This is a genomic window from Humibacter sp. (genome assembly GCF_035547335.1).
In the GTDB taxonomy this organism is placed as follows: Bacteria; Actinomycetota; Actinomycetes; order Actinomycetales; family Microbacteriaceae; genus Humibacter.
Genome location: NZ_DASZVF010000055.1, coordinates 113,218 through 169,923, shown reverse-complemented (window position 1 = coordinate 169,923; position 56,706 = coordinate 113,218). Strand labels below are relative to the sequence as shown.

The following is a 56,706-nucleotide window of genomic DNA, read 5'->3' as shown; positions in this document are numbered from 1 at the left end:
CTGAACGAACGCTGGCTGCCCGATCTCGAGCCACTGCTGACCGGCCACCCCGATCTTCCGGTGTACGTGGGCTCGGAGGAGACGCTGCAGCGCCTGACGGGATTCCATCTGCACCGTGGGGCTCTTGCGGCAATGCACCGTCCGGCACTGCCGCCGCTGGAGGAGGTGCTCGCCGGCGCCCGCCGGGTCGTCGTGCTCGAGGACATCGTCGACCACACCAACGTGGGAGCGGCCTTCCGGGCCGTCGCCGGTCTGGGCGCCGACGCCGTGCTCGTGTCGCCGCGATGCGCCGATCCGCTCTACCGGCGCAGTGTGCGGGTGAGCATGGGCACGGTGCTCCAGGTGCCGTGGACGCGCATCGGGGAGTGGCAGGATGCCGCACCGCGGCTGCGCGACGCCGGCTTCCACCTCGCGGCCCTGGCCCTCGCCGACGGCGCCGTGGCCCTCGAGGAGTTCGCTGCAGACCCACCGCCGAGAGTCGCCATCGTGATGGGAGCGGAGGGCGACGGCCTGAGCCGGCGAGCGCTCGCGTCGGCCGACACGATCGTGACCATCCCGATGTCGCACAGCGTCGACTCGCTCAACGTCGCATCCGCCGCGGCCGTCGCCCTGTACGCGTTGCGCGCGCCGGCGGTCGCGGCCGGCCAGACCTCTCAGCGGCGGCCGCCATCGGGCGACGCATAGCGGGCGGCTCTAGCATGGCAGCCGTGTCCCACCGCCCACCATCCGTCGGAGAACGTCGCGAGCCGAGCAGCGGCGACGGTGATCCGTTCGGCTTGGCCGCCTTGCAGGCCGCGGAGCCGGCACCCCCGGCATCCGGCGGAAGCAGGGCGGAATCGGCCTACCGACGTCGCTTCCGCCGGCCCCGGATCGCCCTGTTCACGGCACTCGGGGTCGCCGCGGCGATGATCGCGTACGTCGTGCTGGCCGCCGTCGCGCCGTTGCCCGCCGCGGCGGATGCTGCGCCGGCATCCACCGTCATCCGACCGGCAGCCGTGCAGCCGGCGTTCCCGTCGTGGGGGAGCTCGGCCGTCGGGCTCGTCGGCCGGAACGGCCTGCTCGTCGAGAACGGCAGCATGCAGAGCGCGCCGATCGCGAGCATGACCAAGACGATCACGGCGCTCGTGCTGCTGGACAAGCATCCGATCCCGAAGGGCAGCGAGGGGCCGACCATCACGTTCACGGATGCCGACGTGGACATCCTGCACCAGGTGTGGGCGGAGGACGGCTCCTGGGCACCGGTGCAGGCGGGGGAGCAGCTGACCGAGAAGCAGGCCATCACGGCCATGCTCCTGCCCAGCGCGAACAACTACGCCATCTCGCTCGCCATCTGGGGGTTCGGCTCGGTGGACGCCTTCCTCGGCTACGCCAACTCATGGCTGAGCTCGCACGGCTTAACAGGCACGCACGTCACCGACCCGTCCGGGCTCGACCCGGGCAGCGTGAGCAGCCCCAGCGATCTCGTCGGCATCGGCAAGCTCGTGATCGCCGATCCCGTTCTCGCCGGGATCGTCGACACGCCGACCGCGGACCTGCCAGGGGCGGGAACCGTGAAGAACAGCAACCAGCTGCTCGGACACGACGGCATCGACGGCATCAAGACCGGGTGGACCGATCAGGCGGGTCACTGCCTACTGTTCGCCGCGTCCGTCACCGTGCACGGGCATCCGCTCGAGCTCGTCGGCGTCGTGACGGGAGCCCCCGACTACACGAACCTGTGGTCGGATGTGCCCGTGCTACTGAAGAGCGTCGAAGACGGATTCCACGAGGTCACCGTGGGAGCGTCGAAGACGAGTTACGGCACGTACCGGAGCGTGTGGGGCGACACGGCCACGCTCAGGAGCGAGAGGGCCGGCGGCATCTTCGTGTTCTCCGACGCACCGATCAGGATCACCGTGCGCTCGTCCTCGGTGCGCGTCGCGCGGCCCGGGGATGACGTCGGCACGGTCAGCTTCTCCGGTGCCGGGCAGAGCTTCAGCAGCACACTCACCGTCTCGAGGGCGGTCGAGGATCCAGGTCTGGGCTGGCGCCTGACGCACCCGCAGTTGTTGTTCCTGTAGCTCGGCGCACGGCCCTGGCTACATCGCCGCCTCTTCGTCGCCCGGCACCGTGACCGGCGCCGGCTCGGGACGTTTCGGCAGCACGTTGTCGCCGCTGGAGACGCGTTTGATGCGGCGGACGATCCACGGCACGAAGTACTCCTTCGCCCACGACAGGTCATCGGCCCGTGCCTCTCGCCAGGAACGCTCGGGCAACGGCTCGGGCTCCATCGGCTGGAGGTCGTGCGGCACGTGCAGGGTGTCCAGCACCATGCGGGCAACCGTGTGGTGGCCCAGCGGATTCATGTGGAGACGGTCGGCCGACCACAAGCGCTGGTCCTGAACGTCTTTCAGCGCCCACTGGTCGGCCACGACGCATCCGTGCCGCTCCGCGATCGCCCGCACGTTCTCGTTGTAGATGGCGACCTTGCCGCGGATGGGCCGGAACACGGGGGAGAAGCCCACGTCGACACCTGTGAATACGACGATGGTCGCCCCGGTCGCACCGAGCCTGACGATGATGGCATCCAGCAGCTCGCCGATCCGGTCGGGATCGCTGCCCGGACGGATGACGTCGTTGCCGCCCGCGGAGATCGTGATGAGGTCGGGCTTCAGCGCAACGGCGTCCTCGACCTGTTCCCGCGCGATCTGGCGGATGAGCTTTCCCCGCACGGCCAGGTTGGCGTACGCGAAGTCGTCGGTGCCGCGCGCCAGCACCTCAGCGACGCGGTCGGCCCACCCTCTGTGCCCGCCCGGCGCATGCTGGTCGGGATCGCCGATCCCTTCCGTGAACGAGTCGCCGAGTGCGACGTACCGATGGAAGGGATGCAGCGGTTCCGTCATGCTCTCCATTCTGCTCCGCCCTCTGTCCCGCCCGGCCGTCCCGCCCCGGCTGCTCCGCCCGTTTGGCCCGCCATTCTGCTCCGCCCCTCTGTCCCGCCCGCTCGGGAAGGCACCGGCGTTCAGCGCTGTCGCAGGCGTTGGGTAGCGTTAAGCGAAGTGAGCCTTCCGAACCCCGCCCCCGTCCCGGCCGACGACCGACAGCCGAACGAGGCCGCGCATCCCGTCGGAACCTGGGCGATCGAACATCTCTCGCCGTCGTTCCCCGCCAGAGCGCCGTGGGGCACGGCCAGCAAGCTCAGGGCCTGGCAGGCGGAAGCGCTCGAGGCGTACTTCCGGTACGAGCCGCGCGACTTCCTCGCCGCTGCCACGCCTGGTGCAGGGAAGACCACGTTCGCGCTCCGGCTCGCCGTCGAGCTGCTGAAGCGCCGCACCGTCGAGCGCGTGACCATCGTGGCGCCGACGGAGCACCTGAAGAGGCAGTGGGCGGAGGCGGCGGCGCGCGTCGGCATCCCGATCGATCCTGCGTTCAAGAACGCGCACGGCAGGTACGCGTCGCACTATCGCGGCATCGCCGTCACGTACGCGCAGGTGGCGGTCAATGCAGCGCTGCACCGCGACATCACCCTGGACCGGCGCACCCTGGTCATCCTCGACGAGGTGCACCACGGAGGGGATGCCCTGAGCTGGGGCGACGCCATCCGGGAGTCCTTCGAGCGAGCCGAGCGCCGGCTGTCGCTGACCGGAACGCCCTTTCGCAGCGACACGTCGCCGATCCCGTTCGTGACGTACCTGCAGAACAGGGAGGGCATCCGCACCTCCCGCACGGACTACAACTACGGCTACGGCCGGGCGCTCTCCGACGGCGTCGTGCGTCCGGTCCTGTTCATGGTCTACGCGGGCCACATGCGCTGGCGCACCAAGACCGGCGACCAGATGGAGGCCAGGCTCGGCGAGGGCAACACGAAGGACATCACCGCCCAGGCGTGGCGAACGGCGCTCGACCCGAAGGGGGAGTGGATCCCGCAGGTGCTGCATGCCGCGGATCGCCGGCTGAGCGAAGTGCGGCAGCAGGTTCCGGATGCCGGCGGTCTCGTGATCGCCACCGACCAGGTCGCCGCGCGCGCGTACGCGGCCATCCTGGAGGGCATCAGCGGCGAGAAAGTCACCGTGGTGCTCTCGGACGAGAAGGAGTCCAGCGAGCGCATCGAGGAGTTCTCGCAGGGTTCCTCCCGCTGGATGGTCGCGGTGCGCATGGTCTCCGAAGGCGTCGACGTCCCCCGGCTCGCCGTTGGCGTGTATGCCACAAGCGCGGCCACGCCGTTGTTCTTCGCGCAGGCGATCGGCCGTTTCGTACGCGCCAGACGCCGGGGCGAGACGGCGACGGTCTTCCTGCCCGACGTGCCCGTGCTCGTGGCTCTCGCTCACCAGCTGGAACTCGAGCGCGACCACGCTCTCGACCGGGTGTCCTCCGAAGGAGAGGGAGACCTCTGGAACCCGGAGGATGCCCTCGTCGTCGCGTCCGAGCGCGCGGACAAGGCATCCGATTCGCTGCAGCAGGAGTTCGCGTTCGAGGCGCTCGACTCGCATGCCGCGTTCGATCGTGTGCTGTACGACGGCACGGAGTTCGGCGGATACGCGGAGCCCGGCAGCGAGGAGGAGTGGGACTTCATCGGCATCCCCGGCCTCCTCGAGCCGGAACAGGTGCACGACCTGCTGCGCACGCGCCAGGCACGTCAGGCGAAGCGTGCTGCCAACCACAAGCCGGCGTCGTCCGATCCGCCAACGGCGCCCGCCCCGGTCTATCGCACGCTCAAGGAGCAGCGCAGTCTTCTCAACAGCCTGGTCGGCCTGTATGCCAAGAACAGCGGCGAGCCGCACGGGCTCATCCACGCCGAACTGCGCAGGCTGTGCGGCGGCCCCGCCGTGGCGCAGGCGAGCGTGACCCAGCTTCAGGCGCGCATCGACCTCTTACGCAAACGACTCGGACACCGCTGAGCTCGAGCGCGGCGCAGCCGGGCCCGCGTGCTCGTGCACCACATCGAGGGCACGCATGAGGTCGTCGGTGAGGTCGTCGACGTGTTCCAGTCCGATCGAGAGCCGCACCACGCCCGCGTTCGGCTTGGCGTGCTGTTCGACGGGGCGGTGGGTGAGCGATGCTGGATGCTGCACGAGCGAGTCGACTCCGCCGAGCGACACCGCGTGCGTGACGAGCCGGCACGCCTCGGTGAAGCGCACAGCCTTGTCGTAGTCGCCCAGATCGAGCGAGATGAGCGACCCCGGGCCCGCCAGCTGGCTGCCCAGCAGCCGCGACGGATCCTGTCCGGGCAGCCCCGGATACAGCACGCGGTGCACGGCGGGATGGGTCGTGAGCCGCCGCGCGAGCTCGGATGCCGTCTCCTGCTGGGCCCGCACGCGGATCGGCAGGGTGCGAAGTCCACGGTGCAGCAGGTAGGCGGCGAACGGGTGCAGGAGAGCTCCGGTGAGCGCGCGCAACTGGCGCAGCCTGCGCGCCCACTCCTCGTCCGTCGCGACGACGCCGCCCATCACATCGCCGTGTCCGCCCAGGTACTTGGTGGCGCTGTGCAGCACGAGCCGGGCACCGTGGTCGGCGGGACGCTGCAGAACGGGGGAGGCGAACGTGTTGTCGACGAGCACCGGCACCGCGCCGGCCTGAGACACGACGTCGGCGATGTCGACGAGTTCGAGCGTGGGATTGGCCGGCGTCTCCAGCACGACGAGCCCGGTGTCCGGCCGGATGGCGGATGCGATGTCGTGCGGAGTCGCCCACGTGACCTTGGTGCCCAGCAGACCGCTGGCGAGCACGTGATCGGTGCCGCCATAGAGCGGCCGCACGCCCACGATGTGCGGCGTTCCAGCGTTGACGGCGGCCATGAGGCAGGCCGAGAGCGCGGCCATCCCCGTGGCGAACGCCACGGACTCCTTCGTGCCCTCCAGCTCGGCGAGGGCGATCTCGAAGCGGGCGACACCCGGCTGCCACAGTCGCTGGTAGACGGCGGAATCGCCCCCGCCCAGTCGGCCGCCGGTGGCCAGGTTCTCGTACGAGTCGCCACCGGATTCGACGCCGCTCAACGGGTTGGTCGTGGAGAGGTCGATGGGCGGCACGTGCGATCCCGTGTCGCTGAGCCCCGCCATCCCCGCGTGCACGGCGATGGTCTCGAGGTGTGCTTCCGGCGCTCGCCGGCGCGCCGGTGACGAGGAAGAGGAGGACGACGTTGTCATGCATTCAGATCAGCAGATACCGCGATGAGAGGGAAGTTATGATGCACATGCTTCGATGAGGAGCGACTCTCATCGCACGACCTTCCGCAGAAACGGATGCCACCATGCCGTCCTCGAAGATTCCCGAGCTCGACGACCTCGACCGCCGGCTCGTGCTCGCCCTGTCGAGCAACTCGCGGATCACCGGCGCCGCGCTGGCAACGCAGCTGGGCGTCGCAGAATCGACCGTCTCGCTCCGCCTGAAGAGCCTTCAGCGCAGGGGAGTGATCGCGGGATACCGGCTGGATGTCGACCTCGTGGCGGCGGGCATTCCGCTGCAGGCTCTGATCGCCGTGCGCCTCGTGAAGCACTCGCGTGCACAGATCGACGCGTTCCGGGCAGCGGCGCCGCACTGGCCGGGAGTGCTGAGACTGTTCCACACGGCGGGAGCCGACGACTACCTGCTGCACGTCGCCGCTCGCGACGCGGGGGAGCTGCGGGACTTCGTCCTCGAATACCTGACGGGCGACCCGGCGGTCTCGCACACGCAGACGAGCCTCATCTTCGAGAACGCCACGGCCGACGGCTGGCAAGAACTGCTGAGGTGATCACCTCCGGCCGAGTGGCTCGAAGGCCGCGTGGGTCAGGCTGCTGGGCTCGAAGGCTGCAGGGCTGAAGGCTGGGCCGGCTCGGCCGAGAATGCGAGACGGAACGGCACGAGGCCGCCCCGGTCATCCGGAGCGGCCTCGTCGTCTCGAGCGTCTCAGTCGTTGTGAGAGAAGGCGTCCTTCACCTTTTCTCCGGCCTGCTTGAGGTTCGCCTTGGTCTGATCGAACTGTCCCTGTGACTTGAGCTCGTCGTCGCCGGTGGCATCGCCCACGGCTTCCTTGCCCTTGCCCCAGAGCTCGTCCTTCTTGTTCTCGATCTTGTCGTCGTCGCCCATGGGCTCCTCCTTCGTGTGGTCGGATGAGGCAGGACACGACGCTACGGAGGCGCACGAGAGCCGGACAAGGGCTTGACAGCGAAAGCGCCGCTGCGCGCGGCGTGGATGAGGATGCCTTCGTCCGCCGTCGCGCACGTACGACTTGCCCGGGGTGGGTGGCTCAGTGCGACGATATGCTGCTCAAGGAGACGTGATGCTCGGGAGGTTGTCGTGGGTGCTCTCTTGTACGGCGGATCCGACATCGAGGTGAAGTTCGAGGACCGCGTTCTCGCACACCTTCAGGTGGTGATCGGCGCGAAGCTGCGTCGACGCGAGGGATTCTTCTTCACGTGGCGTGACGACATCTCCGTCGGTGACGGCCGCAGCGCGGTCTGGATCGACCCGTCCATCCCGCTGTACTTCAGGTACTCGGGCAGCAAGTCGCCCGTGATCAACCGGGAGTGGATCGAGCTGCTCACCATGTCGGCGAACAGCACCCAGGGCCTGCATCTGATGGACGAGCCTCCCGGCCCGAACAGCGCGGGCGCCCCCGGCAAGTCGAGGGACAACAGCGTCAAGCCCGGCTGAGCCACGCGCCGGGGTTCCGATCGTTACGCTGCGATCGAATGCGGCTGCGCTCGAATCCGGCTCCGCTCGGATCCGGCCGTGCGCCTACTGGAAGTTCCTCGAGGTGGTGCGGGCCTTCAGCGGCAGGTTCTCGAACCGGTCGGCGACGATGTTCACGATCCCCTCCTCTGAGCGCTCCAGGATGCCCCGCACCACCATGGCGGGCGCCTCGCGCGCGACCCTTCGATAACGTCCCCACACGCCGACGCTGCAGATCACATTGAGCAGCCCGGTCTCGTCCTCGAGGTTGAGGAACGTGATGCCGCTGGCCGTTGCCGGGCGCTGTCTGTGGGTCACGACTCCTGCCACCTCGATCCGCCTTCCGGTCTCCGCCGTCAGCAGCTCGTCGATCGAGTGGATGCCGCGGGCCGTCAGGGCCTGCCGCACATGACGCATCGGATGGTCTCCTGGCGAGATTCCCGTCGACCACAGGTCGTACACGGTCTGCTCCGCCTCCGAGAGCATCGGAAGCAGCGGAGGCTGCACGAAGACCGCTGTGGACGGCAGATATCCTCTGCGCTCCCTGGATGCCGGTCCGGCCGTCCACAACGCCTGCCTGCGGGTGAGCCCGAGAGACTCGAACGCTCCCGCCGCCGAGAGCGCCTCGAGCTGGGGCGCGGTCAGACCGACCCGCCTGGCGAGGTCGTGCATGCTGGTGAACGCTCCTCCGCTCTCACGCTCCTCAACGATGCGCTGGGCGTGCTTCTCGCCGATCGTGTTCACGCCCGCCAGGCCGAACCGCACGGCGAGCGCGCCATCCCTGCGGTGGGCGGCGGAGACATCGGGGGCATCCCTGTCGAACCGCCCCGGAATCGGCGGCTGCTTCGCCTCGAGGCATTCCGCCATGCCGCTCGGAGAGACGGAGCCGCCAAAGGCGGCCGGCTCGAGGTCGACGGGCTCGAGGTCGGGGTGCACGCCGGAGCGCAGGATGTCGACGTGCCGCACGACGACGCCGTGACGCACGGCATCCTGGGTCAGCGTCTGCGGCGAGTAGAACCCCATCGGCTGCGCCTTGATGAGGGAGGCGAGGAAGGCCGCCGGATAGTGCAGCTTGAGCCACGAGCTGGCGTACACGATGAGCGCGAAGCTCAGCGCGTGGCTCTCGGCGAAGCCGAAGTCGGCGAACGCCTCGATCTTGGCCCAGATGCCCTGCGCCTCGTCGTCGGACAACCCTCGCCTGGCCATGCCTTGGAACACCTTGTCGCGCAGCGACTCGATCTTCTCGATGCCGCGCTTGGATCCCATGGCGCGGCGCAGCAGGTCGGCATCCTCTCCCGTGCAGTCTCCGATCGCCATCGCCATCTGCATCACCTGCTCCTGGAACAGCGGGATGCCCAGCGTGCGCTCCAACACCGGCTTCAGGTCGGGATGCGCATACGTCACGTCCTCCCTCCCGGCTCGCCTGCGGATGTACGGGTGAACGGCGCCGCCCTGGATCGGCCCTGGCCGGATGAGCGCCACCTCGATCACGAGGTCGTAGAACTCTCGGGGGAGAAGGCGAGGGAGCGTGCCGAGCTGGGCGCGGCTCTCCACCTGGAACACGCCGATGGCATCCGCCCTGCACAGCATGTCGTACACGGCGGGCTCCTCCTTCGGGAGGGTCGCGAGCGTCCACGACTCGCCGAGGTGCTGCTCGACCATGTCGAACATGTACTGCACGGCGGCGAGCATGCCGAGCCCGAGCAGATCGAACTTGACCAGGCCCATCCACTCGCAGTCGTTCTTGTCCCACTGCAGCACGGTGCGGTTCTCCATGCGGGCGTGCTCGATGGCGCACACCTCGCCGATCGGCCGGTCGGTGAGCACCATGCCGCCGGAGTGGATGCCCAGGTGCCGTGGGGCGCGCAGCAGCTGCTCGGAGAGCGCGACGACGGCATCCGGGATGTCGTGGTCGCCCGTGAACACCTCGGGGCCGTATCTCTCAACCTGCTTGGACCAGGCATCCTGCTGGCCTGTCGAATGCCCGAGCGCCTTGGCCATGTCGCGCACCGCGTTCTTCGGCCGGTAGCTGACCACGTTCGCCACCTGCGCGGCGTTGCGCCTGCCGTACTTCTCGAACACGTACTGGATGACCTCTTCGCGTCGTCTGGCGTCGAAGTCCACGTCGATGTCCGGCTCCTCCGGCCGCATGCTGGAGAGGAAGCGCTCGAACGGCAGCCGGTACTGGATCGAGTCGACGGCCGTGATGCTCAGCGCGTAGCAGACCGCGGAGTTCGCCGCCGAACCGCGTCCCTGGCACAGGATGCCCCGGCTGCGGGCGAACTGCACGATGTCGTGCACGATGAGGAAATAACCGGGGAAGTCCTTCTCCTCGATCACCTTGAGCTCCTGCTCCATGCGCGCCGCGACGACCTCGGCACTCGCGTGCGGATAGCTCGGCGGATACTTCTCCGCGACGCCGGCGGCGACGAGCTCGCGCAGATGGCTCATCGGCGTGCTGCCTTCCGGGACCTCCTGCTTCGGCAAGCGGGGCTTGGCCGACCTCAGCGCGAAGGCGTGGCTCTCCGCGATCTCGACGGTGTGCTCGATCGCGCCAGGGTAGCGGGAGAACAGTCTGGCCATCTCGGCTCCCGAGCGCAGGCGGGAGGTCGCTGCCGCAGGCAGCCAGCCGTCCAGTTCGTCCAGGCTGCGCCTGGCGCGCACAGCGGCCATGGCGGTCGCGAGAGGCCTTTCCGCTCGTGTGGCGTAGTGCACGAGGCCCGTGGCGACACAGGCCAGCCCTTTGCTCTGTGCCAGCGTGTAGAGCGCATCGTTGTGCACGGTGTCGAGCGGCGATCCCGTGTCGAACAGCTCGACGACCACGTGCTCTGCCCCGAACAGCTCGATGAGCTCGTCCAGGGCGCTGGATGCCGCATCGTGGTTCGGCTCTGCTGCCGCGCCACCGGCACCTGCGCGCCCGGCGCCGGCGCCCCCGCTGCCGGTCAGCGCCTGCCGCACGGCGCCCTTGCGGCATCCGGTGAGCACCGTCCAATACCCTCCCGCCTGTTCGGCGAGCCTGCGGAGGTCGTAGACGGGGCGTCCCTTCTCCGCATCAGGATGCAGCTGGGCATCCGTGATCGCCCCTGCAAGCCGGTGGTACCCCTCCTCGCCTCTGGCCAGGACGAGCAGATGCGACCCTTCCGGATCCGCCTCCCCGTTCTGCGGTCTGCCGAGGCCGAGCGAGAGCTCGGCTCCGAACACCGTCTTCACCGCCGAGTGCGTCTCCGCAGCCTCCGCCAGCCGCACGACGCCGTACAACCCGTCGTGGTCGGTCAGTGCGAGCCCGCTCAGGCGCAGCCGCGCCGCCTGCTCGATGAGTCGCTCCGGCTCGCTCGCGCCGTCGAGAAAGCTGAAGTTGGAGTGCGCATGCAGCTCCGCGTACGGCACGTAGGGACCGTCGACGGGCACGATGGGCTCACCGCGATAGCTGCGCCGCTTGGTGCTGCGGGCGGGGGAGTCGAGTGCGGCCAGGCTGCCCTCCGGCGGTCTCCGCCCCGACAGCGTGCGTTCCAGCTCCGACCACGGGATCGGCGGGTTCTTCCAGCCCATGTCTCAGCGCACCCCCTCTCTCCGCTTCGCCTGAGCCGCCGCGGGTGCGCCGGGCGTCGGGACCGTCGTCGAGCGCTCAGTCATAGCGGGCCTCGAGCATCCATTCGCCGTTCTCGAGCAGCACGAGCCACGCACCGCCCGATTCGTCGACCAGTTGCAGACGATGAACGCTGCGTGCGGCGTCCGGATCCCACCAGCGCTCCTCGACCGGCCACGGACCTGCCCATGCCGTCACCCGCGCGAGAGCGCGGCCAGGGGCGGGGGAGAAGCGTTCGGGGTGCATCGTGAGGCCGCCTGACTCCTCCACGTCGACGGTCGCTCCGGATGCGGCGACCACGGCGCACCGCACGGGCGGCGAGTAGACGGTGGCGGGCAGAGGAGGCGGGAGGGAGCCCGGCCAGGGCTTCGCTGCCGCTGCGCTCACGACATCCGGGATCCGGTCGCCCCAGGGAACCAGCGTCGTGCGATCGGCGAGCATGCGACCGCCGCCGATCGCCGCCGTCCCGACGCCGTCGTGCCCCAGCATGCTCTGCACTCGCGAGAGCGCATGGTGCACGCGCTCGTCCGGTCCGCCGCCGAACAGCCCCTCCTCGTGGTGGCCGACGGCGTCGACGGCCTCCGGCGACACCGTCACCTGCACGACGGGGGAGTCGAGCCCGGCATCGGCGCCGGCGCCCTGCAGCTGCCATCTCACCCGGTCGACGACATCGGATGCCGTGAACCATCTCGGATGCAACCAGGTGCGCTCGCTGACCGCCCCCGACTCGGCCCGCACCAGCACGGTGATCGCGGTGGCGACGAGCTTGGCCGCCGTCAGGGACTCCACGAAGTCGTCTGCCGTGCGCCTGAATGCGAACGTGAGCTCGTCCACCCGCTCCAGTCCGGGCTCGAACTCGATCGAGCGCTCCAGAACGGCCTGCGGGGCGCGCGGCACCACGGCGGCGCGCTCGGCTCCGCTCGCCAGCGCGTGGGTGCGCACGCCGAGCTCCCCGAACCGGTCTTCGAGTTCGAGCGGGCTCAGCCGCGCCACATCGCCCAGTGTGTCCAGGCTCAACCGGTGCAGCAGCGTTGCGTACTCGCCGTCGCCGAGCACGTCGACCGGCAGCGGCGCGAGGAAGGCGGCAGAGCATCCGGGTTCCACGATCAGCGTGCGACCGTCGGCACTCGCTGATCGAGCGGCCTGCTCGGCTGCGAACGGGCCGTCCGCGATCCCGATCCTGGCATCGGGGGAGCCGTGCTGCGCCGCGACCTCCAGCAGCTGCTCGGCTGCGGCGGCCTCGCCACCGTAGAACCGCGCGGGACCCCTCGCCCGCAGCGCGCACAGGCCCGGCCGCACGGGCTGCACCCCGGGAACCGCCTGCTCGATCGCCGTCAGCAGCGGATCGAACTCCCTCTGGTCGACCGCCGCGTCGTAACGCAGAACCGTGAGAGTCGAGCAACGGGCCTGCGCCTCACGCACGCGCAGGCCGCGGCGGACCCCTTCACGACGGGCAGCGGCGGAGACGGCGAAGACGAGTCCCTTGTCGATGAGCGCGATCGGATGCCCGGGCTCGGCCAGTCCAGCGGCCACGGCGGCGCGCACCGGCCAGTCAGGGCACCACAGCACGATGCTGCGCCGGGCGGTCTGTCCCGTCTCGCGCGCCTCCGCCACTCAGACCACCGCCTTCAGCGCGGGGAACCCGGCAGGCGCCGATGCCGCCTCCAGCCGTCCGTCGGGTGTGACGAGCAGCCTGCCTCTGCGCTCCCGTCCCCACGACCTGCTCTCCACAGCAACGGTGAGCTCGCGGGTCGCCAGGTAGCCGTGACCTTCTCCCACACCGGTCCACCTGCTGGATGCCACGCCGAGCCGCGCATCCACTCGAGGCCATGCACCGCAGACGAGCAGCACGGCGCGACGTTGCCGCAGCCTCGCCGCCAGCCTGGCCGCCTCCGCCTCACCCACTCGGGAACCGGGAACGGCGACGACCACGCTCACAGCGTCGGCGAGCGCGGCGGTCACGCTGAACCAGTGGTCGCCGGGATGCGGCACCAGCACGAGGCGGTCGAGATCGATTCCGAGAAGCGCGGCAGCCTCCGCGCCGAACCCCGGCATGCCCACCACGGCACACCAGGCCCCTTCCGCGCTCGGACCGGCCAGCAGAGCCATGACGAGCGAGGTCGTCCCCACCGAGTAGACGCCTCCCGGTTGCAGGCCACCACCTGGCAGCAGAGGCGCCAGGGCGGGGTCGGTGCGCAGAACGCCGTCGTCCACCCTTGTGCTTTCCAGCTCGCCCATACGCGAGCGCAGGCTCAGCAGCCGCTCGAGGTCGGCCTTCGCCCGCTCGACGGCCGTGTCTTCCCCGTACACGGCAGGCCCAACGGCGGCGTCAGGAGGAAGAACCGGCCACACCGTCTTTTCCCGCGCAGCCTTGTCCCGCGCCGTCTTTTCCCGCACCGCCTTCACCTGCTGTGGCGGATGCACAGCCGGAGAGTCGGGAACGAGGAGCGTCACCCTTCCAGTTTCGAACGCATATTCGAAACTGTCAAACACCTGCGGCGTGTCGTTGACGGCTTCTTCTTCGACTTTACGCTATGTCGGCGGCATCGGGTAGCCTGCCCGGAACGGGTCCAGAATGGGCGCCGAACGGCCGAGCAGCGAGGCGTTCAGAGTACGCATCGCCACTGACATGCCGAGGAGGTTTCGCATGTGCGGACGGTTCGCCATGGACGACACGGTCAACGAACTCATCACCGAGTTCGTGCTCGCAACGGGCAAGGACCCTCAGGAGTGGACGCCGTCGTGGAACATCGCGCCCACCGATCCCATCCCCGTCCTGTTCGCCTCCCAGCGCGAGGAGGGGGTGGAGAACCGGTTCGAGATCGGTCACTGGTCCCTGGTCCCTCCGTTCTCCAAGACGCTCAAGTTGAACTACCCCACGTTCAACGCACGGGCAGAAGACATCACCACCAAGGCGCTGTGGCGCAAGCCGATCGCGTCGCACCGGGCGATCATCCCTGCGCTCGGCTACTTCGAGTGGCAGGGCGAGAAGGGTCACAAGACCCCCTACTTCATCCGCGATCCGCACGACGACGTGATCGGCATGGCTGGCATGTACAGCTGGTGGCGCGACCCGGAGAAGTCCGACGACGATCCGCAGAAGTGGCGGCTCACGGCCACGATCCTCACGTCGGATGCCGTGCAGACGCTCGCCGACATCCATGACCGCAACCCCGTCATCTTGCCGAGGGAGCTCTGGCAGCACTGGATCGACCCCACGATCGTCGGCGACCAGGCGCTCGTCGACGAAGCCGTGCGCGCGGGGGTCGCCGTGGCATCCGGTCTGGAGTACTACGAGGTTCCGCCCGTTCGCGACAACGGCCCGCAGCTCATCGAGCCCGTCGGCCGGCGCAACGTCCTGCCCGGACTCTGAATCGACGGCACAGGCTCCTGGCGTTGGCCGCCTGCGAGCGGTTCATGGAGCGAGTCAATGCCCCGTCACCGCTCGGACGCGAGGGTCTGCGTGCCGAGCACGATCGCCAGTGCGAGTCGCTCGGCGTCCTCGGTTCCCGGCTCGGCCGAGTAGATCATGATGCGCAGATCGTCGCCCGCGACGATGAACGTGTCGCAGTCCAGCCCGATGCGGCCGGCTTCCGGATGCTCCAGGAACTTGTGGCGCGAGCGCTCTTCGTGGGACGGGAGTTCCGCCGATGTCCAGAGCTCGCCGAACAGCGGGCTCCGCCTGCGCAGCTCGGCCACGAGCTTCTGCACCCTCGGATCGCCCGGATACTTCGCGGCCGTGAGGCGCAGGTCGGCCACGATCCCCGCCTGCTGGTCGGCGAGCTCCTCGGGGGAGAGCGTCGCGATCGGCCCCGGCCCCACGATGTTGCGCCACACCGCATTGCGTTCGATGCCTCGCCAGGCGGATGCGCCGCTCAGCGCGTCGTACGCCGCATTGGTGTCGATCAGGTTCCACAGCGCGTCGTAGACGGCGATCGGGTTTCCGGAGAGCCGGTCGAGCAGGCGCTGAACGCTCGGCGGGATGCGCGAGGGAACCAGTTCGCGTCCGGGAGCGGCCTGGCCCGCGAGGCGGAACAGCAGCTCGCGCTCCTGATCGGCGAGACGAAGCGCTCTCGCGAGCGCCTCGACGACCTGGGTCGACGGCGAGGTCGCCCTGCCCTGTTCCAGCCTGGTCAGGTAGTCCACCGAGATGCCCGCGAGCCCCGCGAGCTCCTCGCGACGAAGGCCGCGTGCCCGTCGTCGGCCGCCCACCGGCACTCCCACCGTCTCGGGCGCCACACGGTCCCGCCACCGTCGCACCGCGCGTCCGAACTCCACATCCGCCACCCCATCAGTCTGCGGCTCGCGCCCCAGCCTGTCCTGGCCCTGCCATTCCTACGACAAGCGGACGACTGCCTGTCCCGGTGCCCCGGCGCGAACCTCGGAACATGACAACAACACTCATCACCGGGGCCAACAAGGGCCTCGGCAAGGAAACCGCCCGACTCCTCATCCAGCGCGGGCACACGGTCTACGTCGGGGCGCGCGACGCGGAGCGGGGCAGAGCAGCGGCCGACGAGATCGGCGCCCGATTCGTGCAGCTGGATGTCACCGACGACGCATCCGTCGCCGCCGCCTTCCAGCAGATCGGGTCGGAAGGTGGGCTCGACGTGCTGGTGAACAACGCCGGAATCGCCAAGCGCACGGGCGACGGAGGCGGAGAGGCACTGGACGGCCCCAGCGTTCTCGAGGTGTTCGACACGAACGCGGTCGGCATCATCCGGGTCACGGAGGCCGCCTTGCCGCTGCTGCGGGAGTCGGACAACCCCGTCGTCGTCAACGTTTCCAGCGCACTCGGCTCGTTCTGGGCGACGCACGAACCGTCCAGGCCGGCGTCGAGCTACCCCTCGATCGCCTACGGATCGAGCAAGGCCGCCGTATCCATGATCACGGTGCAGTACGCGAAGACGGTGCCCGAAGTGAAGTTCATCGCGGTGGAGCCAGGCATCACCGCCACCGAACTGGGCGGTGGAGGTCCGGAGAGCCATCCCGGCCGACCTGCCGCGGAGAGCGCGGAAGTCGTGGCGGCATGGGCGAGCGTCGGCAAGGACGGCCCGACGGGCACGTTCCAGGAGGATGCCGGAGAGCTCGGCTGGTGAGGTAGCCGACCGCCGTTTCACGGCGCTCGGAGCCTCCGGCGGTGGGGGCCCACCCCCGAAGATTTCAAGCGACACCCACGGCACAACGCAGAGAAGGCAGGCCCTTTCGGACCTGCCTTCTCTGCGTTGTGCGCGAGGGGGGACTTGAACCCCCACGCCCGATAAAGGGCACTAGCACCTCAAGCTAGCGCGTCTGCCTATTCCGCCACCCGCGCGCAGTTCGGAAGCTGACGATCAGCTGCCGACGTAAGACATTAGCACGATTCCGGAGGCCTCTCGGCCCGCAGCCGGACGCCGGCGCGCACGCTCCTGCGCGATGCATCACGGGTGCTCGTACGACGCCATCGATGCCGCCGCGGCACGGGCCGCGAGGTGGTGGCGAGCTCCCGTTCGACTGACAGAAATCGCGCACGGCTGAGATCAGGTCGGCGATTTCTGTCAGTGAAACGTAGGGCCGACCACCAGACGCACTGCGGCCGGTCAGAAGCACTGCGGGCGTGACGGGGCCGCCGGCGCCCCGATTGGTCGCCGTTCGCATCCGCCCGGTAGCGTTGCACCATGAGCAACCCGGGCGAGGCCACGACCAGCGCCGACGGAACGGGAGCCGAGCAGGGCATCGACGAGACGGCGCGCATCGCTCGGGACCTCATCCGCATCGACACCACGAACTGGGGCGAAGGGCGGGCGAAGGGCGAGACGGATGCCGCGGCGTACGTGAGCGAGCACCTCACCTCCCTGGGGCTCTCGCCTCGCACCTACGAGTCGCGTCCCGGTCGCACCACGGTCGTCGCGCGCGTCGAGGGCCGCGACAGGAGCAAGCCGGCTCTCGTCGTGCACGGCCATCTGGACGTCGTGCCCGCCGACCCCTCCGACTGGACGTTCGACCCGTTCGCGGGCGAGATCCACGACGGGCTCCTGTGGGGTCGCGGCGCCGTGGACATGAAGAACATGGACGCCATGATCCTCACCGCGCTGGGCGACATCCTGCGCGCGGGTGAGGCCCCGGAGCGCGATCTGGTCGTCGCGTTCTTCGCCGACGAGGAGGATGGCGGTCTGTTCGGGTCGCACTTCATGGTCGACGAGCATCCCGACGTCTTCGCGGGCGCCACCGAGGCGATCAGCGAAGTGGGCGGCTACTCCGTCGACGTCGCGGGCACGCGGGCCTACCTGTTGCAGACGGGGGAGAAGTCCCTCGTCTGGATCCGGCTCATCGCGCGAGGCAGAGCCGCACACGGCTCGAGGATGGTCAGCGACAACGCCGTCACGAAGCTCGCGAAGGCCGTCGTCGCCATCGGCGGCCACGAGTGGCCGGTGCGCCTCACCCAGACCACGAACGAGCTGGTAACGGAGCTCGCGCGGCTGCTCGACGTCGACCCTGTGGCGCTCGGACCGGATGAGGTCGTGCTGCGCAGCGGAACGGCATCCGGGTTCATCCGAGCCACACTGCGCACGACGAGCAACCCCACCCTGCTGAAGGCCGGATACAAGCACAACGTCGTGCCGGAGCGCGCGGAAGCGCTCGTCGACATCCGCACGCTCGCCGGCGAGGAGGACGACGTGCTGCTCGCCGTGCGGGAGCTGGTCGACGACGACGTGGACATCGAGATCGTCCACCGCGACATCGGCCTGGAGGCACCGTTCAGCGGACCGCTCGTCGACGCCATGACGGGCGCGCTGAAGGCCAACGATCCGGATGCCGTCGTGCTGCCCTATCTGCTCTCCGGCGGAACGGACAACAAGGCGCTCAGCCGCCTCGGCATCACCGGCTACGGTTTCGCGCCGCTCAGGCTGCCTGCCGACATCGACTTCCCGGCCATGTTCCACGGCGTCGACGAGCGCGTTCCCCTGGACGCGCTCGTGTTCGGCCGCACCGTCCTGCGCCACCTTCTGGCCACCTACTGACCGAAAGGGTGCGATGGACTTCGTCAATGCGCTGATCCTCGGCCTCGTGCAGGGGCTCACCGAGTTCCTTCCCGTCTCCTCGAGCGCTCACATCCGCATCGTCGGGGGGCTGCTGGGAACGGGAGAGGATCCGGGTGCCGCGTTCACCGCGATCATCCAGCTCGGCACGGAGCTCGCCGTGCTCGTCTACTTCTGGCGCGACGTCACGCACATCATCGGCAACTGGTTCCGCGCCCTGTTCGGCCGGATACCCCGCAACGACCCCGAAGCCAGGCTCGGTTGGATGATCATCGTCGGCAGCATCCCCATCGTCGTGCTCGGCCTGCTCTTCCAGGACTCGATCGAGACAACGTTCCGCTCGCTGTGGATCGTCGCCGTCATGCTCGTGCTGTTCGGCGTCATCCTGTGGATCGCCGACCATGTCGGCGCGCGCACCCGCCGCATCTCCGAGCTCACCTGGGGCCACGCGGTCGTCTACGGACTCGCTCAGTCGCTCGCGCTCGTACCGGGCGTCTCACGCTCCGGCGGCACGATCTCCGCCGGTCTGTTCATGGGATATCAGCGCAGCGCCGCCGCCAGGTACTCGTTCCTGCTGGCCATGCCCGCCGTGTTCGGCAGCGGCCTGTACGAGCTGTACAAGTCCCTCACGCATCCGTGCGTCGCCGGCTCCCACCAGGCCGTCACGCACGCGTGCACGCCCGAGGTGTTCAACGCCGTCGACACGTTCGGTGCAACGGTCGTGGCGTTCGCCGTCGGGCTGCTCGTGATCGCCCTCTTCATGCGCTACATCTCGCGTCGCAGCTTCCTGCCGTTCGTCGTCTACCGCATCGCGCTCGGCGTGCTGCTCATGATCCTTCTCGCCACGGGGGTGATGCATGCCTGAGTCCTGGGAACGCCCTGCCGTTCCGAGCCTTCCCGGCACGGGAACGGCACCCCGGCTTCACGACACCGCGACGGGCGCGCGGCTGTGCTCGGCTCCCGACGACATCATCGCCAGGCTGTACGTGTGCGGCATCACCCCGTATGACGCGACCCACATCGGTCACGCAAACACGTATCTGGCGTTCGACACCCTTCAGCGTGTGTGGGTGGATGCCGGGCTCGAGGTGCACTACGCGCAGAACATCACCGACGTTGACGACCCCCTCCTGGAGCGCGCAGCAGCGACGGGCGTGTCATGGCGAGACCTCGCCGATCAGCAGATCGAGCTGTTCCGCCACGACATGACGGCGCTGCGCATCCTCCCGCCCCAGGATTACGTCGCCGTCACCGAGGTGATCGACGAGATCGCACAGGCCGTCGCCGTCCTTCTGGACCGCGGCCTCGCCTACCGGGTGCCGACGAGCGACGCGGATGCCGACGACGTCTACTTCGACATCTCCGCCGCCGCCGAGACCAGCCCGTGGCGCATCGGCGAGGAGAGCAACCTCGACCGCGAGCAGATGCTGCTTCTGTCGGCGGAGCGCGGCGGCGATCCGAATCGCCCGGGCAAACGCGACCCGCTCGACGCGCTGCTGTGGCGAGCGGCACGCGAGGGCGAGCCGTCCTGGCCCTCGGTGCTCGGCGCGGGTCGCCCAGGCTGGCACATCGAATGCTCGGTCATCGCGCTCAAGCACCTCGGCCATGACTTCAGCGTGCAGGGCGGGGGAGCGGACCTCGTCTTCCCGCATCACGATCTGAGCGCCGGGCACGCGGCAGCGCTCAGCGGACACCCCCTCGCGAAGGTCTACAGCCACGCCGGCCTCATCGCCTACCAGGGCGAGAAGATGAGCAAGTCGCTCGGCAACCTGGTGCTCGTCTCCGAGCTGCTGCGAGAGTGCGTGCCCGCCGCCGGCATCCGCCTCGCGCTGCTCGCCCATCACTACCGCGAAGAGTGGGAGTGGACCCGAGCCGGGCTCGACGAGGCGCTGGCCAGACTGGATGCCTGGCGCGGCATCCGAAGCAACCAGCACGGCGCCGTCGCACTCGACGTACTCGATCAGGTGCGGCAACGACTGGCCGACGACCTCGACACGCCTGGAGCCATCGCCGCGGTGGATCGTGCCGTCGAGACCGGCGTCGACGACCCGGCACTCATCCGGGCCCTGGTGGACGCGCTGCTCGGCATCGAGCTCTAGTAGGCGCCCCGGCTTCCGGAGCTCCGGTTCCCGCGTCCCGGTGGGGATCGGGTGTCGGAGGCCGCGACGGGCCCACTCACGACGAGAGCGCGGCCGCTGCGTCCGTCAGTCGCGTCGCCAGGGCTCGTCGGGACCTCTGCCGTCACCTCTGCCGTCGCCCTTGTCGCCCCGGCCGTCGCCCCTGCGTCGCAGATACCGCTCGAACTCCTGGGCGATCGCCTCGCCGCTCGCCTCCGGCGAGTCCACCGTGTCCCTGGCCTGCTCCAGCTGCTCGATGTAGGCCGCCATGTCCTCGTCGTCTGCGGCGAGCGCGTCGATGCCGCTCTCCCACGCCGCGGCATCCGCGACGAGGTCGCCGCGCGGAACCGTGACGTCGAGAAGCTGCTCGAGCCTCTCGATGAGCGCGAGCATCGCCTTCGGGCTCGGCGAGTTGTGCACGTAGTGCGGAACGGATGCCCACAGCGACAGAGTCGGGATGCCTGCGCTCTCCGCGGCATCCGCGAGCACGCTCAGGATGCCGACCGGTCCTTCGTACGTCGGCCGCTCGACCGAGAGATCGGCTCGCACCTGGGGGTTGTCGCTGGAGGCGAAGACGGAGATCGGCCGCGTGTGCGGCACGTCGGCCAGCATCGACCCGAGCAGCACGATGCCGTCGATCCCGGAGGCCAGCGCGGCGTCGATGAGCTCGGCCGTGAAGGCCTTCCAGCTGCGGGAGGGCTCGGTGCCGAGCAGCAGGTAGAGATTGCCGACTCCGCTGCCGCTCGCGTGCACCCCGGCTTCCTCGTCGAGCGGGTCGAGATCGATGCCTGGTGAGACGGGAGCGTAGATCACGGCTCCCGGCCACTCCAGCCTCCTTCTGCCTTCCTCGTCAGCCGCCACCATGGGGCGATTGAACTGGAAGTCGTAGTACAGCTCAGGGTCGATGGTCGCAACGGGAACGACATCGAGGGCTTCCTTCAGCGTACGCACGGCGCCGCTCGCGGCTTCGCCCGCGTCGTTCCACCCCTCGAACGCCACCACAAGGATGCGTCCGTCGAAGATCCCGCTGTCGTTGCTCACGCTGTCGGCTGCTTTCGTCTGCTCGGTGCCCTGCCGGGCGCATCCAGGGTGTGTCTCTCAGCCGAGCACACCCGTCGTCCACGTGGCACGCGCCGCTCGTTTCTCCTCGCGAACCGTGGGATCGCATCCCTTCCCGGCATGCAACTTGCACGCCCGGTTGAGACACACACCCTACACAGGATAGGCCGCGCCGCCCCGCTGAGACCTGGCGCATCCTGGCGCACCGCTTCGCACAGCCGGGCCGGAATAGAGTGGTTGTTCGTGATCTCCGCGACCCCTGCCGCCGTTCTCTTCGACATGGACGGCACCCTCGTCGACACCGAGCCGTACTGGATGCAGGCGGAGACCGAGCTGGTGGGGGAGTACGGCGGCCGCTGGACGCACGACGACGCCCTCACGCTCGTCGGTTCCGGCCTCTGGGAGTCGGCCAAGGTGTTCCAGCAGCACGGCGTCGAGCTGGATGCCGACACGATCGTGGCGACGCTGACACGGCGCGTCCAGCAGCAGCTGGAGGTGCAGGGCGTGCCCTGGCGGCCCGGCGCGAAGGAGCTGCTGGCCGACATCCGCGAGCACGGCGTGAAGACGGCGCTCGTCACCATGTCTGTGCAGGGCATGGCCGAGCAGGTCGTGGCCGGCATTCCGTTCCCCGCGTTCGACGCCCTCATCACGGGCGACCGAGTGGCACGGCCGAAGCCGTTCCCCGATGCCTACCTCGACGCGGCTCGTGTGCTCGACGTCGCGCCGGGTGACTGCGTGGCCATCGAGGACTCGATGAACGGCCTCGCATCGGCCGTGGCGGCGGGCACGGTGGCCATCGGTGTTCCGCACATGATCCCGCTGCCGGAGAGCGAGGAGCACACGCTCTGGCCCACCCTGCAGGGCAGGCGATTCGCCGACCTGGTCGATCTGTTCCAGGAGCGTGCAGCATGACCGAGGGCTCGCTTCCGGCCTCCTCCGGACCGTTCAGAGCCGGCGACCGCGTGCAGCTCACGGGTCCGCGCGGTCACCTGCACACGATCACGCTCGTTCCCGGCCAGGTGTTCCATTCGCACAAGGGTCCGCTGCCCCATGACGCGATCATCGGCCGCCCGGACGGCTCCGTCGTCGTGAACGAGGCAGGCGTCGAGCATCTCGCGCTGCGACCCCTGCTCACCGACTTCGTCATGTCGATGCCGCGCGGCGCCGCGATCGTGTATCCGAAGGATGCCGCGCAGATCCTCGCTCAGGCGGATGTCTTCCCCGGCGCCACCGTCGTGGAGGCGGGAGTCGGATCCGGCGCCCTGTCGCTGTGGCTGCTGCGGGCGATCGGAGCGGCGGGCAGGCTCGCGTCGTTCGAGCGGCGCGACGAGTTCGCGGAGGTCGCCAGGGGCAACGTGGAGACGTTCTTCGGCGAGGTGCCTGCGGCGTGGAGTCTCACCGTCGGCGATCTCCAGGACGAGCTGCCGAGAGCGATGCCGGAGGGGAGCGTCGACCGCATCGTGCTCGACATGCTCGCCCCGTGGGAATGCGTCGAGGTCTGCGCCGGCGCCCTGAAGCCGGGTGGCGTGCTGCTGTGCTACGTCGCCACGGTCACGCAGTTGTCTCGCGTCGCCGAGGCGATCAGGTCGAGCGGACTGTTCACGCATCCGATCTCCAACGAGACGATGGTGCGCGGATGGCACGTGGAAGGCCTCGCCGTCCGCCCCGACCACCGCATGATCGCGCACACCGGCTTCTTGATCACCGCTCGCAGGCTGGCGCCAGGCACCGTGCTCCCTGAGCTCAAGCGCCGCGCGTCCAAGAGCGAGTACAGCGAAGACGATGTCGAGGCGTGGACGCCCGGCGCACTCGGCGAGCGGGTCGTCAGCCCGAAGAGCCTGCGCAAACGCGTGCGAGAGGCCACGGAGTCCGCTCGCCTGGCACGGGAGCGCGACGCGGCACAGCCAGCGGCGTCGACCCGTGCGGAGACGGGTCAGCCGTATGCAGCCGGCGGCAACCCGGCCGACGCGCACCCGACCGCCACGGAAGAGGGCGATCACGGCGTCGACTAGCATGGGATGCCGGAGGCGCCCGGCCGCCCCGGTCCCGTCCCCTCGTCCCGTCTGAAGAAGAGGAATTCGTGCGCACACTTCCGGCACGCACCGTCACAGCACGCATCGCAGCTCCCGTCAGGCGCGGCCGCCGCTTCGGCGCGGTACTGGCTGCCGCAGCGCTCGTGGGTCTGGGTCTCACGGGATGCTCGGCCGCCTCGGGCGGATCGTGCACCCAGCCGGGACGCGCCTCCGAGCTGGTGAAGGCATCCGGTGAGTTCGGCGCGCCGACCGCCACGTTCCCGCATCCTCTGCATGCGTCGTCCATTCAGAAGAGCACGCTCAAGACGGGCGACGGCCACACCCTGGCGAAGGGCGACCTGCTGGTCGGCCAGGCCTCGTACTACAACGGCGCGACGGGAAAGCCGCTCGGAGACTCCGGCGAGGTCGATCTCGTGGTCGGCGGCAAGTCGGCTCCGGGGCTCGCCAAGGCCATCACGTGCAGCACGATCGGATCCCGCATCGTCGTCACAGGCGGCGCTGAGGAGCTGTTCGGCGACCAGGTGCAGACCGGCCTCGCCCCGCACTCCACGGCCGTCTTCGTGATCGATCTGCAGAAGATGTTCCCCTCGAAGGCCACGGGCGCGCCGCGCCCCTCGCAGCCCGGCATGCCGACGGTCGTGCTCGCGCCCAACGGGCAGCCAGGCATCAAGATCCCGGCGAACGACCCGCCGAAGACCCTTCGCACGGCTGTCCTCAAGCAGGGATCCGGTCCGACCGTGAAGAAGCTGGACAGCAAGCACTCCGTGCTCGTGAACTACACCGCGGTGACGTGGAACAGTCCCGACACCGTCGCGTCGTCGAGCTGGCTCAACGGTTCTCCGACGATCTGGCCGAACAGCGCGCTCCAGGGGTTCACGCCGCCGGCCAGCGTGACCAAGCAGCTCATCGGCAAGACCGTGGGCAGCCAGCTCCTGGTCGTGACTCCCGGCAGCAACGCGACCGCGTACGTCATCGACATCCTCGGTCTCTGGAAGTAGCGCCCGGCATCGGTGCGGCGCCGTGCGACGCACGTTGCAGGTGACGACCGTCCCGTTCCCGGCGACGCCTTAGGATTGCCTGCGTGTCCCCACAGAAGGTGTCGGTCGAGGAGCGTCTGTTCTCGCTCGTGCTCACCCTCGTCGCGACCGAGTCGGGACTGACCAAGAGCGAGATCCTCTCCAGCGTGCAGGGCTACAACTCCCGCTATCGCGAGGGCGGGGACAACAGCGCGCTGGAGCGGCAGTTCGAACGCGACAAAGACGACATCCGCGAGCTGGGCATCCCGCTGGAGACGGTCGAGGATCCTGGCGACCGGGGCAACAACCAGAGCCTCCGGTATCGCATTCCCAAGACGGCATACGATCTTCCGTCCGACATCACGTTCTCGCCGCAGGAGATGGCTCTGCTGCGGCTGGCCGCGACCGTGTGGCGAGAAGGCTCCCTGTCGGCCGACTCCCGGCGCGCGATCATGAAGCTGCGCACGCTCGGAGTGGAGGCCGACGATCCGCTGGTCGGATTCGCACCTCGGGTGCGGACTCGGGAGGCGGCGTTCGAGCCGTTCGAGGTCGCCCTCGAGCGCAGCGCCGTCGTGAACTTCGACTACCTCAAGCCGGGGGAGACCGAGCCGACGAAGCGCGTCGTCGAGCCGCTGGCGCTCGTGCAGTTCCACGGTCGCTGGCTGCTGCACGGCCACGACAGGGGAGCTGACGCACCGCGCACGTTCCTGCTGTCCAGAGTCATCGGACGGCCGCGTGTGACGCAGCTCGGGTTCACCAGGCGCGGCACCGACTACGCATCGCACGCGATCGACGAGCTGCAGAAGATCTGGGACAGGAACCTCGCCGAACTCGACGTGCTGCCGGGAACGGATGCCTGGGTGCGGCTGAGCAAGCGAGAAGACACCCGGCGAACGGAATCCGGCCATCTGCTCGTGCACTACTCCGACACGGCGCTCCTCGCGGACGAGCTCGCCGGATACGGACCCGAGGTGCGCGTCGTCTCGCCTCCTCGCCTCGTGGATGCCGTCCGGCAGCGCCTGCGGGTCACGTTCGACGCGCACGCCTCCGCCGTCCACGGAGGGGAGGTGGATGCCCGTGACTGAGCCGGCCGGTCCCCGTGACGCACGCGACAAGCTCGCGCTGCTGCTCTCGCTCATCCCGTATCTGCTCGACAACGCGAGCGTCCCCGTCACCGAGGTGGCCGCGGCGTTCGACGTCACGCCCAAGCAGGTGCGCGATGCCGTGCACCTGATCGCCGTGTCCGGCCTGCCGGGGGAGTCGCACGCCTACCTTCCCGGCGATCTCTTCGACATCGACTGGGACGAGCTCGAAGAGCACGACCGCATCGCCCTGACCCACACCGTGGCGATCGACGACACGCCGCGTCTCTCCTCTCGCGAGGCCGCGGCTCTGATCGCCGGACTCCAGTACCTCAGCTCTCTGCCCGAGCACGCCGACCGGGATGCCATGGCGTCTCTGATGGCCAAGCTCGAGCGCGGCACCGCATCCGGCGCCGCCCAGGTCGCTGTCGCTCCGGCCGCGCTGCGCGACACGGTCGCCACGATCCGCAGCGCCATCGAGCAGCGCACGCAACTCGTCTTCGACTACGTGAGCGCCCGCGGCGATTCGGAGCGGCGCACCGTCGATCCGCTGCGCATCGAGTCGGTGAACGACGACTGGTATCTGCGCGGATGGTGCCACCTGCGTGAGGCCGTGCGCACGTTCCGGCTCGACCGCATCGACCATCTGGTCTCGACGGGCCAGCCGATCAGCGAGCACGCCGCCCGCGTCGTGCTGCCGGAGCGGCTCTTCCAGGGGTCTGCCGAGGACCTGACGGTCTCGGTGGATGTCGCCGCTGCGGCGCTTCCGCTCATCGCTGACTACATCCCGGATGACGCCACCAAGGTTCAGGATGGCGACGTCGTGCACACGAAGGTGCGCGTCGCGCACTATCACGGGCTCAAGCGCCTGGTCGCGAGATTCGCCGGACAGGTGACGGTCACCGCACCGCAGGACGCCCGCGACGTGGTCGCCGAATGGGCGAGGGCCGGCTCGGCCCGATACGACGACGCCGAGGCCGCTGCAGCGGCCGACGCGTAGGGTGAAGCCATGCCCTGGTGGTCCTGGCTCGTGATCTGGGTCGTGCTCGTGCTCGCGCTGCTCGGCATGATCGCCTGGCTGGGGTATCGCCTGTTCGTCAAGGCGATGACGACGCTGGCGGCGCTCGGCGATCTCGCCGAGAAGACCGAGCTGCTCTCGTCCCGCTTCGACGACGAGCCCCATGAGGCCGCATTTCATCCGGCCGCGCTCGGTCCAGCCCGTGAATACGCGCAGAGGTGGGAGGAACGCCGTGCGCGCAATGCAACGATCAGGCATACTCGGCGGGAAGCGAGAGTCCGGCGCGGTAAACTCCTGGTGAGTGCCGATCCGAGTCGGTTCTCCCACCTACTGCGAAAGCGACACTGAAATGCTTGGCGATCTCTTCAGCGGATGGCACATCTGGATCATCCTGCTCATTATCGTGCTCCTGTTCGGCGCGACCCGGCTTCCCGCACTGGCGCGGAGCATCGGCCAGTCCACGCGCATCTTCAAGAAGGAGATCCGCGACGGGCAGGAAGAGGACGAGGCTGCTGCTGCCGCCAAGTCCTCGAAGGTCGACGCCAAGGTCGAGCCGACAACGGCTGACAAGCCCGCCGACAAGATCTAGTCGCCGTGAGCACCGCCGCTCGTACCAAGCGCGGCAGGAATCCCGAAGGCCGGATGTCCCTGGGGGCGCACCTCAGGGAGTTGAAGAACCGCTTCTTCTGGATCGCGGGAGGTATCCTCGTCGGCGCCATCGCCGGGTGGTTCCTCGAACCATTCGTGTGGGACGCGATCAGCCTGCCTGTGCATGAGATTGCAAAGACGCAGCATGCCAGCATCAACTGGCCGAACGTGACCGCGGCATTCGACCTGAAGCTGCAGCTGAGCGTCTACATCGGCATCATCATCACGTCGCCGCTGTGGCTGTACCAGATCTTCGCGTTCCTCACCCCGGGGCTGAACCGCAAGGAGAAGGGCTACACCTTCGGGTTCTTCTTCACCGCGGTACCGCTGTTCCTGGCCGGCTGCGCCGCCGGCTGGTGGGTCGTTCCGCACATCGTCGGCGTTCTGACGAGCTTCGTGCCGAACGGCGAGACGACGCTGCTGGTGGCATCCGACTACTTCAACTTCGTTCTCAAGCTGATCATCGTCGTCGGCATCGCGTTCGTGCTTCCGGTGTTCGTGGTGCTGCTCAACTTCATGCGCGTCATCAGCGCGAAGGCGATCATCAAGTCGTGGCGCTGGGCGATCCTCGTGATCATGATTTTCACGGCGATCGCGACGCCATCGGCGGATGTCATCTCGATGTTCCTGCTCGCGCTGCCGCTGGTCGTGCTGTACCTGCTGGCGTGGACCGTCGCGTGGATGCACGACTACCGCATCGCGAAGCGCGCGCTCGAAATCGACGCCGAACTCGCCGCAGGCTAGGAGCGTCTCAACGTCGTCGTCACGCGCGCTCGGCTGCGCGACGTTCTCGGTGGAACCTCTACCGACGCACGGGCCCGCTCGTCGATGGTGGATCGCCCATAGGCTGATCGGGTGACCGAGCTCTCGCCAGCGGAACGATACGCAGCATCACGAGGCAGAACGGGTCATCCGCGCCTGGAGGACTTCCGCCGCGATCAGCAGTTCGATCTCGACCCGTTCCAGCTGGAGGCCTGCTCGAGTCTCGAAGACGGCCGCAGCGTGCTGGTGGCGGCGCCGACGGGGGCAGGCAAGACCATCGTCGCCGCGTTCGCGGTCGCCCTCGCCATGCGTCATCCCACGGCCAAGGTGTTCTACACGACGCCCATGAAGGCGCTCTCGAACCAGAAGTACCAGGAGTTCGCCGACGAGTACGGCACGGATGCCGTCGGCCTTCTCACGGGCGACACCAACGTCAACGCGGGAGCGCGCGTCGTCGTCATGACGACCGAGGTCTTGCGCAACATGCTGTACGCGGAGTCCGACCTGCTGGAAGACCTGGCGTACGTCGTGATGGACGAAGTGCACTACCTGGCGGACCGGTTCAGGGGTGCCGTCTGGGAGGAAGTGATCATCCACCTGCCGGTGCACGTGCGGCTGGTGTCGCTGTCGGCTACCGTGTCGAACGCCGAGGAGTTCGGCGACTGGCTTCAGGCGGTGCGCGGCGACACGGATGTGATCGTCTCGGAGAGCAGGCCCGTTCCGCTCGAGCAGCACGTGCTGGTGCGACAACGGCTCGTCGATCTCTTCGAGTCGGCGGCCCGCGGCAGCGCGAACCGCGTGAACCCCGAGCTCGTCCAGATGGCCAGGGTCGGCGGCAGGCCATCGGGATCGCGTCAGTTCGGCGACCGCGGACGAAGGCGACCGCACGGGCGGAACGAGCTGGACAGGCTCGACCGCCCCGACGTGATCCGGCTGCTGGACGACCGCAACCTGCTGCCCGCGATCTTCTTCGTGTTCAGCCGGGCCGGCTGCGATCAGGCCGTGTCGCAGGTGCTGCGATCGGGCATCCGGCTCACGGAGGCGCACGAGCGCGAGGAGATCCGCCAGATCGCGGAGGAGCGCTGCCGCACGATCGCTGACGAGGACCTCGCCGTCCTCGGCTACTGGGAATGGCTGGAGGGCCTGCAACGCGGCGTCGCGGCGCATCACGCCGGTCTCCTCCCTGCGTTCAAGGAAGTCGTGGAAGACCTCTTCCGGCGCAAGCTCGTCAAGGTGGTCTTCGCCACCGAGACGCTCGCGCTCGGCATCAACATGCCTGCCCGCACCGTCGTACTGGAGCGCCTGGAGAAGTTCAACGGCGAGGCCAGGGTTCCCATCACCCCTGGCGAGTACACACAGCTGACCGGCCGGGCCGGCCGCAGGGGGATCGACGTCGAAGGGCACTGCGTCATCCAGTGGCGCGACGGGCTGGACCCGCAGGCGGTCGCGGCGCTCGCATCCCGCCGCAGCTATCCGCTCAACTCGAGCTTCCGCCCGACGTACAACATGGCCGTCAACCTCATCGCGCAGTTCGGAAGGGACCGCACCAGGGAGATCCTGGAATCCTCGTTCGCGCAGTTCCAGGCCGACCGCGCCGTCGTCGACCTCGCCCGCACGGTGCGCAAGCAGGAGGAGTCGCTCGCCGGGTACGAACGGGCCATGCAGTGCCATCTGGGCGACTTCGCCGAGTACGCGGGCCTGCGACGCGCGCTGAGCGACCTGGAGCGCAAGAGTGCGAAGGCGGGCTCTTCGAGCGCGGCGGCGAGAGAGGCGCGCAACCGGGAGCTGGCCGAGCTGCGCAGACGCATGAAACAGCATCCGTGTCACGGCTGCGCCGAGCGCGAGCAGCACGCCCGCTGGGCGGAACGCTGGTGGCGGCTCAAGCGCGAGACGGATGCGCTCACTCGCCAGATCCGCACCCGCACCGGCGCCGTCGCCACGGTCTTCGACCGCGTGGCCGACGTGCTCGCCGAGCTGGGGTACCTCGCAGAGCGCGACGGCGCCCTCGCTCCTACGCAGCACGCCAGGGTGCTCGCACGCATCTACGGCGACCGCGATCTGCTCGTCGCCGAGTGCCTGAGACGCAACGTATGGGATCGGCTGGATGCGCCCGGCCTCGCCGCGATGGCCTGCGCGCTCGTCTACGAGCCCAGGAGGGACGAGCCCAATCCCGCCGAACGATACCTTCCACGCGGGCCGTTCGCGGAGGCGCTGGAGAAGACCGAGAGGTTGTGGGCCAGGCTCGACGACCTGGAGCGCGAGCACCGGCTGCCGGGAAGCGAGCCGCTCGCCACCAGCCTGAGCATCGCCATGCACCAGTGGGCGTCCGGCCGGACTCTCGCGGTCGTGCTGAGAGAGGCCGATCTGCCGGCAGGCGACTTCGTCCGATGGGCGAAGCAGGTCATCGACCTGCTCGACCAGATCTCCTCCGTCGCGACCGGAGGATTGGCGACCGTCGCGCGAGAAGCGCTGCTCGACGTGCGCCGGGGCATCGTGGCGTATTCGGGTGTCGGGTAGACGCAGCCGGAACCGGCGACCCGGCCTGACGGCGGAGGCGACGACGGCCACTCGGCGAACGCATCGACGCAGCCTCTAAGCTCGATCATCGTGAATCCGTCCCGGCCGCTGCTTCCGTTGTGGCTCGCGGTCGTCGCCGGCGCGGGCGGCGGAGTGGTGTTCGATGCGGCGTTCCCCGCGATCGACGTGTGGCCCCTGGCGTTCGTCGGCCTCGCCCTCATGCTCGTCGCCTGCATCGGACGCTCTGTCGGCGGTGCCGTCCTGGTCGGCGTGTGCTCCGGCCTCACGTTCTACCTCACCCAGGTGTCGTGGACGGCGCTCTATCTCGGTCCCGTTCCGTGGCTGGCCCTGTCGGTGTTCGAGTCGCTCCTGTTCGCGCTCGGAGCTGTCGCCATCGCACTCGCGTACCGGTGGATTCCGCAGGCGTTCCCGTCGGCGCTGGGCCGTCTGGGCCTCGTGCCGGTGGCCGTCGCCGGAGCCTGGACGGGCCGCGAATGGCTCTCCGGGAACTGGCCGTACGGCGGGTTCGCCTGGGGCCGCGCGGCGCTGTCGCAGTCGGAGAGCCCGTTCGCGCACCTCGTCGCCTGGTTCGGCGTCTCAGGAGTGTCGTTCCTCATGGTGTGGCTCGTCGCACTGGCTATCGAGTGCGCGCGGTACCGCAGCGACCCCTTCGATCCGATGCCGCGCAGGTCCGTGCCGTCAGCGGCGGCCCGCCCCTGGTGGCGCTTCGGTCTCGCCGTGGGCGCCATCGCCCTCGTGCTGGCCGTGCCACTCTGGCCTGCGACGACGGCGGGATCCACCAGGATCGGTGCCGTGCAGGGCAACGGACCTGCCGGATACTTCGACGGCGCCCAGCCGGGAGACGTGATGAACGCGCAGATCCAGGCGACCCTGCCGCTGATCGGCAAGAAGGCCGACATGGTGGTGTGGCCGGAGGGCAGCGCCGACATCGATCCCACTCGCGACTGGTCGTCGGCCGCCGTGCTCGACGAGCTCAGCACGAGGCTCAAGGCGCCCATGATCGTCGGCACCATCACGCACCGGCACGGCAAGTACTACAACACGTCGCTGCTGTGGAAGGCGGGAAAGGGCGCCGTCGAGCTGTACGACAAGAAGCATCCGGTCCCGTTCGGCGAGTATGTGCCCGACCGGTCGTTCTGGATGCCGTTCGCACCCCAGCTGCTCGGGCTCATCCAGCGCCAGTACGTGCCGGGCACCAGGAGCAACGTGTTCGACGTGAACGGCGTCAGGGCAGGCATCTCGATCTGCTTCGACATCGTCGACGACCAGCTCGTCACCGACATGATGAACGGTGGAGCACAGGTGATCCTTGCGCAGACGAACAACGCCGACTTCGGGCGGACCAAGGAGAACATGCAGCAGCTGGCCATCGCGCGCCTGAGGGCGATCGAGACGGGTCGCAGCCTGGTCAACATCTCCACGGTGGGCACGAGCCAGATCATCGATCCCGAGGGCCGCACGATCGCGCACATCCCGGCGTACCGCCCGGGATCGATGCTGACGGATGTGCCGCTCGGCACCACGACGACGCCCGCCACGCTGCTGAGCAGGGCGATCGAAGTCCTGGTGTGCGGGCTGGGCCTGGGCGCCGTCGTCGTGGCCGGGATCACCGTGCCGCGGAGCCGTCGCCGCCGTTGAAGGCGCATCGCGCCGTCGAGCCGCTACGCAGCCGTCGCTGCGCCGGCGCGGATCCGTCGCCGGACGCCGAATCGCGGAGCGATGCTCCTCACACACGAAAACGCAGCCTGCCGTAGCAGGCTGCGTCACCATGCGGCCGGGTCTGTCCCGGCAGGGGCGCTCAGGCGCCGATCTTGTGCTCTCCGCGACGCGCGCGCAGGTAGGCGAGGCGCTCTTCGAGCAACTCCTCCAGCTCGGCACGGGTGCGGCGCTCCAGGAGCATGTCCCAGTGGCTGCGCGGCGCCTTCGCGTCGGAACGGTCGACCTCGACGGGCGCGTCGTCGACGAGCAGGGTCGCCTCGTGCCCGCAGTACTTGCACTCCCAGGTCTCGGGCGCTTCTGCGTCTGCCGCGAACACGACCGCCGTCTCACGGTCGCAGTTCGAGCACTTGTACTTGTAGTTGATGCGGGCCGAGAACGTGACGCCCTCTTCGCTCTGTAGGCTCTGGGCGCCCAGTCTCATCCCGCGCAAGCTGCGATCTGCCATTGTGTGGTCTCCTTCTCGCGATGCCTCCACACTTATAAACCGTCAAGCTGGGCGTTCTCTGCCCGGCGCGCGCGGAGATTCAGGCTCCTTTCAGGGATTTTCCCTCTTTTCGGCCCCCCAATTCGAGGCCTCCGACCGCTCGAGAACGTCGACGAGGAGGTCGCACCGATCGGTCACGATGCCTTCGACGCCGAGGCGGACGAGCTCCGCCATCTCCTCGGGATCGTTGACCGTCCACACGTGCACCTCTCTGCCCGCGTCGTGCACGGCGCGCAGGTACGCGGGGGAGACGACGGTCAGGCCGGATCGCCGACGTGGCACCTGCACGGCGTCCACACGACGGAGGGCCATGCGCACCACAGGTGCGAGGCGGAGCCGGGCGCCGATCAGGCTCAGCACGACGCCGGGGGTGGACGCCGAGGTGGCGACACCGTGGAGTGCACGGACGGCGCGCCTGCGTCGACGCTGCTGGAACGCCGTGACGAGCACTCGAGACTCCGCGCGCGCCTCCAGGATGTCGCCGATGGCGGGACGCAGTGCGGCCTCGGTCTTGATGTCGACGTTGAAGCGGGCATCCGGAAAGGCGGCCAGCGCCTGGGCGAGGGTGGCGAGCCTTCCGCCGCCCACCAGCTCCAGCTCGCGGAGCCTGGCCCACGTCAGCTGCTCGACGGGCCTCTCGACGCCCGCGATGCGGGTCAGCTCGTTGTCGTGGCAGATGACGGCGACACCGTCCGCGCTGGCGTGCACATCCGTCTCGATGATGTCGGCCCCCGCCTGCAGCGCCGCACGGAACGCGTCGAGCGTGTTCTCGGCCGAGCGCACAGCGAGACCGCGATGCGCGATCACACGCGGGGGAGTGCCATCGAAGAATCGCGACGAGGCGGCCATCCGCGTCTACGGGGTGTCGTCCGATGCGGAGGCGGCGCCGTCTGAGCCTCTCGCGGATGCCTCGCCCTCAGCATCGCCCGAGGGCTGGGATGCACGCGAGGCAGATGCGTCGGACGGGCCGGCGCTCGCGGCATCCGACGGCGAGCTCATCGGCGGCAGCCCCGCCGGCGCGGCGTCCTCGGCGCGCATCGCTTCTCGTTCCGCCTCGGCGACCGCGGCTTCGGCGGATTCGTCCACCAGACCGGAATAGTCGCTCGGGGCCGCCGGCGGCAGGTCAGCACCGGCTTCCGCGGTCTGCTGTCCGGCATCGGCTCCCGCATCCGCACCGGGGGCGGGCAGGAACGATCCGAACGGGTTCGTACCCTTGGTGGCGAAGCCCTCGCCGATGCCGCGCAACGCCTCCGTGAACTCGCTCGGGATGAACCACAGCTTGTTCGAGGCGCCCTCTGCGATCTTCGGCAGCGTCTGCAGGTACTGGTACGCCAGCAGCAGGTTGTCCGGCTTGCCCGCATGGATGGCGTTGAAGACGGTCTGGATGGCCTTCGCCTGCCCCTCCGCCTCGAGCACCGCCGCCCTGGCCGACCCCTCGGCGTTGAGGATGGCGGCTTGCTTCGTGCCCTCGGCCGTGAGGATCGCCGACTGCTTCGTGCCCTCCGCCGTGAGGATGAGCGCGCGACGGTCGCGCTCTGCGCGCATCTGCTTCTCCATGGAGTCCTGGATGGACGCGGGCGGGTCGATCGCCTTGAGCTCGACCCGGCTGACCCTGATGCCCCACTTGCCGGTGGCCTCGTCCAGCACGCTGCGGAGCTGACTGTTGATGTTGTCCCTGCTGGTGAGCGCTTCCTCCAGGTTCATGCCGCCGACGACGTTGCGGAGCGTCGTCGTGGTGAGCTGCTCGACGGCTCCGAGGTAGTTGGCGATCTCGTAGGTGGCCGCGCGCGCATCCGTCACCTGGAAGTAGACGACCGTGTCGATCGACACGACGAGGTTGTCCTCCGTGATGACCGGCTGCGGCGGAAAGCTCACGACCTGTTCCCGCATGTCGATCAGGGGGCGCAGCCGGTCGACGAAGGGCACGAGCAGATTGAGGCCGGGCAGGAGCGTCTTGTGGTAGCGGCCGAGCCGCTCGACCACGCCGGCTCTGGCCTGGGGGATGATCCTGATCGCCCGGAACAACGTGACCAGCACGAAGATGAGGACGATCGCGACGATGACCGCGACGATGATCTGCACGATCAGAACCTCCACGTTGTTCATGCCGACGTATTTCCGGCCGGCACGACGACGGCTGTCGCACCCTCGATGCTGGTGACGAGCACCGTCGTACCCGGTTCCAGCGCCGGGCCGGGGGATGCTCCGCCTGCGGCGAGCCGCGACGTCCAGACCTCGCCGTTGGCGAGCTTCACCAGCCCCCTGCCGTCGTGTCCGAACGACTGCACGACGCGGCCCTCCTGTCCGAGGAGCGCGTCGACGTTGCTGCGAGCCGGATCGCCTCCCCGCCGCAGGGCATGCAGCAGCGGCGGCCGCAACAGGAACAGCAGAAGTATCGAGAGCACCGCGGCCACGAGCAGCTGTGCCCACCAGGGGAGACCGAAGAGCCCGCTGACCAGTCCGCCCAGGGAACCGATGGCGAGCATGAGGAAGACGAAATCGAGCGAGAGCATCTCGATGATGACGAACACGAGGATCAGCACGAGCCAGGCGATCCAGGCGTAAGACGAGACGACATCCATGTCGCTCACGCTCCTTCCGCGCTCGGTCCGAGGCTACCAGCATGCGGCAGCGACCCGGCAAAGGCGCGGTCACGCCCGACGCGCAGCGGTCGAGTCGTCGTGGATGCGACGGTCGACGGTCGCACGACGAGGCACGGCAGGCGGCTGAGATACTGTCCTGGTGCCTCCCGGCGCATCAGTCCCACCCTCCGAGTCCTAGGAGTCCGCATCGTGAGCAACCCTCTCGCCCCGTCGTCGCTGACCGGAAAGCGAGCACTCGTGACCGGCTCGTCCCGAGGCATCGGCGCCGACACCGTCGGCTACTTCGCCGAAGCGGGCGCGTCCGTCGTGATCAACTACCGCAACAAGGAGGCGAGGGCGCGAAAGCTGGCGCATGCGATCGAGGCGTCGGGCGGGACGGCGATCGTGGTCGGCGCGGATCTCACCGATCCGAACTCCGTCTCGGCGATGTTCGACACGGTCAAGGAGAGGCTCGGCGGTCTCGACATCCTCGTGCTCAACGCCTCTGGAGGCATGGAGTCCGGCATGGAGCCCGACTACGCCATGAAGCTGAACCGCGACGCGCAGGTCGGTCTGCTCAAGGCGGCTCTGCCGCTTCTCGCCGAAGGCTCCAGGGTGGTGTTCGTCACGAGCCATCAGGCTCACTTCATCCGCACCACTCCGACGATGCCGGAGTACGAGCAGGTCGCCATCAGCAAGCGGGCAGGGGAGGATGCGCTGCGCGAGCTCATCCCCGAACTGGATGCACGTGGCATCGGTTTCGTCGTCGTCTCCGGCGACATGATCGAAGGCACCATCACCGCCACGCTTCTGGAGCGCGCCAATCCGGGCGCCATCAACGCCCGGAAGGAAGCCGCTGGACGGCTGTACAACGTGAGCGAGTTCGCCGCAGAGGTGGCCAGCGCCGCCGTCGACCCGATCCCGGAGGACAACACCCGGCTCATCGGGAACATCAGCGACTTCGAGACGGAGGCCTGATCCTGTGAAAGCGCAGGACATCACGCGACTCGTCTCGGTCTCCCGCCCGACGCTGAGCCCGGAGGGCGGCACGGCGGTCGTCGCGACGGCCAGACCGGATCTCGACGCCGACTCCTACGTCGGCCAGCTCTGGTCGGTCGACGTCAAGGGCAGCACGGCTCCTCGGCGGATCACCAGGGGATTCCGGGATTCCGTGCCGCAGTTCTCGCCGGACGGCTCCGCCATCGCGTTCCTGCGGGCCGAACCGGGCAAGCCGGCGCAGCTGCACGTGATGGCGACGACCGGCGGCGAACCGCAGAAGGTCACCGACCGCCTGCTCGGCGTGTCCGACTTCGCGTGGTCGCCCGACGGCTCGACGCTGGCGTTCGTCTCACGGGAGCCGGAACAGGGCCGCTACGGCACGGTGGAAGGCGTCGAGCCCTCTGCAGAGCCGCCTCGCCGCATCACGACCTACCGCTACTCGGCCAACGGGCTGGGCTGGATGCGCGATCGTCGCACGCAGGTGTTCGTCGTTCCCGTGCCCGACCTGTCCGCAGCGCCGATCGTGCAGCCCACCGCGTCGGCCGAAGGGCCGGCGCAGCCTCGACCAGCCGTCCCTGAGCCGCGCCGGCTCACGTCCGACGACGCCGAGCACGGCGGAATCGTCTTCACGCGCGACGGCCGACACCTCGTCGTCGTCTCGGACGGCCATGAGAGCGCGGACGAGGACCTGCGGAGCATCCTCACCCTGGTGCCGGTCGACGGCGGGGAGGCCCGCACCGTCGTCGGCGCGGCAGAGAACCTGTCCATCGCGGACGGCCCAGGCTCCGTCGCTGTCTCGGCGGAGGGGTCTCTGTACTTCCTCGCTCAGGACGTGGGGGAGTCCGGACGCGATTTCGTTGCGCGCAATACCTCTCTGTATGTCGTCGGGGCCGAGGGCGGTGCACCGCGCCGCCTCACGGATCCCGAGACGATCGACCTGACGGGCAGCGCCGTCGTACTCTCGCCATGGGGAGCTCTCGTGCAGAGTTCGGAGCGCGGCAGGATCGTGTTGCTGGCGGTGACCGAGGACGGTCGCGTGTCGCCTCTCGTCTCCGATCGTGAGGTGACCGGCGTGGCGGCAGCGGGGGAGACCATCGCGTTCTCCTTCCAGTCCGAATCGACGTTCGGCGACCTCGCGGTGCTCCACCCGGCGGCGCTCTCCGAACGCGGGGGCGACTCGGTCGACCCAGCTGCGACGGAGCAGGCCGACGTCGAGGAGCGGGGCGACAGGGGAGGGGAGGGCAGGAACGGCGACGCCGCACGCGTGCTGACCGACTTCTCGGCGGAAGTGCGCGCAACCGGCATCCGCATCCCCATCGAGTTCGAGACCCAGGGGCGCGACGGATACCCGGTGCACGGCTGGATCGTGCTCCCGGAGGGCGACGGTCCGCATCCGGTGCTGCTCAACATCCACGGGGGACCGTACGCGCAGTACTCCGTCCACCTGTTCGACGAGTCGCAGGTCTACGCCGATGCCGGATACGCCGTCGTGTACTGCAATCCGCGCGGATCCGCGGGATACGGCCAGGAGCACGGCCGAGCGATCAAGGGCAGGATGGGCACGGTCGACCTGAACGACGTGCTCGACTTCCTGGATGCCGCCATCGCGGCGCATCCGCAGCTCGACGGCGAGAGGATCGGCATCCTCGGCGGTTCGTACGGCGGCTACCTGACGGCGTGGACGATCGCGCACGACCACCGGTTCGCCGGAGCGATCGTGGAACGCGGATTCCTCGATCCCGTGTTCTTCTTCGGAACGAGCGACATCGGCTCGTTCTTCGGCGAGGAGTACAACGGCGTCGATCCGGATCGGATCGCCGCGCAGAGCCCTCAGGCTCACGTGGCAGACGTGCGGACACCCACGCTCGTGCTGCATTCCGAGAACGATCTGCGCTGTCCGCTGAGCCAGGCCGAACGCTACTTCGCGTCGCTCAAGCGAGGCGGGGTCGAGACGGAGCTCGTCGTCTTCCCGGGCGAGGACCACGAACTGAGCCGCGCCGGCCGGCCGCGGCACCGGGTGCAGCGCTTCGAGGTCATCCTCGACTGGTGGGCGCGGCACCTGCCGAGTGCCGGCAATCAGCCGGCGGCCTGACCGCGTCATCCGCGCACGAAGAAGGCGCCGACCCAACTGGGCCGGCGCCTTCCTCGACTTATCGAGCCGACGTCACGCGGCCTTGAACGTGAACGCACGCACGACCTGGATGATGCCGAGCACCACCAGCGAGATGCCGAGCAGCCACCACAGCACGATGGCGCCCCAGAGCGGCGACAGCAGCAGGATGATGCCGGCCACGATGCTGAGGATGGCGAAGAAGACCGACCATCCCTTCGATGCGGCCGTCTGGAGCGTGGTGAGCGCGACGACGCCTTCGACGATCCACATGATGCCGACCAGGATGCCGACGAACACGGCCAGCCAGACGGCGGTCTGCGCCAGTTCCGTGAACGCGATGATGCCGGCGATGATGAACAGAACGCCGAGCACGATGTGTCCGACGCGCGCCCATCCGCGCATGGCCTTCGAGAAGATCCCGAGGCCTGCGTAGACCAGGCCGCCGATGATCGCGTAGGCGGCGATGACTCCGGTGAGCGCGACGGCGGCGTGCCCCGGCCAGACGAGGATGATGATGCCGACGATGAGGGCGACGAGGCCGCCCACTCCGAACGCGATGCGGATGCCGTTCACCGCGGTGGTTGCGGCGGGAGTTTCAGTGGACATGGGGCCACCTTTCCTGTGAGATCCCTGTGAGGTTCGGGCTGAGCCTAGCGGCCCCGACCTCGGATGCGCGGTTCATTCGGTCGAATAACCCGAATCGTGTCATCGACGTTCATCTCGTCGCGGCGAGTGCTGCCGGGGGACCGGCATGCCCTGAAGGGGACGGCGACCGTTCGACGACGTGCGGGAGGGCACCCGGGGATGTCCGCCCGCACGTCGAGAGCGAGTATGAAGTTTTCGCGCACGGGCCGCGCGTAGCGAGGTCCGTGCGATTATGTCAGCCTTGCTCAGCCCGCCGGTGTCGCGCTCGGGATCGGGGAGGGCGTGGGAACCGGCGCAGGCGGATTCTGCGTGCTGCCGGCCGGGGCGCACGTGGTCGGCGCCTTCTTGCCTGCGAATCGGTCGGCGATCCAGCCGAGGTACTCACCCTTGGCGTCGGTCGGGATCGTCTGGTGCGTCGCACCCTCGTAGATCGTGTACTCGACCGGCTTGCCGAAGCCGCAGGCCCGCTGGAAGTACTGCGTCGTGCCGTTGGGGTTCACGACCGTGTCCGCCGTGCCCTGCATGATGAGCACCGGCGCGGTGGGCGCCGCATAGCCCGGCGTGTTCTCGTTCAACCGCTTCTGCCAATCGGACGGGATGCTGGGCTGAATCAGCGTCTGGAACGGCGTCGTGACGTTGGAGCTCAGCACGTAGGCGAGGTGATTCACGCACTGGATGCCGGCTCCCGCCAGCGCCTCCTCGCCGGCCTTCGTCACGACCTCGGACGCCTTCAGCTCGGCATACGCCGCGAGGAAGCCGCGGAACACGTTGAGCTGCAGCGCGGCAGCGTGTGCGACCGAGACCGAGTTCTCCGGGCCGGACTGCACCTTGCCGGCGAACTGTGGCCCGTTGTCGGCCGCCGGCGCGAGCGCCGCCGTTCCCTTCAGCTTCAGCGGTGCACCGTACGACGTGTTCTGGCCCATCCAGACGGAGGCGCCGCCACCCTGGGACCAGCCGAGCACCACCACGTCGTTGCCGGCGTGGGTGTCCTTGAGCTGCTGCGCGGCCTTGACCGAGTCCCAGACGTTGTTCGCCTCGGAGTCGAGCACGGTGTACTGCTGCACGCCCGGCGTGCCGAGGCCCTGATAGTCGGTGGCCACGACCACGTAGCCGGCCTTCAGCATGTCGGTCAGCGCGGGAACGCCGACATCCTGCTGGAAGGGGCTGTCGTAGGTGAAGTAGTCGCTCAGGTCGACCGCGGGCTTCGCGGCAAGGGATGGCGCGCAGTTGCGCCCGCCGCCCTCGGTGCCGTGAGCCCAGGCGACCACCTTGCGACCGCCGGCGGGCGCAGCACCTGTCGGAGCCACGACGATTCCCGAGACGGCGACGGGCGTGCCGTCGTGCAGCTGCGACAGGTACATGACCCGCCACGCCCGAGCGCCGGCCGGCGCAGGCACCCGTTCAGACTTGATGAGGTGACCGTGCTGACCCTTCGGCAACGGCGACGGCGGCGTATAGAAGTCCGGAATGTCGAACTGGCCGTCGGTGGCACCTTGCGTGTCACTGGCCGACTTCGCGGCCGGTGATGAGCTCGGCGTCGCCGCCTCGGCCGTGCAGCCGGCGACGAGAGCTCCAGTGATCGCGACGATCGCCACGGCGATCGTCCCTCTGGAAAATGGACGTAGTCGTGCTGGGGTTATCCCCCCGAAGAAACCCATGCGCGCAGGCTAGCAGCGGACGCAGCGTTCTCGTGAACACGAATGGTCGCCAGCGCGTCGCAGTGATGTCGTCTCCGAACGAGTGCCGTTCGTGGTCATTCGGAGGCGACGGCTGGCCCTCGGGATCGACTTTATCATTGTCCGATAATGCACATTATGTCAGGACGGAGAGATCGGCGCTCTCCCGCGCTGACGCCGACCTCGCGCTCGGAATCGTGCAGACACGAAACCGTGCAGACAAGGAACCCTGCAGACTACAGGTCAGGCAGAGTCGGATGGCCCCTCGCCAGCCCTGGCCACGATCCCTCGCACCGTGACGAGCAGCCAGTCGGCGTAGTGCTCGAGACTCCATCCCGATTCGTCGACCAGCTGCCGGTATCCCTCCGGCGACATCACGAACGACAGCGCGTCGGCGAGCTCGCCACTGGATGCCTCGTCCAGGTTCGCCGGCGCCCCGTCGGTCCGCGACGCGAGCAGGTCCACCAGCGCGCGGTAATCCGCGTGCCGCCTCGAGAGCAGGCCCGTGAACGTCTCCTGCAGCTGGGCGTCGCCGCGTGCCGCCGCGGTCAGCGTCGCCCAGAGACTCGAGGTGCGAGCGTTCGCCGACGCGACGAATCGGACGATCTCGGCGAGCATCCGCTCGTGGTCGTCGAGTGCTGCGATGGCCGCGACCTCGGGACGCTCCGCGAGCGAGGACTCCCCTGCCTCTCCCCCGAACGCGAGTTCGAACGCCGACAGCAGGAGCGCTCGCTTGGGTCCCTGCGCCTTCACGCTCTCCACGGAGACCCCGGCATTTCTCGCGATGTCCGCGAGCGATGCGTTCGCGTAGCCTCGCTCGGAGAAGACCTCGGCCGAGGATTCCAGGATCCGGCGCCTCGTCTGCTGGGCATGCTCCTCCCGCAGAGTCGACCGGTAAGGGCGCTTCGAATCCACTATTGACTACCCTTCAAGTGTAGTGAATACTACATCCGTGTATCCGATTGTAGCCCCGATGAGGTATCGATGAACCGCCGCCCGCTCGACATCCTCGTGTGCAGCGCCCCCGTGCACGGACACGTCACTCCCCTGCTGGCCGTCACCCGCGCACTCTCCGACCGCGGCCACCGGATCCATTTCCTCACCGGGCAGCGGTACCTCGACGCCGCGACGGCGGCCGGCGCCTCGTCCGTCATCCGTCTGCCCGCCGAGGCCGACTACGACGATGCCGACCTGGATGTCGCGTTCCCAGGCCGAGTGGGACTCAGCGGGCCAGCCGGCATCCGGTACGACATGACCGAGATCTTCCTCCGCCCCGCGAAGGCCCAGCTGGAGACGATGGATGCCGCCATCGCGCGCCTCGGCATCGACGTCGTGCTCGCGGAGAGCCTGTTCCTCGGAGCCGCCCTGCTAGCCTCACGCCCTGCGACCGCGCGACCGCCGGTGCTCAACCTAGGGATCGTTCCGCTCGCGCTGAAGAGCAGGGACACCGCGCCGTTCGGCCTCGGCGTTCTGCCGAAGCCGGGGGTCGTGGGCCGGTTGCGCAACGCGGCCCTCACCGCGCTCACGGAACGGATCATCTTCGCGCCGGTGCAGCGCGCGGCCGAGCGGGTCGGCCGGCAGGCGGGCACGGGTCTCGCCGGATTCCTGCTCAACTGGCCGGCGTACTCGGATGGCGTGATCCAGTTCACGGTCTCCAAGTTCGAGTACCCGCGTTCCGACACCAAGGTGCCCGTGTTCTTCGTCGGACCCGTCTCGCGAACCCGGCCGTCGGACGGCGAGCTGCCCGAATGGTGGGACGACCTCTCCGACGGACGCCCCGTCGTGCACGTCACGCAGGGCACCCTCGCCAACAGCGACTTCGGCGAACTCCTCCTGCCCACGATGCGCGCGCTCGCGCACGACGATGTCTGGGTGGTCGCGTCGACGGGCGGTCGACCGACGTCGGTGCTCGGGTCGGACCTGCCTGGCAACGTGCGCGTGGCGCAGTATCTGCCGTACGACCGGCTGCTTCCCCGCACCGCTGTCTATGTGACGAACGGCGGGTATGGCGGCATCCACTACGCCATGCAGCACGGAGTCCCGATCGTCGTCGCGGGGACGACGGAGGACAAGGCGGAGGTCTCCGCGCGCGTGGCATGGTCGGGAGTCGGCATCCGGCTCGGAACGAATCACCCCTCGCCCGAGGCCGTCGGGTCGGCGGTCAGGACGGTGCTCGGCGACCCTGGGTATGCCACGCGGAGCGCCAGGATCGGCGCCGCCATCCGTGCCTCTTCGGGTCTCGACGGGCTCGAGGACGCCGTGCTGCGCACCGTGGCCGAGCACGGTGGCCGGCCAGCAGCCGAGGATCGGCGCGCCGTCTCGTGATCGGCCTGTCATGATCGGTTTCTCGCGGTCCGCCCGTGCCGAGCGTCCTCTCGCTGTCTGCCGGTCGTGAACGGGCCGCCGTGACCGGAATCGACGCGGCTCGATAGAGTGCCGCCGAGCGTCGAAAGGAGCGACGTGCACGACGATCGGTCCCGCGGCCAGGCGGAGTCCGCCCAGGAGCCTTACTCGTTCGTCATCGTCGCACTTCTCGACGCCCTGCCACCGGGCCATGAGTTCCGCGCGGATGCCTGGCCTCTGCATGTCACACTCGTGCCGCCGTTCACGACGGAGGTCGCCGCATCGCACGTCGAGCGGGTCGTCGAGCAGGCCTGCCGCCCCTTCTCCCCCGTCGACGCCCGCATGCTGGCGCGCGAGCTGTACGGGCGACGCCGAGACGTTCCGGTGGTGACGCTGGAGCCGAGCCGCGCGCTGCACGAGCTCCACGTCCACCTCCTGGATGCTCTCGAGCCGGTCACCATCGACGGCGCGCGGTCCCGGCACGTGCGCGCCGGGTTCCGGCCGCACGTCACGGACCGGGCTGGAGCCGCGCCGAGGCCAGGTTCGCTCGTACGGCTGAGCCACGTCGCCGTGGTCGAACGCGATCCTGCGCCGGCCAAGGGGATCCGCCGACTCTCCGCCGTCATCCCGCTCCGGCCGTGACGGCCACGTCCACGTCCGCGTCCACATCTACGGCAGGTTCGCCATCCACCTCAGCAGAAGCGGCACCGCATCGGTGGCCACGGTTCCGTGCGTGGCACTCGGAAAGACGTGCGACTGGACGGTGGCGCCCGCTGCCTCCTGAGCGGCGACATACCGGGCCGTGATGGCCGGGCGAACGAGAGTGTCCTTCCCGCCCTGCGCGACGAAGAGGGGCACGGGAAGCGGCGCGCTACTCGGACTGTTCGCCGCCAGCAGTGGTCCCCACGTCGGGTCGGAGCCCGGGTCGTGCAGCAGGAACGATCCGACGAGAGGCTTCGCGATGGCGTGCAGAGCCTGGTTCTGACCGAAGAGGCACTCGGCCGACATCTCGGGCAATGCCCGAATCGCGGCGGGCGTGAGGATGGTCGCCAGAGCGTCGTGCGGAAGCTGTGTCGCATACGCGGCCGCGTACGACGTGAAGGCGTACGAGGCGATCGTGACGCCTGAGACGTCGCCGATGTCGGCGGACAGCAGGTCGGCCAGATCGGTAGCCGGCGCCGCCACCGCCACGCCGGCGACGCGGAGTTCCGGCGCGTACGAACGGGCCATCTGGGCAGCGAAGAGCACGGCCTGTCCGCCCTGCGAGTGTCCCCAGAGCACCACACGGTCTCCGGCGTGCGCAGCGGACACAGTGCGCGCCGCTCTCACGATGTCGAGCACGTTGGCGCCTTCGACATCGCCGAGCAGAAACGACGGCGGACCGGCGATCCCCATGCCGGAGTAGTCGGTGGCCGCGACGACGTACCCGGCTCGCAACAACGAGCGCAGACCTTCGATGAAGAAGAACGGATCGATGCCGACCGACGGCGCGCACCTCGCGGCGATGCCCGAGGTCGGATGCCCCCACGCCACGACCGTGCGGCCGCCGGGCGGCGCCTTTCCCGTCGGCGCGATCACCGTCCCTGACACCAGGGCGGGCCTGCCGTTCTGGTCAGTGGATGCGTAGATCACCCGCCATGCCTTCGCTCCGGCCGGCGGTGCAACGACGGGCTCGATCTTCACCACGTGGCCGGCGCGCACGGGAGCCGTCGGCGACGGAGCACTGTAGAACCCAGGCGATCCCGCCTCCGCCTCCTCGCCGGCGACGAGCCGTTCGCCGAATCGTTCGACGGGAACCGCGGCGCCGAGAACGAGGGCGAGCACGACTCCGAGGAGCACCGCGACGGTGAACCTGCCAGGCGACATCCGACCGGTTCTCCGTCGCGGCCCTGTGCTCATGTGCCGGAGAAGCCGGACTCGACCAGGGCGATCAGCTTGTCGACGGCGTCTTTGCCGGTCTCGTCACGGGCCGCGATCTCCACCGTCGCGCCCTGCGTGAGCCCCAGCGACAGGATGCTCAGCAGGCTGCGCGCGTCCTTGCCGTTGACCGTCACCTTCTCGCCGAGGCTGGTGGCGAGCTTGACGAATTCGGCCGCCGGCCGGGCATGCAACCCATCGGGGTTCACGAGCGTCGCGGTGCGCACATATCCGCGCACCACGGGAACGGCGCCGGTCGCGGGAACCATCGCGGCCGCCGCCCGCGCGACCTCATCCAGGCTCGCACCGATCTGCGCGGACACTGCCGCGGAGACAGCACCCTCGACAAGCGGTCCGTTCGCGACGACGACCCTCCGCGCCCAGTCCCCGCCGAGCAGCTCGACCGCGGTGTCCGCGCTGAGGACAGCCGACCCGAGGTCGGACAGCACGACGACTCCCGATCCGTCGTCCGCCTCCTGGATGGCTGCCATGACGCGTTCCACGTCCGTTCCGAGCCGCCCGTCCGCGGTGCCACCGGCCGCGATCGCTGTCACGTCTGGGCCCATCTCCGCCATGAGCTCAACGACTCCGCGAGCGATCAGCTCGCTGTGCGAGACGACCACGATGCCCACGGTTCCGCGCGAGGCCGCCGCGCTCATGCTGCCGCTTCCGCAGCCGCGCGCAGGATGACGGCGGTCGACACCGCGCCAGGGTCGCGATGCCCCACTGCCCGCTCCCCCAGATAGCTCGCGCGCCCCTTGTGCGGCAGCAGCGCATCCGTCGACGCCGCGCCCTGCTCCGCCCCGCCGGCCGCAGCCTGGAGGACCTCCCGTGCGTCGCCGCCCGACTCGGAGGCGGCGCGCGCCGCTGTCGCGGCCGCCGACCACGCATCCACCATCGTCTTGTCGCCCGGCACCGCGTGGCCGCGCTCCTCGATGCCTCGCAGAGCCGCGTCGATGAGCTCCACGACGTCCCGGGATCCCAGCTCGTCGCGGCCGGACACCGCATCGGATGCGCGCAGGAACGCGGTCCCGTACAGCGGACCGGCCGCTCCGCCGATCGAGGAGATCAGCTTCATCGCCGCCGCGCGCAGCACTTCGGAAGGCGTCGATCCTCCGGCGCCGTCGCCCAGCGCCGCCCGCACCGCCTCGAAACCGCGGTTCATGTTCTCGCCGTGGTCGCCGTCGCCGATCTCCCGGTCGAGTTCGTTGAGCGTCGGCGCCTGTTCGGCTATCGCGTCCGCCGCTGCCGTGAGCCACGCCACGACCCAAGCACTGTCCAGTATCATGTGGTCTTCACCTCGTCCGTTCCCGTCGACTACCGTCGTGCTCCGCGTCGTGTCATGCGCCCCAGCGCAGGGTCGGCGTGAGCACCGGCGCGTCCCACAGCTCGATGAGACCGTCGTCGACCGTGAGCAGCGTCACCGAGAACCCTGCCATGTCGAGGGCGGTCACGTACGAGCCAACGAGCGACCGCGCGATCTCGACGCCGATGCCCTGCAGACGTTCGGCCATCCGGCGATACACGACGTAGAGCTCGGCCCCGGGTGTCGCGCCCATGCCGTTCACCATGGCGATCACGCGCTCGCCAGGCAGACGCGGAAGATCCTCGAGCACCGCGTCGAGCGCGAGATCCGTCAGCTCGTCCGCCCGTGCCATGCCGATGCGCGACCTTCCGCGCTCGCCGTGGATGCCGATGCCGAACTCGATCTCGTCGGCCGCGAGCTCGAAGCTCTGCCTGCCGGAGTGCGGGACGGTCGGCGACGCGATGGCAACGCCCATCGAGCGCACCGAGGCGACGAGGCGCTCGGCCAGCCCGGCCAGCGAGTCGAGGTCGTCGCCCCGTTCGGCTGCCGCTCCCACGAGCTTCTCGATGAGCACCGTCCCCGCGACCCCGCGTCTGCCGGCCGTGAACTCGGAGTCGAGCACGGCGACGTCGTCGTCGATGATCACGGTGCGCACGAGGATGCCCTCTGCCGCGGCGAACTCCGCGGCCGTCTCGAAGTTGAGCACGTCGCCCGTGTAGTTCTTCACCAGATACAGGACTCCTGCTCCCTGGTCCACCTCGCGCGTGGCGGCGAGGATCGGGTCGGGCGTCGGCGACGTGAAGATCTCGCCGGGAACTGCCGCGTCGAGCATCCCGATGCCGACGTAGCCGGCGTGCAACGGCTCGTGCCCGCTGCCGCCTCCCGACAGCACGGCCACTTTGCCGTTCCCGGGAGTCGATCTCACGACGTAGACAGGAGACGCGTTCACCCGCACGAGATCATGGTGTGCGCGCGCGAAACCGGCGAGCGATTCGGCAACGAATCGTCGAGGATCGTTCACCAGCTTCTTCATGCTCGGCCTTCCGGGCATCCGGCGCCCGTCACCTGGTCGCCGCGATCCATTCGTCCAGTTTCGCAGCAGCCGCACCCGAGTCGATGGCCCGCGCTCCCACCTCGAGCTTCTCCGTGAACCGTTCGAGGATGCTCCGCAGTCCGCTTGTGGGGTCCGCCGCCAGCTCGAACGCGACGAGACCCGCCGCCGCGTTGAGCAGCACGATGTCGCGCACGGGTCCGCGCTCGCCGGCCAGCACAGCGCGCACGATCTCGGCGTTGTGGGCCGCGTCGCCGCCCTTGAGATCGTCGATGCTCGCCCGGGGGATGCCGAGGTCCCTCGGATCGATGTCGTGCTCGGTCACGAGTCCACGCGAGATCTCCCACACATGGCTGTGGCCTGTCGTCGACAGTTCGTCGAGGCCGTCGTCCCCGCGGAACACGAGCGCCGTCGCACCGCGGGTCTGGAAGACGCCGACGATGAGCGGAACCCTGTCGAGCTGGGCGACGCCGACGGCCGAGGCCTCCGGCCGAGCCGGGTTGATCAGCGGCCCGAGGATGTTGAAGACGGTCGGGATGCCGAGCTCGCGCCGCACGGCACCGGCGTAGCCGTAGCCGGGGTGGAACAACGAGGCGAAGGCGAAGGTGATGCCCGCCTTGCCGAAGACGTCCGCGACGCGTTCGGCCGGCATCCCCAGGTCGAGGCCGAGGGCGGCCAGAACGTCCGAGGAACCGGACTGCGAGCTCGCCGCCCGGTTGCCGTGCTTGATGACCGGAACGCCGGCTGCCGCGGCGACGATGGCCGCCGTCGTCGACACGTTGACCGTGCCGTACCGGTCGCCGCCGGTGCCGACGATATCGAGTGCCATGGGTGCAAGCGGAAGCGGTACCGCGTGCTCGAGGATCGCGTCGCGGAATCCGACGATCTCGTCGACCGTCTCCCCCTTGGAGCGCAGCGCGACGAGGAATCCGGCGAGTTGGGCGTCAGTGGCCTGCCCCGTCATGACCTGTTCCATGGCCCAGGCGGCATCGGCGACGCTGAGGTGTTCGCCCTCGAGCACGGTCGAGATGATCGTCGGCCAGGTCCGGGTTTCCGCCATATCAGCGATCTTAGGGGCGATCGAGCCGAGAGCCCGAGGAGCGTGCTCGGGCGGATGCCGTGATCCGGTCTCAGCGCGGGCAAAGCCGCGATATCCGGCCGATTGAGCCCCCGAATGCGAAAACGGCCCTACGAAATCGGCCATAATGGGACACGTGACGAGCACCTCGATTTCTCCATCGGCTCCGGCGCCGACGATCAACCGCCCCAACGTGGTTGCCGTCGGAACCATCGTCTGGCTGGGCAGCGAGGTGATGTTCTTCGCGGGCCTTTTCGCGATCTACTTCACGCTGCGCTCCACGTCGCCGCAGCTGTGGGCCGCCGAGACCGCTCACCTCAACGTTCCCTACGCGCTGACGAACACGCTCATCCTGGTCGCCAGCTCCTTCACGTGCCAGTTCGGTGTCTTCGCCGCTGAGCGCCTGCAGGCCCGCTCTACCGGGTGGCAGCCGCGCAACTGGGGCATGGTCGAGTGGTTCACACTCAGCTACGCCCTCGGCGCCATCTTCGTCGCAGGCCAGGTCGTCGAGTACGCCACCCTCATCGGCGAGGGCGTCTCCATCGATGCCAACGCCTACGGTTCGGCGTTCTACCTCACCACCGGCTTCCACGCGCTCCACGTCACGGGTGGACTTATCGCGATGCTCTTCGTCATCGGCCGCGCCTTCGCGGTGCGCCGGTTCGGAGACAAGGAAGCGACGAGCTCGATCGTCGTCTCGTACTACTGGCACTTCGTCGACGTCGTGTGGATCGGGCTCTTCCTGGTCATCTACGTCCTCAAATAGGAATCAGGAGCAGAGCACCTCAATGCGGGAGACAACGCACAAGACCGCTCGTCAGCGCAAGGCCGGCCGACGGCACCCGCTGGCCACGGTCGCCCTCATCGCGATCGGGCTTGGCCTGACGGGCGGCGCCTACGCCGCCTTCAACGCGACGGGCTCCACGGCCGACGCCGCGGCATCCAGCCAGAGCGACGTCGACGCGGGCAAGAAGCTGTTCCAGGCGAACTGCGCCAGCTGCCACGGCCTCGACGCCCAGGGCACGGACGCCGCCCCCAGCCTCATCGGCGTCGGCGCCGCCGCCGTCGACTTCCAGGTCGGCACCGGCCGGATGCCGATGGCCATGCAGGGACCGCAGGCGCAGGAGAAGCCGCCGCAGTTCGGTCAGCACGAGATCGACGAGCTCGCCGCGTATGTGGCGTCGCTGGCCCCCGGACCAGGCATCCCCGACTCGAAGTACACCGACGGCAACGGCGACGCGGCCAAGGGTGCTGAGCTGTTCCGGGTGAACTGCGCGATGTGCCACAACGTCGCAGGCGCCGGTGGCGCGCTGACCGAAGGCAAGTACGCTCCCCCGCTGCACGGCGTCACCCCGGATCACATCTACGAGGCGATGGTGACCGGGCCGCAGAACATGCCGGTGTTCAACGACCGGAACATCACGCCTGAGAACAAGCGCGACATCATCACGTACCTGCAATACATCCAGGCCAACCCCTCCCCCGGTGGATTCGAGCTCGGATCGCTCGGCCCCGTCGCAGAGGGCCTGTTCGTCTGGATCTTCGGCCTGGGTTCGATCGTCGCTCTGACGGTCTGGATCACGGCGAAGTCGAACTGATGCACGCGCGGATCGCAGACGAGCGCAAGAAGGAGAGCAATGGCACAGGACGATAACGGCGGCACGGAGATCACGCCCGCCGCCTCGTCGGCCGTCGACCACCGTCCCGGTGACCCGGGCACAGCGGTCGTGGTGCAGGATCCGGTGGAGAACCCCGGCTTCCCGCCGCACCGCGCGAGGATCACCGACAAGGACCCGCGCAAGCAGCGCCGGGCCGAGCGCACGATCTACACGCTCTTCTACGCCTCGATCGTCGGAAGCATCTGGGCCATCGCCGCCTACGTCGCGTTCCCGATCGAGTCGGGCAAGATCTCAGACCTCCGCATCAGCACGCTGGCGATCGGACTCGGCATCGCGCTCGCGCTCCTCGCCATCGGCTTCGGCGCCGTGCACTGGGCCAAGGCCCTCATGGTGGACAAGGAGGGCATCGACCTCCGCCACCCGGTCCACGGCTCAGAGGAGACCCGGGAACGTGCCGTCGAGATCTTCGAGGAAGCCAACGAGGAGTCCGGCTTCGGTCGGCGCACACTGATCCGCAACTCCCTGATCGGTGCGCTCGTCGCGTTCCCGCTGCCTGCGATCGTGCTCTTCCGCGGCCTCGGGCCGATGAACGAGAACCCGGTGACGGAACTCTCCCACACCATGTGGAAGAAGGGACTGCGGCTCACCCGCGACCCGTCAGGCACGCCGATCAAGGCCGGCGACGTCACGATCGGCTCCGTGTTCCACGTCATTCCCGAGGGTCTCAACGAGACCTCGGATCCGCTGGACCAGAAGGCCAAGGCTGCCGTTCTCCTGATGCGCCTCGACCCGAAGGACCTGCACCCGACGCACGGCCGCGAGAGCTGGGCGTACGACGGCATCGTCGCGTACTCCAAGATCTGCACGCACGTCGGATGCCCGGTGGCTCTGTACGAGCAGCAGACCCACCACCTGCTCTGCCCCTGCCACCAGTCGCAGTTCGACATCACGCACGAGGCGAGGGTCATCTTCGGCCCCGCCAGCCGGCCGCTCCCGCAGCTGCCGATCACCGTGGATGCCGACGGCTACCTGATCGCACAGAGCGATTTCCATGAGCCCGTGGGCCCGAGTTTCTGGGAGCGTCATTGACCACCACGACTGCCGCTTCAACCACGGCCAACAAGCGCAGCTTCACAGCATCCGCGTCGAACTACATCGATGAGCGCACCGGCATCTCGGCCGTCGTCAAGGAGTTCGGGCGCAAGATCTTCCCCGACCACTGGTCGTTCCTGCTCGGCGAGATCGCGCTGTACAGCTTCATCGTCATCCTGATCACGGGAACGTTCCTCACGTTCTTCTTCCAGGCCTCCCAGGCCGACGTGATCTACCACGGCTCCTGGGTCCCGCTGAAGGGCATCCAGATGTCCGCGGCCATGAACTCCACACTGAACATCTCGTTCGATGTTCGCGGCGGCCTGCTCGTCCGTCAGATCCACCACTGGGCCGCGCTGCTCTTCGTGGCATCCATCGGCCTGCACATGCTGCGCATCTTCTTCACCGGTGCGTTCCGCAAGCCGCGCGAGCTCAACTGGGTGATCGGCTTCACGCTGTTCGTGCTGGCCATGGCCGAGGGCTTCACGGGCTACTCGCTGCCCGACGACCTGCTCTCCGGCAACGGTCTTCGCATCATCGACGGCCTCATCAAAGGCATCCCGGTGATCGGAACCTGGACGTCGTTCCTGCTCTTCGGCGGCGAGTTCCCGGGAACAGCGATCGTCGGTCGCCTCTACACGCTGCACATCCTGTTGCTGCCTGCGCTCGTCGTGGCGTTCATCGCCCTGCACCTCGTGTTCGTCGTCGTGCACAAGCACACGCAGTACGCGGGTCCTGGGCGCACGCAGCAGAACGTGTCGGGCTTCCCGATCCTCCCGGTCTACGCGGCCAAGGCGGGCGGCTTCTTCTTCATCGTGTTCGGTGTCGTCGCCCTCATGGCGTCGCTGTTCACGATCAACCCGATCTGGCTCTACGGCCCGTACGACCCCTCCCCCGTTTCGGCTGGTACCCAACCGGACTGGTACATCGGGTTCGCGGACGGCATGCTGCGTCTGATGCCGTCGCACTGGGAGTTCGTGTGGCTCAACCACACGTGGTCGCTCAACGTGTTCATACCCGTCGTGATCCTCGTGGTGTTCCTCGTGCTCGTGGCGATCTATCCGTTCGTGGAGGCCTGGGTCACGGGAGACAAGCGCGAGCACCACATCCTGGACCGCCCGCGCAACCAGGCGACGCGCACCGCGATCGGCGCCGCGGGCGTCACGTTCTACGGAGTGATGTGGGCGGCCGCGAGCTCGGACCTCATCGCCACGCACTTCAAGCTCACGATGGAGGGCGTGATCTACGCGCTCCAGATCACGCTGATCGTCGGACCGATCATCGCCTACTTCGTCACGAAGCGGGTTTGCATCGCGCTGCAGAAGAAGGACCGGTCGGTCGCACTGCACGGTTACGAGTCGGGCCGCATCGTGAAGCTTCCCGGTGGAGAGTACATCGAGGTGCACCAGCCGCTCGACGTGTACGAGCGGTGGCGTCTGGTCAGCTACGACACCTACCAGCCCGTGATGCTGCGCCCGAACTCCCGGGGCAGGATCACCATGGCCAGCCGGCTGCGGGCGGGGATGTCGCGCTGGTTCTTCGAAGACAGGCTGGAGCCGGTCACGAGGAACGAGCTCGAGTCCGGGCACGACCACCACTGACCTAGACGGCAGCCACACTCGATCGGGCACCGATGTCACTCACGACGCTGTCGGAGTGGCTTCGGTGCCCGATCTGTCTCTGCCCGCTCTCCCCCATTCCCCCGCTCGTCCTCGGCTGCGATCGAGGCCACAGGTTCGATACGAACAAGGCCGGCTACGTCAGCCTCCTCGGCTCGCAGCCGCGTATCGCCGGCGATACCGGCTCGATGCTGGATGCCCGCGCCCGCCTTCTGGACAGCGGCGCGTACGATCCGCTGATCGCGGCCATCGCCGACAGTGCCCTCACCGCCAGTTCCACGCTGCATCCGGATGCGCGAGTTCGCGTCGTCGACGTCGGCAGCGGCACGGGACACTACTCAGCCGGCATCGGCGCGCGGCTGAGCTCGCCGACCTCGGCCGGCATCCTGGCGACCGACATCGCTGCGGATGCCGTGCGGCGGAGCGTGCGACGCATCGGGCGTGAGCATGCGGACGGTCTCGTGGCGGACACCTGGCAGCCGCTCCCGATCCGTACCGGCGCAGCCGACATCGTGATCGACGTCTTCGCTCCGCGCAATCCCGGCGAGTTCAGGCGGATCCTCGCCGACGATGGCCGGCTCGTGGTCGCCACCCCGCAACGGGATCACCTCATCGAGCTGCGACGCGCCATGCCGATGCTGGATGTTCCCGCCGACAAGGCAGAACGGGTGGCGGCGGACCTGAGCGAGTTCTTCGTGCTCGAGCGTCTCGACCCGGTGCGCTACACGCTCGATGTGACGCCCGAGACAGCGTTGGCCCTGCGCGCCATGGGGCCATCGGGTCATCACGAGCTGGCGGGCGCTCCCACACGGTTACCCGGTCGGGTCACGGTCGCCGTCGACGTGCTGCGGTTCCGTCCGCAAGCGCCTGAAGCGGCATCAGCGTAGGCGAGTGCCCGGCCCGGCTCGACGAAGCACTGGCGGGATCCCGGGGCTGACCATTCCCTCGCACGCGCACGAGCCCGGCCATTCACAGGTCTCGCCGAGGCACCTGCAACACGCGTAGACCTGCCGTTGCCAACCGCAACTGGAACACGCATAAACCCGCCGGTTGCCAGCGGTACCTGGAACGCCTGCGCTCCGGGCTCGTCACCACGCGCCGCCGAAACGACGAACGGCTCTCATCGGGCGGAATGTCCGATGAGAGCCGTTCCCTGCGCACGTGCACGAGGCACTCACGCCCGAGGCCGACTATCAGGCCGGCCGAGAGGCGTCAGCGGGCGAAGTAGCCGCGGTAGTACTCGTACACCCAGCCGACCAGGCTCACGACGGCCAGGCCGCCGCCGATAGGTACGATCCACCAGCCGACCGCGATGCCCAGAGCACCGATCGCCACCGAGAGGCCGAGCATGAAGGGCCACCAGCTCCATGGGCTGAAGTGCCCGAGCTCCGGGTCGCCGTCGTCGATGTTGGCGTCCAGACGGTCCTCGGGAAGCTCCACGCCGTTCTGCGTGGCGTGGGTCCGTGCCAGGAAGAAGGCGATGAAGGCTCCCAGCACGCCGGTGAGGGTCAGCGCAACGGTGCCTACGGGCTCGAGCGCGTGGTGCGGGTAGTAGAACCACGACCAGACCGTGTAAGCGATCGCGGAGGCGAAGAAGAAGACCGTGATGATCCAGAACAGAGTCGCACTCGTGCGCATGTCACTTCACCTTCGCTGAATCGGCTTCGACGACGGGCATGTCCGGCGCATCCTTGCCCGGTCCCACTCCGATCGGCAGACCCACCTCGGGGTGGTTCAGGTCGAAGGCGGGCGACTCGCTGCGGATGCGCGGAATCGACGTGAAGTTGTGCCGCGGCGGCGGACAGCTGGTCGCCCACTCCAGCGACCGGCCGTAGCCCCAGGGGTCGTTCACCGTGACCTTCGCACCGGAACGGGCCGTGATGTACACGTTCAGGAAGAACGGGATCATCGAGACGGCCAGGATGCCTGCACCGATCGTCGACACCTGGTTCATCCACGTGAAGCCGTCCTGCGGGAGGTACGTGTAGTACCGGCGCGGCATGCCTACGACGCCAAGCCAGTGCTGGATCAGGAACGTCGTGTGGAAACCGATGAACAGCAGCCAGAAATGCCACTTGCCCAGGCGGTCGTTCAGCATCTTGCCCGTCCATTTCGGCCACCAGAAGTAGAAGCCGGAGAACATGGCGAAGACGACCGTGCCGAACACCACGTAGTGGAAATGCGCCACCACGAAGTACGAGTCGGACACGTGGAAGTCGAGCGGCGGCGACGCCAGGATGATGCCGGTCAGTCCACCGAACGTGAACGTGATCAGGAAGCCGATCGCCCACAGCATCGGAGATTCGAACGTGATGGAACCACGCCACATCGTGCCGATCCAGTTGAAGATCTTCACGCCCGTCGGCACCGCGATGAGCATCGTCATCAAAGAGAAGAACGGAAGCAGCACCATGCCGGTCACGTACATGTGGTGCGCCCACACCGTCACCGACAGCGCCGCGATCGAGATGGTGGCGTACACCAGCGTCTTGTAGCCGAACACGGGCTTCCGGCTGAAGACCGGGAACACCTCCGACACGATGCCGAAGAACGGCAGAGCGATGATGTACACCTCGGGATGGCCGAAGAACCAGAACAGGTGCTGCCACAGGATCGCGCCACCCGTTGACGCGTCGAAGACGTGGGCGCCGAGGATGCGGTCGGCCGATGCTGCGAAGATCGCGGCCGCCAGCACCGGGAACGCCATGAGCACGAGGATCGACGTGATGAGCGCGTTCCACGTGAAGATCGGCATGCGGAACATCGTCATGCCTGGGGCTCGCAGGGTGATGATCGTCGTGATGAAGTTGACGGCACCGAGGATCGTTCCGAAACCGGAGATGCCGAGACCGAGCATCCACATGTTCCCCCCGAGTCCGGGTGAGAACGTCGTGGAGGCCAGCGGCTGATACGCGAACCAGCCGAACGAGGCGGCGCCCTGCGGCGTGAGGAAGCCGGCGACGGCGATCAGCGATCCGAAGTTGTACAGCCAGTACGCGAACGCGTTCAGACGCGGGAAGGCCACGTCAGGCGCACCGATCTGGAGCGGCATGATCACGTTGACGAAGCCGGCGAACAGCGGCGTCGCGAACATGAGCAGCATGATCGTGCCGTGCATCGTGAACAGCTGGTTGTACTGCTCGCGCGTCTGCACGACCGCGAGGCCCGGCTCGAACAGCTGAGCGCGGATGATCAGCGCCATCACGCCGCCGATGCAGAAGTACACGAACGACGTGATCAGGTACATGTACCCGATCGTCTTGTGGTCGGTGGACGTGATCCAGCTCACCAGGACGTTGCCCTTGCGATGGACCTTGGTCGCGCCGAGGATCTGAGCCGTCGGCGACGGCGTGGTCGCCGCGGGAGCCGGTGCAGTGGTGGTACTCATTCTCCGGTTGCCTTACTCGTTGTTCGTCGTCGTCGTCGGCGCACCCGGTCCGGGCACGTTCCGGTTGCGGTCGTAGTCTGCACCGAGCTTCCCGGTGTAGCCGCGATCCCTCAGGTCTTGGATGTGCTGCTGATACTCGTCTTCGGAGACGACCTTCACGTTGAAGAGCATCGCCGAGTGGTACTCGCCGCACAGCTCTGCACACTTGCCTGCGAACGTGCCTTCGCGCGTCGGCTCCAGGTACATGTAGTTCGTGTGACCGGGGAAGACGTCCTTCTTGTAGAGGAAGGCCGGAACCCAGAACGAGTGGATGACGTCGCGCGAGTTGAGCTTGATCGTCACCTTCTTGTCGACAGGCAGGTAGAGGGTCGGGATCTCGCTCTCGACGACCGATCCGGACGGCAGGTCCGCCTTGTCATCGGGCTGCGCCTGGATGCCGGGGTCGTACACGTTGTCGGTGAGGTAGTTGAAGTCCCAGGACCACTGCTTGCCGTACACCTGCACGGTGAGGTCGGGGTGCGCATACGGCTTCTCGATCGCATCCTGGTCGCGCGTCGTGAACGCGAAG

The 56,706-nt window shown here is 68.5% G+C and carries 52 protein-coding genes and 1 tRNA gene (2 of these 53 cut by a window edge); 29 read left to right on the top strand and 24 right to left on the bottom strand.

Annotated elements, in window-relative coordinates; genetic code table 11:
• A protein-coding gene (locus VHB92_RS12310) for an RNA methyltransferase (RefSeq protein ID WP_325454049.1) crosses the window boundary here: on the top strand, positions 1–684 show its 3' portion. It extends 174 nt beyond the left edge of the window; 684 of the gene's 858 nt are visible here — the last part of the coding sequence; the start codon falls outside the window, past its left edge; it ends in the stop codon at positions 682–684.
• 23 nt (positions 685–707) lie between these two features.
• Positions 708–2,060 carry a D-alanyl-D-alanine carboxypeptidase gene (locus VHB92_RS12305; RefSeq protein ID WP_325454048.1) on the top strand — a complete coding sequence of 451 codons (1,353 nt, stop codon included), beginning with the start codon at positions 708–710 and terminating at the stop codon, positions 2,058–2,060.
• Positions 2,061–2,078: 18 nt separating this feature from the next.
• On the opposite strand, the gene VHB92_RS12300 is transcribed toward VHB92_RS12305, so the two are convergent.
• Entirely contained in the window at positions 2,079–2,882 is an 804-nt protein-coding gene (locus VHB92_RS12300) for an SGNH/GDSL hydrolase family protein (protein ID WP_325454047.1), read from the bottom strand.
• 237 nt (positions 2,883–3,119) lie between these two features.
• On the opposite strand from VHB92_RS12300, the gene VHB92_RS12295 reads away from it, so the two are divergent.
• Positions 3,120–4,877, top strand: a complete 1,758-nt coding sequence (locus VHB92_RS12295; RefSeq protein WP_325454076.1) for a DEAD/DEAH box helicase — start codon at positions 3,120–3,122, stop codon at positions 4,875–4,877.
• Here VHB92_RS12295 and VHB92_RS12290 read toward each other — a convergent pair.
• Positions 4,851–6,122 (bottom strand): trans-sulfuration enzyme family protein, encoded by a 1,272-nt coding sequence (locus VHB92_RS12290; RefSeq protein WP_325454046.1) that lies wholly within the window; start codon positions 6,120–6,122, stop codon positions 4,851–4,853. The two genes, VHB92_RS12295 and VHB92_RS12290, sit on opposite strands and share 27 nt — an antisense overlap.
• A gap of 104 nt (positions 6,123–6,226) precedes the next feature.
• On the opposite strand from VHB92_RS12290, the gene VHB92_RS12285 reads away from it, so the two are divergent.
• Entirely contained in the window at positions 6,227–6,709 is a 483-nt protein-coding gene (locus tag VHB92_RS12285; protein WP_325454045.1) for an Lrp/AsnC family transcriptional regulator, read from the top strand.
• Between the two features lie 155 nt (positions 6,710–6,864).
• On the opposite strand, the gene VHB92_RS12280 is transcribed toward VHB92_RS12285, so the two are convergent.
• The gene (locus tag VHB92_RS12280) at positions 6,865–7,044 is read right to left on the bottom strand and encodes a CsbD family protein (protein WP_325454044.1); all 180 of its coding nucleotides are present in this window, start codon (positions 7,042–7,044) and stop codon (positions 6,865–6,867) included.
• 210 nt (positions 7,045–7,254) lie between these two features.
• On the opposite strand from VHB92_RS12280, the gene VHB92_RS12275 reads away from it, so the two are divergent.
• Positions 7,255–7,611 (top strand): ATP-dependent DNA ligase, encoded by a 357-nt coding sequence (locus tag VHB92_RS12275; RefSeq protein WP_325454043.1) that lies wholly within the window; start codon positions 7,255–7,257, stop codon positions 7,609–7,611.
• A gap of 84 nt (positions 7,612–7,695) precedes the next feature.
• On the opposite strand, the gene VHB92_RS12270 is transcribed toward VHB92_RS12275, so the two are convergent.
• The 3 genes from VHB92_RS12270 to VHB92_RS12260 form a co-directional block, all read right to left on the bottom strand.
• A complete protein-coding gene (locus VHB92_RS12270; protein ID WP_325454042.1) occupies positions 7,696–11,178 on the bottom strand; it encodes an error-prone DNA polymerase in 3,483 nt (1,160 codons plus the stop codon).
• Between the two features lie 76 nt (positions 11,179–11,254).
• Complete coding sequence (locus VHB92_RS12265; protein WP_325454041.1) at positions 11,255–12,829, bottom strand: DNA polymerase Y family protein; 1,575 nt, start codon at positions 12,827–12,829, stop codon at positions 11,255–11,257.
• Complete coding sequence (locus VHB92_RS12260) at positions 12,830–13,669, bottom strand: hypothetical protein (RefSeq protein ID WP_325454040.1); 840 nt, start codon at positions 13,667–13,669, stop codon at positions 12,830–12,832.
• Between the two features lie 193 nt (positions 13,670–13,862).
• On the opposite strand from VHB92_RS12260, the gene VHB92_RS12255 reads away from it, so the two are divergent.
• A complete protein-coding gene (locus VHB92_RS12255) occupies positions 13,863–14,588 on the top strand; it encodes an SOS response-associated peptidase (RefSeq protein ID WP_325454039.1) in 726 nt (241 codons plus the stop codon).
• A gap of 65 nt (positions 14,589–14,653) precedes the next feature.
• Here VHB92_RS12255 and VHB92_RS12250 read toward each other — a convergent pair whose 3' ends face one another.
• Positions 14,654–15,502 (bottom strand): helix-turn-helix transcriptional regulator, encoded by an 849-nt coding sequence (locus VHB92_RS12250; protein ID WP_325454038.1) that lies wholly within the window; start codon positions 15,500–15,502, stop codon positions 14,654–14,656.
• Between the two features lie 101 nt (positions 15,503–15,603).
• On the opposite strand from VHB92_RS12250, the gene VHB92_RS12245 reads away from it, so the two are divergent.
• The gene (locus tag VHB92_RS12245; protein ID WP_325454037.1) at positions 15,604–16,314 is read left to right on the top strand and encodes an SDR family NAD(P)-dependent oxidoreductase; all 711 of its coding nucleotides are present in this window, start codon (positions 15,604–15,606) and stop codon (positions 16,312–16,314) included.
• A 129-nt stretch (positions 16,315–16,443) separates the two neighbouring features.
• Here the strand turns inward: VHB92_RS12245 and VHB92_RS12240 are convergent.
• A tRNA-Leu gene (locus tag VHB92_RS12240) sits at positions 16,444–16,529 on the bottom strand.
• A gap of 343 nt (positions 16,530–16,872) precedes the next feature.
• Between VHB92_RS12240 and VHB92_RS12235 the strand changes: the two genes are divergently transcribed.
• From VHB92_RS12235 to mshC, 3 genes are read left to right on the top strand one after another with little or no spacing between them, the layout of a single operon-like run.
• Positions 16,873–18,216 carry a M20/M25/M40 family metallo-hydrolase gene (locus tag VHB92_RS12235; protein ID WP_325454036.1) on the top strand — a complete coding sequence of 448 codons (1,344 nt, stop codon included), beginning with the start codon at positions 16,873–16,875 and terminating at the stop codon, positions 18,214–18,216.
• A 13-nt stretch (positions 18,217–18,229) separates the two neighbouring features.
• Complete coding sequence (locus tag VHB92_RS12230; protein WP_325454035.1) at positions 18,230–19,099, top strand: undecaprenyl-diphosphate phosphatase; 870 nt, start codon at positions 18,230–18,232, stop codon at positions 19,097–19,099.
• Entirely contained in the window at positions 19,092–20,333 is a 1,242-nt protein-coding gene (gene mshC, locus VHB92_RS12225) for a cysteine--1-D-myo-inosityl 2-amino-2-deoxy-alpha-D-glucopyranoside ligase (RefSeq protein WP_325454034.1), read from the top strand. Before VHB92_RS12230 ends, mshC begins: the two co-directional genes overlap by 8 nt.
• A gap of 105 nt (positions 20,334–20,438) precedes the next feature.
• Here mshC and VHB92_RS12220 read toward each other — a convergent pair whose 3' ends face one another.
• Positions 20,439–21,392, bottom strand: coding sequence for a PAC2 family protein (locus VHB92_RS12220; protein WP_325454033.1), 954 nt, complete (start codon positions 21,390–21,392; stop codon positions 20,439–20,441).
• Positions 21,393–21,653: 261 nt separating this feature from the next.
• On the opposite strand from VHB92_RS12220, the gene VHB92_RS12215 reads away from it, so the two are divergent.
• The 10 genes from VHB92_RS12215 (at position 21,654) to lnt (ending at position 32,145) form a co-directional block, all read left to right on the top strand.
• Positions 21,654–22,322 carry an HAD family phosphatase gene (locus VHB92_RS12215; protein ID WP_325454032.1) on the top strand — a complete coding sequence of 223 codons (669 nt, stop codon included), beginning with the start codon at positions 21,654–21,656 and terminating at the stop codon, positions 22,320–22,322.
• Complete coding sequence (locus VHB92_RS12210; RefSeq protein WP_325454031.1) at positions 22,319–23,422, top strand: tRNA (adenine-N1)-methyltransferase; 1,104 nt, start codon at positions 22,319–22,321, stop codon at positions 23,420–23,422. The genes VHB92_RS12215 and VHB92_RS12210 overlap by 4 nt, the downstream gene beginning before the upstream one ends.
• Positions 23,423–23,490: 68 nt before the next feature.
• Entirely contained in the window at positions 23,491–24,441 is a 951-nt protein-coding gene (locus VHB92_RS12205; RefSeq protein WP_325454030.1) for a hypothetical protein, read from the top strand.
• Between the two features lie 83 nt (positions 24,442–24,524).
• A complete protein-coding gene (locus VHB92_RS12200; RefSeq protein ID WP_325454029.1) occupies positions 24,525–25,544 on the top strand; it encodes a helix-turn-helix transcriptional regulator in 1,020 nt (339 codons plus the stop codon).
• Positions 25,531–26,541, top strand: coding sequence for a WYL domain-containing protein (locus tag VHB92_RS12195; protein WP_325454028.1), 1,011 nt, complete (start codon positions 25,531–25,533; stop codon positions 26,539–26,541). Before VHB92_RS12200 ends, VHB92_RS12195 begins: the two co-directional genes overlap by 14 nt.
• Positions 26,542–26,550: 9 nt before the next feature.
• The gene (locus VHB92_RS12190) at positions 26,551–26,907 is read left to right on the top strand and encodes a hypothetical protein (RefSeq protein WP_325454027.1); all 357 of its coding nucleotides are present in this window, start codon (positions 26,551–26,553) and stop codon (positions 26,905–26,907) included.
• A 1-nt stretch (position 26,908) separates the two neighbouring features.
• Positions 26,909–27,148 carry a twin-arginine translocase TatA/TatE family subunit gene (gene tatA / locus VHB92_RS12185; protein ID WP_325454026.1) on the top strand — a complete coding sequence of 80 codons (240 nt, stop codon included), beginning with the start codon at positions 26,909–26,911 and terminating at the stop codon, positions 27,146–27,148.
• 5 nt (positions 27,149–27,153) lie between these two features.
• The gene (tatC, locus tag VHB92_RS12180) at positions 27,154–27,951 is read left to right on the top strand and encodes a twin-arginine translocase subunit TatC (protein ID WP_325454025.1); all 798 of its coding nucleotides are present in this window, start codon (positions 27,154–27,156) and stop codon (positions 27,949–27,951) included.
• 111 nt (positions 27,952–28,062) lie between these two features.
• Positions 28,063–30,486, top strand: a complete 2,424-nt coding sequence (locus tag VHB92_RS12175; protein ID WP_325454024.1) for a DEAD/DEAH box helicase — start codon at positions 28,063–28,065, stop codon at positions 30,484–30,486.
• A 90-nt stretch (positions 30,487–30,576) separates the two neighbouring features.
• Positions 30,577–32,145 (top strand): apolipoprotein N-acyltransferase, encoded by a 1,569-nt coding sequence (lnt, locus tag VHB92_RS12170; protein WP_325454023.1) that lies wholly within the window; start codon positions 30,577–30,579, stop codon positions 32,143–32,145.
• A 160-nt stretch (positions 32,146–32,305) separates the two neighbouring features.
• On the opposite strand, the gene VHB92_RS12165 is transcribed toward lnt, so the two are convergent.
• The 4 genes from VHB92_RS12165 to VHB92_RS12150 all read right to left on the bottom strand — a co-directional run bounded on the left by VHB92_RS12165 (position 32,306) and on the right by VHB92_RS12150 (position 35,292).
• Entirely contained in the window at positions 32,306–32,671 is a 366-nt protein-coding gene (locus VHB92_RS12165; RefSeq protein ID WP_325454022.1) for an RNA polymerase-binding protein RbpA, read from the bottom strand.
• A gap of 90 nt (positions 32,672–32,761) precedes the next feature.
• Positions 32,762–33,559 (bottom strand): glycerophosphodiester phosphodiesterase family protein, encoded by a 798-nt coding sequence (locus VHB92_RS12160; RefSeq protein ID WP_325454021.1) that lies wholly within the window; start codon positions 33,557–33,559, stop codon positions 32,762–32,764.
• A 6-nt stretch (positions 33,560–33,565) separates the two neighbouring features.
• Positions 33,566–34,816 (bottom strand): SPFH domain-containing protein, encoded by a 1,251-nt coding sequence (locus tag VHB92_RS12155; protein WP_325454020.1) that lies wholly within the window; start codon positions 34,814–34,816, stop codon positions 33,566–33,568.
• Positions 34,813–35,292 carry an NfeD family protein gene (locus tag VHB92_RS12150; protein ID WP_325454075.1) on the bottom strand — a complete coding sequence of 160 codons (480 nt, stop codon included), beginning with the start codon at positions 35,290–35,292 and terminating at the stop codon, positions 34,813–34,815. The genes VHB92_RS12155 and VHB92_RS12150 overlap by 4 nt, the downstream gene beginning before the upstream one ends.
• A gap of 210 nt (positions 35,293–35,502) precedes the next feature.
• Here VHB92_RS12150 and VHB92_RS12145 point away from each other — a divergent pair, with 210 nt between their 5' ends.
• On the top strand, positions 35,503–36,270 hold the full coding sequence (locus tag VHB92_RS12145; RefSeq protein ID WP_325454019.1) for an SDR family oxidoreductase: 768 nt from the start codon (positions 35,503–35,505) through the stop codon (positions 36,268–36,270).
• A gap of 4 nt (positions 36,271–36,274) precedes the next feature.
• The gene (locus VHB92_RS12140) at positions 36,275–38,383 is read left to right on the top strand and encodes a S9 family peptidase (protein ID WP_325454018.1); all 2,109 of its coding nucleotides are present in this window, start codon (positions 36,275–36,277) and stop codon (positions 38,381–38,383) included.
• A gap of 72 nt (positions 38,384–38,455) precedes the next feature.
• Here VHB92_RS12140 and VHB92_RS12135 read toward each other — a convergent pair whose 3' ends face one another.
• From VHB92_RS12135 to VHB92_RS12125, 3 genes are all read right to left on the bottom strand, one after another.
• Entirely contained in the window at positions 38,456–39,010 is a 555-nt protein-coding gene (locus VHB92_RS12135) for an HdeD family acid-resistance protein (protein WP_325454017.1), read from the bottom strand.
• 284 nt (positions 39,011–39,294) lie between these two features.
• Positions 39,295–40,644 carry an alpha/beta fold hydrolase gene (locus VHB92_RS12130; RefSeq protein WP_325454016.1) on the bottom strand — a complete coding sequence of 450 codons (1,350 nt, stop codon included), beginning with the start codon at positions 40,642–40,644 and terminating at the stop codon, positions 39,295–39,297.
• 324 nt (positions 40,645–40,968) lie between these two features.
• Positions 40,969–41,640 (bottom strand): TetR/AcrR family transcriptional regulator, encoded by a 672-nt coding sequence (locus VHB92_RS12125; RefSeq protein ID WP_325454015.1) that lies wholly within the window; start codon positions 41,638–41,640, stop codon positions 40,969–40,971.
• 69 nt (positions 41,641–41,709) lie between these two features.
• Between VHB92_RS12125 and VHB92_RS12120 the strand changes: the two genes are divergently transcribed.
• Both VHB92_RS12120 and VHB92_RS12115 read left to right on the top strand, forming a co-directional pair.
• Entirely contained in the window at positions 41,710–43,050 is a 1,341-nt protein-coding gene (locus VHB92_RS12120) for a glycosyltransferase (protein WP_325454014.1), read from the top strand.
• 135 nt (positions 43,051–43,185) lie between these two features.
• Positions 43,186–43,710 (top strand): 2'-5' RNA ligase family protein, encoded by a 525-nt coding sequence (locus VHB92_RS12115; RefSeq protein ID WP_325454013.1) that lies wholly within the window; start codon positions 43,186–43,188, stop codon positions 43,708–43,710.
• A gap of 27 nt (positions 43,711–43,737) precedes the next feature.
• On the opposite strand, the gene VHB92_RS12110 is transcribed toward VHB92_RS12115, so the two are convergent.
• The 5 genes from VHB92_RS12110 to trpD are packed head-to-tail and all read right to left on the bottom strand — an operon-like array spanning position 43,738 to position 48,402.
• Positions 43,738–44,934 (bottom strand): alpha/beta fold hydrolase, encoded by a 1,197-nt coding sequence (locus VHB92_RS12110; protein WP_325454012.1) that lies wholly within the window; start codon positions 44,932–44,934, stop codon positions 43,738–43,740.
• 29 nt (positions 44,935–44,963) lie between these two features.
• The gene (gene dhaM / locus VHB92_RS12105; RefSeq protein ID WP_325454011.1) at positions 44,964–45,644 is read right to left on the bottom strand and encodes a dihydroxyacetone kinase phosphoryl donor subunit DhaM; all 681 of its coding nucleotides are present in this window, start codon (positions 45,642–45,644) and stop codon (positions 44,964–44,966) included.
• Positions 45,641–46,273, bottom strand: coding sequence for a dihydroxyacetone kinase subunit DhaL (gene dhaL, locus VHB92_RS12100; RefSeq protein WP_325454010.1), 633 nt, complete (start codon positions 46,271–46,273; stop codon positions 45,641–45,643). Before dhaL ends, dhaM begins: the two co-directional genes overlap by 4 nt.
• 52 nt (positions 46,274–46,325) lie before the next feature.
• Positions 46,326–47,324, bottom strand: coding sequence for a dihydroxyacetone kinase subunit DhaK (gene dhaK, locus VHB92_RS12095; protein WP_325454009.1), 999 nt, complete (start codon positions 47,322–47,324; stop codon positions 46,326–46,328).
• Between the two features lie 28 nt (positions 47,325–47,352).
• Positions 47,353–48,402 carry an anthranilate phosphoribosyltransferase gene (gene trpD, locus VHB92_RS12090; protein WP_325454008.1) on the bottom strand — a complete coding sequence of 350 codons (1,050 nt, stop codon included), beginning with the start codon at positions 48,400–48,402 and terminating at the stop codon, positions 47,353–47,355.
• A 145-nt stretch (positions 48,403–48,547) separates the two neighbouring features.
• On the opposite strand from trpD, the gene VHB92_RS12085 reads away from it, so the two are divergent.
• The 5 genes from VHB92_RS12085 to VHB92_RS12065 are packed head-to-tail and all read left to right on the top strand — an operon-like array spanning position 48,548 to position 53,637.
• Positions 48,548–49,186: a heme-copper oxidase subunit III gene (locus VHB92_RS12085; protein ID WP_325454007.1), complete on the top strand. Its 639-nt coding sequence runs from the start codon at positions 48,548–48,550 to the stop codon at positions 49,184–49,186.
• 22 nt (positions 49,187–49,208) lie between these two features.
• Positions 49,209–50,018 (top strand): cytochrome c, encoded by an 810-nt coding sequence (locus tag VHB92_RS12080; protein ID WP_325454006.1) that lies wholly within the window; start codon positions 49,209–49,211, stop codon positions 50,016–50,018.
• A 39-nt stretch (positions 50,019–50,057) separates the two neighbouring features.
• The gene (locus VHB92_RS12075) at positions 50,058–51,128 is read left to right on the top strand and encodes a ubiquinol-cytochrome c reductase iron-sulfur subunit (protein ID WP_325454005.1); all 1,071 of its coding nucleotides are present in this window, start codon (positions 50,058–50,060) and stop codon (positions 51,126–51,128) included.
• The gene (locus VHB92_RS12070) at positions 51,125–52,732 is read left to right on the top strand and encodes a ubiquinol-cytochrome c reductase cytochrome b subunit (protein ID WP_325454004.1); all 1,608 of its coding nucleotides are present in this window, start codon (positions 51,125–51,127) and stop codon (positions 52,730–52,732) included. The genes VHB92_RS12075 and VHB92_RS12070 overlap by 4 nt, the downstream gene beginning before the upstream one ends.
• A gap of 32 nt (positions 52,733–52,764) precedes the next feature.
• Positions 52,765–53,637 (top strand): putative RNA methyltransferase, encoded by an 873-nt coding sequence (locus VHB92_RS12065; RefSeq protein ID WP_325454003.1) that lies wholly within the window; start codon positions 52,765–52,767, stop codon positions 53,635–53,637.
• 325 nt (positions 53,638–53,962) lie between these two features.
• Here VHB92_RS12065 and VHB92_RS12060 read toward each other — a convergent pair whose 3' ends face one another.
• The 3 genes in view from VHB92_RS12060 to coxB are tightly spaced (at most 12 nt apart) and all read right to left on the bottom strand, a layout consistent with a single transcriptional unit that may run on beyond the window.
• On the bottom strand, positions 53,963–54,388 hold the full coding sequence (locus VHB92_RS12060) for a cytochrome c oxidase subunit 4 (protein ID WP_325454002.1): 426 nt from the start codon (positions 54,386–54,388) through the stop codon (positions 53,963–53,965).
• A 1-nt stretch (position 54,389) separates the two neighbouring features.
• Complete coding sequence (gene ctaD, locus VHB92_RS12055) at positions 54,390–56,138, bottom strand: cytochrome c oxidase subunit I (protein WP_325454001.1); 1,749 nt, start codon at positions 56,136–56,138, stop codon at positions 54,390–54,392.
• A 12-nt stretch (positions 56,139–56,150) separates the two neighbouring features.
• Positions 56,151–56,706, bottom strand: the 3' portion of a protein-coding gene (coxB, locus tag VHB92_RS12050) for a cytochrome c oxidase subunit II (RefSeq protein WP_325454000.1). It continues 338 nt past the right edge of the window; the window shows 556 of its 894 coding nt (coding positions 339–894); its start codon lies off the right edge, out of view — the gene reads right to left on this strand; its stop codon occupies positions 56,151–56,153.

Excerpts from the sequence above, each read along its gene's own strand:
- tatA (WP_325454026.1), top strand. The coding sequence starts at position 26,909 with ATGCTTGGCGATCTCTTCAGCGGATGGCACATCTGGATCATCCTGCTC.
- VHB92_RS12085 (WP_325454007.1), top strand. The coding sequence starts at position 48,548 with ATGGGACACGTGACGAGCACCTCGATTTCTCCATCGGCTCCGGCGCCG.
- VHB92_RS12135 (WP_325454017.1), bottom strand. The coding sequence starts at position 39,010 with ATGTCCACTGAAACTCCCGCCGCAACCACCGCGGTGAACGGCATCCGC.
- mshC (WP_325454034.1), top strand. The coding sequence starts at position 19,092 with ATGCCTGAGTCCTGGGAACGCCCTGCCGTTCCGAGCCTTCCCGGCACG.
- VHB92_RS12160 (WP_325454021.1), bottom strand. The coding sequence starts at position 33,559 with ATGGCCGCCTCGTCGCGATTCTTCGATGGCACTCCCCCGCGTGTGATC.
- VHB92_RS12300 (WP_325454047.1), bottom strand. The coding sequence starts at position 2,882 with ATGACGGAACCGCTGCATCCCTTCCATCGGTACGTCGCACTCGGCGAC.
- VHB92_RS12190 (WP_325454027.1), top strand. The coding sequence starts at position 26,551 with ATGCCCTGGTGGTCCTGGCTCGTGATCTGGGTCGTGCTCGTGCTCGCG.
- VHB92_RS12060 (WP_325454002.1), bottom strand. The coding sequence starts at position 54,388 with ATGCGCACGAGTGCGACTCTGTTCTGGATCATCACGGTCTTCTTCTTC.
- VHB92_RS12285 (WP_325454045.1), top strand. The coding sequence starts at position 6,227 with ATGCCGTCCTCGAAGATTCCCGAGCTCGACGACCTCGACCGCCGGCTC.
- dhaM (WP_325454011.1), bottom strand. The coding sequence starts at position 45,644 with ATGAGCGCGGCGGCCTCGCGCGGAACCGTGGGCATCGTGGTCGTCTCG.
- VHB92_RS12270 (WP_325454042.1), bottom strand. The coding sequence starts at position 11,178 with ATGGGCTGGAAGAACCCGCCGATCCCGTGGTCGGAGCTGGAACGCACG.
- VHB92_RS12195 (WP_325454028.1), top strand. The coding sequence starts at position 25,531 with ATGCCCGTGACTGAGCCGGCCGGTCCCCGTGACGCACGCGACAAGCTC.
- VHB92_RS12255 (WP_325454039.1), top strand. The coding sequence starts at position 13,863 with ATGTGCGGACGGTTCGCCATGGACGACACGGTCAACGAACTCATCACC.
- VHB92_RS12290 (WP_325454046.1), bottom strand. The coding sequence starts at position 6,122 with ATGACAACGTCGTCCTCCTCTTCCTCGTCACCGGCGCGCCGGCGAGCG.
- VHB92_RS12110 (WP_325454012.1), bottom strand. The coding sequence starts at position 44,934 with ATGTCGCCTGGCAGGTTCACCGTCGCGGTGCTCCTCGGAGTCGTGCTC.
- dhaK (WP_325454009.1), bottom strand. The coding sequence starts at position 47,324 with ATGAAGAAGCTGGTGAACGATCCTCGACGATTCGTTGCCGAATCGCTC.
- VHB92_RS12075 (WP_325454005.1), top strand. The coding sequence starts at position 50,058 with ATGGCACAGGACGATAACGGCGGCACGGAGATCACGCCCGCCGCCTCG.
- VHB92_RS12245 (WP_325454037.1), top strand. The coding sequence starts at position 15,604 with ATGACAACAACACTCATCACCGGGGCCAACAAGGGCCTCGGCAAGGAA.
- dhaL (WP_325454010.1), bottom strand. The coding sequence starts at position 46,273 with ATGATACTGGACAGTGCTTGGGTCGTGGCGTGGCTCACGGCAGCGGCG.
- VHB92_RS12235 (WP_325454036.1), top strand. The coding sequence starts at position 16,873 with ATGAGCAACCCGGGCGAGGCCACGACCAGCGCCGACGGAACGGGAGCC.
- VHB92_RS12065 (WP_325454003.1), top strand. The coding sequence starts at position 52,765 with ATGTCACTCACGACGCTGTCGGAGTGGCTTCGGTGCCCGATCTGTCTC.
- VHB92_RS12150 (WP_325454075.1), bottom strand. The coding sequence starts at position 35,292 with ATGGATGTCGTCTCGTCTTACGCCTGGATCGCCTGGCTCGTGCTGATC.
- VHB92_RS12230 (WP_325454035.1), top strand. The coding sequence starts at position 18,230 with ATGGACTTCGTCAATGCGCTGATCCTCGGCCTCGTGCAGGGGCTCACC.
- VHB92_RS12280 (WP_325454044.1), bottom strand. The coding sequence starts at position 7,044 with ATGGGCGACGACGACAAGATCGAGAACAAGAAGGACGAGCTCTGGGGC.
- ctaD (WP_325454001.1), bottom strand. The coding sequence starts at position 56,138 with ATGAGTACCACCACTGCACCGGCTCCCGCGGCGACCACGCCGTCGCCG.
- VHB92_RS12155 (WP_325454020.1), bottom strand. The coding sequence starts at position 34,816 with ATGAACAACGTGGAGGTTCTGATCGTGCAGATCATCGTCGCGGTCATC.
- VHB92_RS12080 (WP_325454006.1), top strand. The coding sequence starts at position 49,209 with ATGCGGGAGACAACGCACAAGACCGCTCGTCAGCGCAAGGCCGGCCGA.
- trpD (WP_325454008.1), bottom strand. The coding sequence starts at position 48,402 with ATGGCGGAAACCCGGACCTGGCCGACGATCATCTCGACCGTGCTCGAG.
- VHB92_RS12120 (WP_325454014.1), top strand. The coding sequence starts at position 41,710 with ATGAACCGCCGCCCGCTCGACATCCTCGTGTGCAGCGCCCCCGTGCAC.
- VHB92_RS12210 (WP_325454031.1), top strand. The coding sequence starts at position 22,319 with ATGACCGAGGGCTCGCTTCCGGCCTCCTCCGGACCGTTCAGAGCCGGC.
- VHB92_RS12165 (WP_325454022.1), bottom strand. The coding sequence starts at position 32,671 with ATGGCAGATCGCAGCTTGCGCGGGATGAGACTGGGCGCCCAGAGCCTA.